This window comes from Pseudarthrobacter leeuwenhoeki, from assembly GCF_055412885.1.
In genome coordinates this window covers 112,680-167,972 of record NZ_JBVAYY010000005.1, presented here as the reverse complement: position 1 = coordinate 167,972, position 55,293 = coordinate 112,680, and the positions used below count along the sequence as shown (strand labels likewise).

Annotated in this window: 53 protein-coding genes and 1 pseudogene (1 of these 54 cut by a window edge); 24 read left to right on the top strand and 30 right to left on the bottom strand. The window is 67.5% G+C overall.

What is annotated here, in order from left to right; translation table 11 throughout:
* Window positions 1-140: 140 nt before the first annotated feature.
* The 6 genes from ACZYX4_RS06150 to ACZYX4_RS06125 all read right to left on the bottom strand — a co-directional run bounded on the left by ACZYX4_RS06150 (window position 141) and on the right by ACZYX4_RS06125 (window position 4,817).
* Window positions 141-908: an amino acid ABC transporter ATP-binding protein gene (locus ACZYX4_RS06150; protein ID WP_463874495.1), complete on the bottom strand. Its 768-nt coding sequence runs from the start codon at window positions 906-908 to the stop codon at window positions 141-143.
* Complete coding sequence (locus ACZYX4_RS06145; protein ID WP_463874492.1) at window positions 905-1,942, bottom strand: amino acid ABC transporter permease; 1,038 nt, start codon at window positions 1,940-1,942, stop codon at window positions 905-907. The genes ACZYX4_RS06150 and ACZYX4_RS06145 overlap by 4 nt, the downstream gene beginning before the upstream one ends.
* A 6-nt stretch (window positions 1,943-1,948) precedes the next feature.
* Window positions 1,949-2,851: an ABC transporter substrate-binding protein gene (locus tag ACZYX4_RS06140; RefSeq protein WP_463874489.1), complete on the bottom strand. Its 903-nt coding sequence runs from the start codon at window positions 2,849-2,851 to the stop codon at window positions 1,949-1,951.
* Between the two features lie 74 nt (window positions 2,852-2,925).
* Window positions 2,926-3,078, bottom strand: coding sequence for an alpha-hydroxy-acid oxidizing protein (locus ACZYX4_RS06135; protein WP_463874585.1), 153 nt, complete (start codon window positions 3,076-3,078; stop codon window positions 2,926-2,928).
* Complete coding sequence (locus ACZYX4_RS06130; RefSeq protein WP_463874486.1) at window positions 3,059-4,411, bottom strand: diacylglycerol/lipid kinase family protein; 1,353 nt, start codon at window positions 4,409-4,411, stop codon at window positions 3,059-3,061. Before ACZYX4_RS06130 ends, ACZYX4_RS06135 begins: the two co-directional genes overlap by 20 nt.
* A gap of 70 nt (window positions 4,412-4,481) precedes the next feature.
* Window positions 4,482-4,817, bottom strand: a complete 336-nt coding sequence (locus ACZYX4_RS06125; RefSeq protein WP_463874483.1) for a cupin domain-containing protein — start codon at window positions 4,815-4,817, stop codon at window positions 4,482-4,484.
* 182 nt (window positions 4,818-4,999) lie between these two features.
* Here ACZYX4_RS06125 and ACZYX4_RS06120 point away from each other — a divergent pair.
* Window positions 5,000-6,718, top strand: a pseudogene (locus ACZYX4_RS06120) (RecQ family ATP-dependent DNA helicase).
* On the opposite strand, the gene ACZYX4_RS06115 reads toward ACZYX4_RS06120, so the two are convergent.
* Window positions 6,693-6,998: an acylphosphatase gene (locus ACZYX4_RS06115; protein WP_463874480.1), complete on the bottom strand. Its 306-nt coding sequence runs from the start codon at window positions 6,996-6,998 to the stop codon at window positions 6,693-6,695. The pseudogene ACZYX4_RS06120 and the gene ACZYX4_RS06115 sit on opposite strands and share 26 nt — an antisense overlap.
* A 227-nt stretch (window positions 6,999-7,225) precedes the next feature.
* On the opposite strand from ACZYX4_RS06115, the gene ACZYX4_RS06110 reads away from it, so the two are divergent.
* On the top strand, window positions 7,226-7,489 hold the full coding sequence (locus ACZYX4_RS06110; RefSeq protein ID WP_463874478.1) for a YegP family protein: 264 nt from the start codon (window positions 7,226-7,228) through the stop codon (window positions 7,487-7,489).
* Between the two features lie 53 nt (window positions 7,490-7,542).
* Window positions 7,543-8,508, top strand: coding sequence for an ABC transporter ATP-binding protein (locus tag ACZYX4_RS06105; RefSeq protein ID WP_463874475.1), 966 nt, complete (start codon window positions 7,543-7,545; stop codon window positions 8,506-8,508).
* Window positions 8,509-8,532: 24 nt separating this feature from the next.
* Here ACZYX4_RS06105 and ACZYX4_RS06100 read toward each other — a convergent pair whose 3' ends face one another.
* On the bottom strand, window positions 8,533-8,709 hold the full coding sequence (locus tag ACZYX4_RS06100) for a hypothetical protein (protein WP_463874472.1): 177 nt from the start codon (window positions 8,707-8,709) through the stop codon (window positions 8,533-8,535).
* 56 nt (window positions 8,710-8,765) lie between these two features.
* Between ACZYX4_RS06100 and ACZYX4_RS06095 the strand changes: the two genes are divergently transcribed.
* Window positions 8,766-9,152 (top strand): ABC transporter permease, encoded by a 387-nt coding sequence (locus tag ACZYX4_RS06095; protein ID WP_463874470.1) that lies wholly within the window; start codon window positions 8,766-8,768, stop codon window positions 9,150-9,152.
* A gap of 7 nt (window positions 9,153-9,159) precedes the next feature.
* Here the strand turns inward: ACZYX4_RS06095 and ACZYX4_RS06090 are convergent, their stop codons facing one another.
* From ACZYX4_RS06090 to ACZYX4_RS06080, 3 genes are all read right to left on the bottom strand, one after another.
* Window positions 9,160-10,197 carry an alpha/beta fold hydrolase gene (locus ACZYX4_RS06090; protein ID WP_463874467.1) on the bottom strand — a complete coding sequence of 346 codons (1,038 nt, stop codon included), beginning with the start codon at window positions 10,195-10,197 and terminating at the stop codon, window positions 9,160-9,162.
* A 98-nt stretch (window positions 10,198-10,295) separates the two neighbouring features.
* Window positions 10,296-11,099 (bottom strand): hypothetical protein, encoded by an 804-nt coding sequence (locus tag ACZYX4_RS06085; RefSeq protein WP_463874464.1) that lies wholly within the window; start codon window positions 11,097-11,099, stop codon window positions 10,296-10,298.
* Between the two features lies 1 nt (window position 11,100).
* Window positions 11,101-11,874 (bottom strand): hypothetical protein, encoded by a 774-nt coding sequence (locus ACZYX4_RS06080; protein WP_463874463.1) that lies wholly within the window; start codon window positions 11,872-11,874, stop codon window positions 11,101-11,103.
* 188 nt (window positions 11,875-12,062) lie between these two features.
* On the opposite strand from ACZYX4_RS06080, the gene ACZYX4_RS06075 reads away from it, so the two are divergent.
* A complete protein-coding gene (locus tag ACZYX4_RS06075; protein WP_463874460.1) occupies window positions 12,063-13,346 on the top strand; it encodes a mechanosensitive ion channel family protein in 1,284 nt (427 codons plus the stop codon).
* Window positions 13,347-13,857: 511 nt separating this feature from the next.
* On the opposite strand, the gene ACZYX4_RS06070 is transcribed toward ACZYX4_RS06075, so the two are convergent.
* From ACZYX4_RS06070 to ACZYX4_RS06060, 3 genes are all read right to left on the bottom strand, one after another.
* Window positions 13,858-14,667 (bottom strand): alpha/beta fold hydrolase, encoded by an 810-nt coding sequence (locus ACZYX4_RS06070; RefSeq protein ID WP_463874457.1) that lies wholly within the window; start codon window positions 14,665-14,667, stop codon window positions 13,858-13,860.
* A 237-nt stretch (window positions 14,668-14,904) separates the two neighbouring features.
* Complete coding sequence (locus ACZYX4_RS06065; RefSeq protein WP_463874454.1) at window positions 14,905-15,828, bottom strand: pullulanase X25 domain-containing protein; 924 nt, start codon at window positions 15,826-15,828, stop codon at window positions 14,905-14,907.
* A gap of 257 nt (window positions 15,829-16,085) precedes the next feature.
* Complete coding sequence (locus ACZYX4_RS06060; protein WP_463874452.1) at window positions 16,086-16,952, bottom strand: DUF1295 domain-containing protein; 867 nt, start codon at window positions 16,950-16,952, stop codon at window positions 16,086-16,088.
* A gap of 167 nt (window positions 16,953-17,119) precedes the next feature.
* On the opposite strand from ACZYX4_RS06060, the gene ACZYX4_RS06055 reads away from it, so the two are divergent.
* The 3 genes from ACZYX4_RS06055 to ACZYX4_RS06045 are packed head-to-tail and all read left to right on the top strand — an operon-like array spanning window position 17,120 to window position 19,877.
* A complete protein-coding gene (locus ACZYX4_RS06055) occupies window positions 17,120-17,581 on the top strand; it encodes a MarR family winged helix-turn-helix transcriptional regulator (protein WP_463874450.1) in 462 nt (153 codons plus the stop codon).
* Window positions 17,578-19,446, top strand: coding sequence for an AMP-dependent synthetase/ligase (locus ACZYX4_RS06050; protein WP_463874447.1), 1,869 nt, complete (start codon window positions 17,578-17,580; stop codon window positions 19,444-19,446). The genes ACZYX4_RS06055 and ACZYX4_RS06050 overlap by 4 nt, the downstream gene beginning before the upstream one ends.
* Window positions 19,443-19,877: a DUF2177 family protein gene (locus tag ACZYX4_RS06045; protein WP_463874445.1), complete on the top strand. Its 435-nt coding sequence runs from the start codon at window positions 19,443-19,445 to the stop codon at window positions 19,875-19,877. The genes ACZYX4_RS06050 and ACZYX4_RS06045 overlap by 4 nt, the downstream gene beginning before the upstream one ends.
* Here the strand turns inward: ACZYX4_RS06045 and ACZYX4_RS06040 are convergent.
* Both ACZYX4_RS06040 and ACZYX4_RS06035 read right to left on the bottom strand, forming a co-directional pair.
* Entirely contained in the window at window positions 19,869-20,363 is a 495-nt protein-coding gene (locus tag ACZYX4_RS06040; RefSeq protein WP_463874443.1) for a SulP family inorganic anion transporter, read from the bottom strand. The genes ACZYX4_RS06045 and ACZYX4_RS06040 overlap by 9 nt on opposite strands.
* Window positions 20,364-20,607: 244 nt before the next feature.
* Complete coding sequence (locus ACZYX4_RS06035; RefSeq protein ID WP_463874442.1) at window positions 20,608-21,699, bottom strand: adenosine deaminase; 1,092 nt, start codon at window positions 21,697-21,699, stop codon at window positions 20,608-20,610.
* 48 nt (window positions 21,700-21,747) lie between these two features.
* Between ACZYX4_RS06035 and uvrA the strand changes: the two genes are divergently transcribed.
* The 4 genes from uvrA (at window position 21,748) to ACZYX4_RS06015 (ending at window position 26,016) form a co-directional block, all read left to right on the top strand.
* Window positions 21,748-24,342, top strand: a complete 2,595-nt coding sequence (gene uvrA, locus ACZYX4_RS06030) for an excinuclease ABC subunit UvrA (protein WP_463874441.1) — start codon at window positions 21,748-21,750, stop codon at window positions 24,340-24,342.
* Window positions 24,343-24,434: 92 nt separating this feature from the next.
* Window positions 24,435-24,755: a hypothetical protein gene (locus tag ACZYX4_RS06025; RefSeq protein ID WP_463874439.1), complete on the top strand. Its 321-nt coding sequence runs from the start codon at window positions 24,435-24,437 to the stop codon at window positions 24,753-24,755.
* On the top strand, window positions 24,752-25,057 hold the full coding sequence (locus ACZYX4_RS06020) for a winged helix-turn-helix domain-containing protein (RefSeq protein WP_463874438.1): 306 nt from the start codon (window positions 24,752-24,754) through the stop codon (window positions 25,055-25,057). The genes ACZYX4_RS06025 and ACZYX4_RS06020 overlap by 4 nt, the downstream gene beginning before the upstream one ends.
* A gap of 221 nt (window positions 25,058-25,278) precedes the next feature.
* Complete coding sequence (locus ACZYX4_RS06015; RefSeq protein WP_463874436.1) at window positions 25,279-26,016, top strand: transglycosylase family protein; 738 nt, start codon at window positions 25,279-25,281, stop codon at window positions 26,014-26,016.
* A gap of 177 nt (window positions 26,017-26,193) precedes the next feature.
* On the opposite strand, the gene ACZYX4_RS06010 is transcribed toward ACZYX4_RS06015, so the two are convergent.
* A complete protein-coding gene (locus tag ACZYX4_RS06010; RefSeq protein WP_463874435.1) occupies window positions 26,194-26,727 on the bottom strand; it encodes a hypothetical protein in 534 nt (177 codons plus the stop codon).
* Window positions 26,728-26,943: 216 nt separating this feature from the next.
* Here ACZYX4_RS06010 and ACZYX4_RS06005 point away from each other — a divergent pair, with 216 nt between their 5' ends.
* From ACZYX4_RS06005 to ACZYX4_RS05975, 7 genes are all read left to right on the top strand, one after another.
* Entirely contained in the window at window positions 26,944-27,846 is a 903-nt protein-coding gene (locus tag ACZYX4_RS06005) for an MSMEG_6728 family protein (RefSeq protein ID WP_463874434.1), read from the top strand.
* A 161-nt stretch (window positions 27,847-28,007) separates the two neighbouring features.
* Entirely contained in the window at window positions 28,008-28,874 is an 867-nt protein-coding gene (locus tag ACZYX4_RS06000) for a nuclease-related domain-containing protein (RefSeq protein ID WP_463874432.1), read from the top strand.
* Between the two features lie 52 nt (window positions 28,875-28,926).
* Window positions 28,927-29,829 (top strand): SDR family oxidoreductase, encoded by a 903-nt coding sequence (locus tag ACZYX4_RS05995; RefSeq protein WP_463874431.1) that lies wholly within the window; start codon window positions 28,927-28,929, stop codon window positions 29,827-29,829.
* Between the two features lie 42 nt (window positions 29,830-29,871).
* Window positions 29,872-30,261, top strand: a complete 390-nt coding sequence (locus ACZYX4_RS05990; protein WP_463874430.1) for a DUF1622 domain-containing protein — start codon at window positions 29,872-29,874, stop codon at window positions 30,259-30,261.
* Window positions 30,262-30,410: 149 nt separating this feature from the next.
* A complete protein-coding gene (locus ACZYX4_RS05985) occupies window positions 30,411-31,217 on the top strand; it encodes a YqjF family protein (RefSeq protein WP_463874429.1) in 807 nt (268 codons plus the stop codon).
* Between the two features lie 77 nt (window positions 31,218-31,294).
* Complete coding sequence (locus ACZYX4_RS05980) at window positions 31,295-33,007, top strand: HNH endonuclease (RefSeq protein WP_463874428.1); 1,713 nt, start codon at window positions 31,295-31,297, stop codon at window positions 33,005-33,007.
* A gap of 108 nt (window positions 33,008-33,115) precedes the next feature.
* Window positions 33,116-34,303 carry an alpha/beta hydrolase gene (locus ACZYX4_RS05975; protein ID WP_463874427.1) on the top strand — a complete coding sequence of 396 codons (1,188 nt, stop codon included), beginning with the start codon at window positions 33,116-33,118 and terminating at the stop codon, window positions 34,301-34,303.
* Between the two features lie 75 nt (window positions 34,304-34,378).
* Here ACZYX4_RS05975 and ACZYX4_RS05970 read toward each other — a convergent pair whose 3' ends face one another.
* The 5 genes from ACZYX4_RS05970 to ACZYX4_RS05950 form a co-directional block, all read right to left on the bottom strand.
* On the bottom strand, window positions 34,379-36,139 hold the full coding sequence (locus tag ACZYX4_RS05970; protein WP_463874425.1) for a gamma-glutamyltransferase family protein: 1,761 nt from the start codon (window positions 36,137-36,139) through the stop codon (window positions 34,379-34,381).
* Between the two features lie 100 nt (window positions 36,140-36,239).
* A complete protein-coding gene (locus ACZYX4_RS05965; protein WP_463874423.1) occupies window positions 36,240-36,368 on the bottom strand; it encodes an MFS transporter small subunit in 129 nt (42 codons plus the stop codon).
* Window positions 36,365-37,765 (bottom strand): OFA family MFS transporter, encoded by a 1,401-nt coding sequence (locus ACZYX4_RS05960; RefSeq protein WP_463874421.1) that lies wholly within the window; start codon window positions 37,763-37,765, stop codon window positions 36,365-36,367. Before ACZYX4_RS05960 ends, ACZYX4_RS05965 begins: the two co-directional genes overlap by 4 nt.
* A 165-nt stretch (window positions 37,766-37,930) precedes the next feature.
* Window positions 37,931-40,426: a Tex family protein gene (locus ACZYX4_RS05955; protein ID WP_463874419.1), complete on the bottom strand. Its 2,496-nt coding sequence runs from the start codon at window positions 40,424-40,426 to the stop codon at window positions 37,931-37,933.
* Between the two features lie 23 nt (window positions 40,427-40,449).
* Window positions 40,450-41,055 (bottom strand): SOUL family heme-binding protein, encoded by a 606-nt coding sequence (locus tag ACZYX4_RS05950; protein WP_463874417.1) that lies wholly within the window; start codon window positions 41,053-41,055, stop codon window positions 40,450-40,452.
* A gap of 199 nt (window positions 41,056-41,254) precedes the next feature.
* On the opposite strand from ACZYX4_RS05950, the gene ACZYX4_RS05945 reads away from it, so the two are divergent.
* A complete protein-coding gene (locus ACZYX4_RS05945) occupies window positions 41,255-44,872 on the top strand; it encodes a TM0106 family RecB-like putative nuclease (RefSeq protein WP_463874416.1) in 3,618 nt (1,205 codons plus the stop codon).
* Window positions 44,873-45,045: 173 nt separating this feature from the next.
* Here the strand turns inward: ACZYX4_RS05945 and ACZYX4_RS05940 are convergent, their stop codons facing one another.
* From ACZYX4_RS05940 to ACZYX4_RS05930, 3 genes are all read right to left on the bottom strand, one after another.
* Entirely contained in the window at window positions 45,046-46,119 is a 1,074-nt protein-coding gene (locus tag ACZYX4_RS05940; RefSeq protein ID WP_463874414.1) for an alkene reductase, read from the bottom strand.
* Window positions 46,120-46,201: 82 nt separating this feature from the next.
* Window positions 46,202-47,257: a 2,3-butanediol dehydrogenase gene (locus ACZYX4_RS05935; RefSeq protein WP_463874413.1), complete on the bottom strand. Its 1,056-nt coding sequence runs from the start codon at window positions 47,255-47,257 to the stop codon at window positions 46,202-46,204.
* Window positions 47,258-47,393: 136 nt separating this feature from the next.
* Window positions 47,394-49,184 (bottom strand): NAD(P)/FAD-dependent oxidoreductase, encoded by a 1,791-nt coding sequence (locus ACZYX4_RS05930; RefSeq protein ID WP_463874412.1) that lies wholly within the window; start codon window positions 49,182-49,184, stop codon window positions 47,394-47,396.
* Between the two features lie 217 nt (window positions 49,185-49,401).
* Between ACZYX4_RS05930 and ACZYX4_RS05925 the strand changes: the two genes are divergently transcribed.
* The gene (locus ACZYX4_RS05925; RefSeq protein WP_463874410.1) at window positions 49,402-50,739 is read left to right on the top strand and encodes a GAF domain-containing protein; all 1,338 of its coding nucleotides are present in this window, start codon (window positions 49,402-49,404) and stop codon (window positions 50,737-50,739) included.
* A 48-nt stretch (window positions 50,740-50,787) separates the two neighbouring features.
* Here the strand turns inward: ACZYX4_RS05925 and ACZYX4_RS05920 are convergent, their stop codons facing one another.
* Window positions 50,788-51,576 carry a hypothetical protein gene (locus ACZYX4_RS05920; RefSeq protein ID WP_463874408.1) on the bottom strand — a complete coding sequence of 263 codons (789 nt, stop codon included), beginning with the start codon at window positions 51,574-51,576 and terminating at the stop codon, window positions 50,788-50,790.
* Window positions 51,577-51,734: 158 nt separating this feature from the next.
* The gene (locus tag ACZYX4_RS05915) at window positions 51,735-52,388 is read right to left on the bottom strand and encodes a DUF6318 family protein (RefSeq protein WP_463874406.1); all 654 of its coding nucleotides are present in this window, start codon (window positions 52,386-52,388) and stop codon (window positions 51,735-51,737) included.
* Between the two features lie 208 nt (window positions 52,389-52,596).
* On the opposite strand from ACZYX4_RS05915, the gene ACZYX4_RS05910 reads away from it, so the two are divergent.
* The 3 genes from ACZYX4_RS05910 to ACZYX4_RS05900 all read left to right on the top strand — a co-directional run bounded on the left by ACZYX4_RS05910 (window position 52,597) and on the right by ACZYX4_RS05900 (window position 54,058).
* On the top strand, window positions 52,597-53,031 hold the full coding sequence (locus ACZYX4_RS05910; protein WP_463874405.1) for a pyridoxamine 5'-phosphate oxidase family protein: 435 nt from the start codon (window positions 52,597-52,599) through the stop codon (window positions 53,029-53,031).
* 134 nt (window positions 53,032-53,165) lie between these two features.
* Window positions 53,166-53,597 carry a very short patch repair endonuclease gene (locus ACZYX4_RS05905; RefSeq protein WP_463874404.1) on the top strand — a complete coding sequence of 144 codons (432 nt, stop codon included), beginning with the start codon at window positions 53,166-53,168 and terminating at the stop codon, window positions 53,595-53,597.
* 182 nt (window positions 53,598-53,779) lie between these two features.
* On the top strand, window positions 53,780-54,058 hold the full coding sequence (locus ACZYX4_RS05900; RefSeq protein WP_463874402.1) for a hypothetical protein: 279 nt from the start codon (window positions 53,780-53,782) through the stop codon (window positions 54,056-54,058).
* Window positions 54,059-54,185: 127 nt separating this feature from the next.
* Here the strand turns inward: ACZYX4_RS05900 and ACZYX4_RS05895 are convergent, their stop codons facing one another.
* The 3 genes in view from ACZYX4_RS05895 to ACZYX4_RS05885 are tightly spaced (at most 59 nt apart) and all read right to left on the bottom strand, a layout consistent with a single transcriptional unit that may run on beyond the window.
* Window positions 54,186-54,488 (bottom strand): hypothetical protein, encoded by a 303-nt coding sequence (locus tag ACZYX4_RS05895; protein WP_463874400.1) that lies wholly within the window; start codon window positions 54,486-54,488, stop codon window positions 54,186-54,188.
* Window positions 54,489-54,531: 43 nt separating this feature from the next.
* On the bottom strand, window positions 54,532-55,008 hold the full coding sequence (locus ACZYX4_RS05890) for an acyl-CoA thioesterase (protein WP_463874584.1): 477 nt from the start codon (window positions 55,006-55,008) through the stop codon (window positions 54,532-54,534).
* A gap of 59 nt (window positions 55,009-55,067) precedes the next feature.
* Window positions 55,068-55,293, bottom strand: the 3' portion of a protein-coding gene (locus ACZYX4_RS05885) for an ABC transporter ATP-binding protein (protein WP_463874398.1). 1,832 nt of this gene lie beyond the right edge of the window; only the last 226 of its 2,058 coding nucleotides appear in the window; its start codon lies beyond the right edge, outside the window; it ends in the stop codon at window positions 55,068-55,070.

Below are 55,293 nucleotides of genomic sequence, written 5' to 3'. Positions count from 1 at the left end.
AAAAGACTGCCTCCCGTGACGCCGGCATCACGCTATACGGGCGATGACGTCGTGGATGTGCCAGTGCTCGGGCCCGCGGAACGACTGCCCGCCCGGAGTCCCGCCGCCGCGCGGTCAACTGCCGGCGTCAGAGAACGGCGTCAGAGGACCTTGGAAAGGAACGTCTTGGTCCGGTCATGCTGCGGATTGCTCAGGATCTCCCGGGGTGGTCCGGCCTCCACCACCACGCCTTCGTCCATGAAGACCAGCGTGTCCGCCACCTCGCGGGCGAACCCCATCTCATGGGTCACCACGATCATGGTCATGCCGCTCTTGGCCAGTTCCTTCATCACGTCCAGCACCTCGCCCACCAGTTCGGGGTCCAGGGCGCTGGTCGGCTCGTCGAAGAGCATCAGCTTGGGGTCCATGGCCAGCGCGCGGGCGATGGCCACGCGCTGCTGCTGCCCGCCCGACAGGTGCGCCGGATAGGCGTCCCCCTTGTCGCCCAGACCCACGCGCTCCAGCAGTTCGATGGCCCGGGCGGTGGCTTGCGCCTTGGACAGACCCTTCACCCGGATGGGGGCGAGGGTGATGTTCTCCACCGCGGTCAGGTGCGGAAACAGGTTGAACCGCTGGAACACCATCCCGATTTCCTGGCGCTGGAAGGCTGCTTCCTTGAGTTTCAGTTCGTAGAGCTTGTCTCCCTTTTGACGGTAGCCAACGAGCTGTCCGTCGACCGAAAGCCGGCCGCCGTCGACCCGTTCCAGGTGGTTGATGCAGCGCAGGAACGTCGACTTGCCCGAACCACTGGGGCCCACAATGCAGAGCACCTCGCCGTGGTCCACCTCCAGGCTGATCCCGCGCAGCACCTTGTTGGTGCCGAAATTCTTGGAGACCCGCTCCGCGAGCACCATCGGCGCGTCCGTCATCCTTTTCCTCCAAAATCTGTGCTGATCGGTGGGGTGGGCCCGCCGGGAACCGCCGTCGGTGCCGGTCCCGGCGTCGCCGGTTCCTTGTCGGCCTTGACCCGTCCGGTTCCGCGGGAGAACCGCTTCTCAATGAAGTGCTGTCCCACCATCAGGATGGAGGTGAAGAGCAGGTACCAGAGGGACGCCACAATCAGCAGCGGCACCGGAGTGAACGTCACCGCGGAAATGCCGCGGGACACGCCGTAAAGGTCAATGCTCAACGGAATCGCGGCCACCAGGGAGGTGGTCTTGAGCATCGAGATCACCTCGTTGCCGGTGGGCGGAATGATGATCTTCATGGCCTGCGGAACCACGACGAACCGCATGGTCTGCCCCCAGGACATGGCCAGCGCCGTCGAGGCTTCCTCCTGGCCCTCGTCCACGGACAACAGCCCAGCACGCACGATCTCGGACATGTAGGCGGCTTCGTTCAGGGCCAGCCCGATCACGGCGGTGATGAAGAGGTTGGTGAAGACCTCATTCGGGATGGTGACCCACGGGTCCATAAACGGAATGCCGAGTGTGAACACCGGATAGATCAGGGACACGATGCCCCAGAAGACCAGCTGCACGTACACCGGGGTTCCCCGGAAGATCCAGATATAGAGCCAGGCGATGCTCTTCAGCACCGGGTTCGGCGAGAGCCGCATGACGGCCAGCAGCAGGCCGATGATGATTGCGCCGATCATCGCGTAGACGGTCAGCCACAACGTCACCCACGCAGCCTGGCTGATCCGGCGGTCGAAGATGTATTTGCCCACGTCCGGCCAGCCGTAGTCCGAGCGCTGGGCGGCGTCCAGCACAAAGACCGCCAGCCCGAGGGCGAGTAACACCGCCACCGCGTTCCGCCAGGGGTGGCGCAGCGGAATGGCGACGATCTCCTCCGGCGGCGCATCGTCGTCGTGCCGTCCCCTGCGGGTCCGCGGAGTCCTGCCGGATTCCCCGGCCTTGCCGGGTTCCGCCTCAATCATCCGGTCGGATTCCGGCTCGCTCATCTGCTATTACCCTTTGGCTGCCACGTTGAGGGCCGCCGTCTCGACGCTGCCGGCTTCAACGCCCCACTTGGACAGGATCTTGGTGTAGGTGCCGTCGTCGATCAGCGACTGGAGGGCCTTCTGGAGGACCGGCGTAAATTCGCTGCCCTGGGCCACGGGCATCCCGTAGGGTGCAACTTCGAAGGCGTCGCCGGCGGTCTGCAGTTTGTCCTTGGTCTTGGAGATCGCGAAGAGGGTGACTGGCGAATCGGCGCTCATCGCGTCCACCTGTCCCACCACCAGGGCGTTGGTGGCCTGGTCCTGGGCGTCGTACTTGAAGATGGTGATGGCGGGCTTGCCGGCGTCGGTGCAGGCCTTCGACTTTGCCGGCACCTCGTTCGAGTCCTGGTAGGTGAGGGCCTGGACGGCGACCTTAAGCCCACAGGCATTGTCGGGGTCCACGGTCTTGTCCTTCGTGGTGGCCCACTGGATTCCGGCGGAGTAGTAGTTGACGAAATCCACCTGCTTTTCGCGTTCCAGCGTGTCGGTGAAGGAGGACACTCCCATGTCATCCTTTCCTGCCCTCACTGCCGGAATTATGTTGTCGAAGGTGCCGATGTCGAAGTTGACCTTCAGGCCCATGACCTGGCCCAGCGCGTTGGTCAGGTCCACTGCCCAACCGGCCGGCTGACCATTATCGTCCTTGAACTCGTTGGGCGGGTAGTTGTTGGACATGCCCACGTTTAGCACGCCGGCGCTCTTCATTTTCTCCGGGAGCATCGCGGCAATCGAGTCATTCTTTTTTACGTCGATGGCGTCAGCGGTTCCGGATGCCCCGCCGGTGGCGGCCGGTTCGCTGTTGTCGACGCAGCCGGAGAGTGCGAGGGCTGTGGCTATGGTGAGAACGGGGAGGAGATATCGGGTGCGCATGGTTTCCTTCGCTGTTCAAAGAGTCCCTCGGTTCCCGCAACTCTGCGGGAGGAGGGCTCTGGGTGCCTGCATGTTCAGAATTCGTTAGTGCGTGGTGCCACGCCCATTAACGTCATCGTACGCCGGAGTTCGTCCGCGAAGATCTCAATGCTGCGCCCGACGCCGGGCGAGTCTGCCGTCGCCAGTCCGTACGGGCAGGCCCTGCCGTCAGCTGCCGGCGGCCGCAGGGGCGTGCACCGCCGCCCGGTGCCCCAACGCCAGCTCGCGGAGCCGGACCAGGTCCAGCGCCGGCTGTGCGGGTGGAACGCCGGGACGATTCCGCGGAACCAAAACGCGCAGCGCGGCAGGTTCGATGGTGCACCGCACCGGGGTGGGAAGCAGCAGCGCCTCGCCGTCCACTCCGACCGGGATCTCGGGCACATCGGCGTCGACCACCACCTCCACCGCGGTGCGCTGGATCAGGCCACGCTTCGTCGCCCTCCGCAGCAGGCCGACAGCTTTCCGGGTGCTGGAGGTCGAGAGCGCCACCGCACCGAGCACGGCCCGGTCGAGCCGGGTGCGGCGGCCCAGGCCGGCGAGGTCGTTGCTGCCGTACGGGCCATTGCTCACCAGCACCGCCTGGGGCCCGTCGACAGTAGTGCCGTCCATCCGGGCGTGCAGCCGCGCGCCCTTGGCGCCACTGATCAAGTCCGGCAGCATCTGCAGCACGGTACCGGCCTTGTCATCGCGGTACTCCGGGCTCTGCACCACCTCGGCATAGACCCCGAAGGAGGCATTGTTGACGAAGGTGCGGCCGTTAATCCTGCCCAGGTCGACGTGCAGCTCCACCCCGTCACGGAGGGCATCCAGGCAGCCCGTGGGGTCCTCCCGGTCCAGGCCGAGATCCAGGGCGAAATGGTTGCGGGTGCCGGCGCTGATCACCAGGAACGGCAGGTTGTGCTCGGCCGCGATGCCGGCCACCAGCGCCTGGGTGCCGTCACCCCCGGCGACGCCGAGCAGGTCCGCTCCGCGCTCCACGGCATCCCGGGCCAGGGCCGCGATATCCACCTTGCCCGGGCCCTCCAGGAGCGCCACCTCGGCCCCGAGTTCCTCCGCTTTCCGCTGCAGCTCGAACTTCACCACCTTGCCCCCGCCGGAGCGCGGATTCATCACCACGAAGGGATGCTGCACGGTGGGGGCAGGGTGCTCGGTCATCTTGGACCCCTCCCGGCGCTCCCGGAGGGCAGCGCGGGCACAGACCAGCGCCACAAACACCAGCCCCACGGAGATCATGACCTCCAACAGCAGACCGGCTTGAATGAAGAGGAACAGGACAACCAGCGGGGCGAGCACCGCCAGCGCCAGCGCACACCAGCGCAGAACGCCACGGCTGATCAGGAACCAGTAGATCCCCACCACGGTGACAACGACGCCGCCGGTACTGGTCAGGAGCAGTGCGACAGTGCCCGCCACACCAGCAGCCACCAGCGGGACCACTGCCGCGCAGAGGACCGCAAAATAGGCGGCCCGCGCCCACCACCGCCGGGTCTGTGGAACCTCTTGGTAGGGAACGACAGTCATCTCCAGCTCCTATCGGTACTCCGGCCCCGGCCGATCGACTCGACTGGTCTCCCGGCCTGCGGCCCGGCCGTCAGGTCTTGATTTTCGCGACGGTCATCAGGATCGCCGAGTCCTCTTCCGCTTCCAGGCTGTGCAGCCCGTCCGGCACGATCAGCAGGTCCCCGGTCTTCCCCTGCCAGGATTCCTTGCCGGAGCGCAGGCGCACGCAGCCCCGGAGCACAAAGACCGTCGCTTCGCCGGGGTTCTGGTGCTCGCTCAGCTGCGTCCCTGCCCGAAAGGCCATCACCGTCTGGCGGAGCGTCTTCTCATGGCCGCCGAACGCCGTATCCGCAGCCCGCCCGCTCGGTGCCGCGACCGCAGCCGCCAGTTGCTGACGGGCAAGGGCATCGAGCGATATCTTCTGCATGGGGCCACCCTACTCAGAAACGGCCCCGCTGCCGAGGGACCTTTGTCCCGGTCAGGGCAAGACCGGCCTTCCCGGCAACACGAAGCGCTTTTTGTGACTTTCCCGGGAAGTCCTACCCTGAACACAACGGCCGGCACCTGCCTGCCCCGCCTCACCTCACCTGTCGCAACGGAGCTGAACTCATGACCGAGGCCCCCGCCGACGTCGAACTCCGCCGGATCGCGGACGTCACCTTTGGCCTGCCGCACCTCCGCGAAGGCCAGCTCACCGGAATGCGCGCCCTCGCCACCGGCCGGGACGTCCTCGCTGTCATGCCCACCGGCTACGGGAAGTCGGCCATCTACCAGGTCCCCGCCCTCCTGCTGCACCGCCGGCGGCACCGGCCCACCGTCGTCGTCTCCCCCTTGATCTCCCTGCAGGAGGACCAGCGGGACGGGTTGCGCGCAGCGGCGGGGCCCGGCGGCGCCGTCGCGGTCAACTCCTCGCACAGCGCCGCGGAGCAGGAGCGCGCCTGGCAGGCAGTGGAAAGCCGCGGGGCGGCGTTTCTCTTCCTCGCCCCGGAGCAGCTGGCCAAGCCCAGCACGGTGGAACGGATCGCGGCCCTGAACATCGCGCTGTTTGTGGTGGACGAGGCCCACTGTGTCTCCTCCTGGGGCCACGACTTCCGGCCCGACTACCTCCGTCTCGGCGAGGTTCGCGAGCGCTTGGGGAACCCGGCCACCGCCGCGCTGACGGCCACCGCCTCTCCCCCGGTGCGCGAGGAGATCCTGGCCCGCCTCGGCATGGACGCCCCGCTGGTCCTGGTCCACGGCTTCGACCGGCCCAACATCCGGCTGGAGGTGATCCGCCACCACGGGGACAAGGACAAACGCCGGGCGGTCCTGAGCCAGGTCACGGGGCTGGTCACCGGGAGTCACGGGCCCGGGCTGGTGTACGCCGCCAAGCGGAAGGATACCGAAAAGTACACCGCGTTACTGTCCCGGAACGGCCTGCGCGCCGCGGCCTACCATGCCGGCCGCACGCCCGCCGAGCGGGAGCTTGTCCACCAGCAGTTCCTCGACGGCGGCCTGGACGTGGTGGCGGCGACCACCGCGTTCGGCATGGGCATCGACAAGCCCGACGTCCGCTTCGTCCTCCACGCGGACATCCCCGAATCCCTGGACAGCTACTACCAGCAGATCGGCCGGGCCGGACGGGACGGCCGGCCCGCCGCCGCCGTGCTGCATTACCGTTCCGAGGACCTCGGCCTGCGGCGCTACTTCGCCACCCACACCCCCGACCAGGCCGCGCTGCGGGCGGTCCTCACCGTACTGCGCGAAGCGGGCCGGCCGCTCCCGCCGCAGGCGCTGGCCGCAGGGACAACCTCCCCTGCCCGGCGGATCACCGGCCTGCTGAACCTGCTGCAGGAGACCGGCGCCGTCACCACGAACCACGACGGCGTCCGGCTCGAGGTGGCGCTCGACCCCGCGGCGGATCCCGCCCGCGTGGTGGAACGCGCCGTCGACCTCGCCGCCGCCCGGGAGCGCGTGGACAAGTAGCGCATCGCGATGATCCGCAGCTACGCCGAAACGCACCGCTGCCGCCGCCGGTTCCTGCTCGGCTACTTCGGTGAGGACCTGCCCGAACCCTGCGGGAACTGCGACACCTGCACCGACGGCAGGGCTCTGCAGCAGGACCACAGGAGCGGCGAGCACGACGGCGGTAATGCCGCCGGCGGCGTCGGGGAGTTCCCGCTGAACTGCCGCGTGGAGCATGCCCTCTGGGGCCCGGGACTGGTGATGGGGCACGACGGCGACGTCCTCACCGTACTGTTCGACCGCGAGGGCTACCGCACGCTGTCGCGCAGGGCAGTCCTGGGCCACGGCCTGCTCACGCTCAGTACACCACCCGGAAATTGCTGAAGGCCCCCGTGGCCCGGGAAATCGATTCCTCCACGTTCTCCACCCGTCCCGGCGCTTCCGGTGAGCGCAGCCAGCGCCGGAAGTCCAGCACCACCGACTGGGGCCCCTCCGCCACGATGCCCACCGAACCGTCGGTGTTGTTCCGGACCGTGCCGGTCAGGCCCAGCTCACCGGCCTGGCGCACCGTCCAATAACGGAAGCCAACGGCCTGCACCACACCGTCCACCCGCGCCGTCAGCCGGACCCACTCGCCGGCATCGCCCTTCGGAAACTCAGCCATGCTCCCAATCTAGCGCCCACCGCAGCGCCCGCCGCAACGCCCGCCGCAGCGCCCGCCGCCAGAGGAGTCGCGCACTTTCCACATAGGGACCTTTGCCCCTTACCTTGCGCAGACCGCAGCAAGAAGGATAGTCAGACGCGCTGCGGGGACGTGTCGAGAAAACGGCATGGCACATGGAAGTGCCTTAACCCTCCCGCCGTGCTGCATTGCCCGAAAGGACACACAAAATGGCAGGACAATTCGAGATCTTCACGGACGCTGAGGCCAACGTCCGATTCCGGCTCCTCGGCGCCGACGGCACGGTTCTGGCGATTTCCAGGGCCTTTGAGAACAAGCAGTCCGCCGCGGACGGCATCATGGCGGTCCGCGAGTGCGCCGGCACAGGTCTGATCAAGGAAGCCCGAACCAACGCCTGGGGCGGCACCGGCACCACCCGGACAGGCGTGCCGACACCGGCGCACCGCCGGCACCGGCATATCCCCGCCGTCTAAGCGGGGAACCGGCAACACCCCTGGCGGGCAGCCCGGCACAATCGGGAGCCGCCATGGATGAGGCGCGGGTCCACATCAGCGGCTTCCGGATGGACTTCGGCGACACCACCGTGGTCCGCGACCTGTCATTTGACGTGCGCGCCGGCGAGACCTTCGGTTCCCTCGGCAGCAACGGCTCCGGGAAGACCACCACCGTCCGGGCCCTGCTGGGCATCCACGAGCCCACCGCCGGCATCCTCCACATCAACGGCCGGGTCTTCAAACCCGAGCACGGCGACCACCTGGGCTACCTTCCCGAAGAGCGCGGGCTCTACAAGAAGGAAAAGGTCATCGACATCATGACCTACTTCGGCCGGCTTAAGGGGATGGAGCGGCGCACCGCGAAGCAGTGGTCCCTTGAGTACCTGGACCGGGTGGCGCTGGCGGACCGTGCCTCGGCCGTGCTGGACAAGCTCTCCAGCGGGCAGCAGCAAAAGGTCCAGCTCGGTGTCACCATCATGAACAACCCCGAGCTGCTGATCCTGGACGAACCCACGAAGGGCTTCGACCCCGTGAACCGGCGCCTGCTGATGGACATCATCGCCGAGCAGAAGCAGGGCGGCACCACCGTGGTCATGGTGACCCACCAGATGGAGGAGGTGGAGAGGCTCTGCGACCGGGTCATCCTGCTCAAGGACGGCAACGCCGAGGCCTACGGGACCATCGACGAGGTCCAGAACAAGTACGGCGGCCGCATCATCCGGATCAGGCACAGCGGCGCCATCCGGCCCTCGCCCCACTACGAGGCGGTGCTCCAGGAGACGAACTACTCCGAGCTCTCCATCACCGACGCCACCGACGAAGCCGCCGTCCTCAAGGGCCTGATCGACGCCGGCGTGACCGTCCGGAGCTTCACCACCACCAAAATCTCCCTCGAGGACATCTTCATCCGGGTCTACGGCGACCAGAACAAGCCTGCCGCGGCCGGAACTGCTGGCAGCGCCGGCCCCGCACCGTCCACCGCCCGGGACAGGGTGTAGTGCCGTGGCGCAGCACAATCCGCATCACAATCTGGGTACGGTTCTGAGTTTCGAGTTCATCCGCACCGTGACCAAACGCCGGTTCTGGATCGGCAGCCTGTCCGTCCCGCTCATCATGGCTGTGGTGTTCGGGCTGATCTTCCTCAGCAACACCACCACGGACACCGCTGCCGCGGCGCAGAAAAGCGCCCAGTTCAGCATTTCCTACACGCACGCCGTTCCTGGTCGGCGGCTTCGCCCTGTTCACCACCACCCTCGTGGCCATCGGCGCCGTGATGCCCACCGCCAAGGAGGCCGGCAACTTCCTGGGCGTGATGATGGCGCTGATCTTTGTGCCGTTTTACGCCGTTGCCCTGGTGGTCTCCGATCCACAGCCGTTGATCGTGCAGATCTTCACCTTTTTCCCGTTCTCCGCCCCGGTGACGGCCCTGCTGCGCAACGGCTTCGGCTCCCTGAGCCTGCTAGAGGCGGGCATCGTGATCGTGATCCTCTTCGTGGGTGCGGCAGTGATGCTCCGCCTCGCTGTGCGGCTCTTCCAGTACGGTTCGATCTCCTACACCTCGAAGGTCAACGTCCGGACGACGCTGCGTGCGGGGCCGCGGCACCCTGCCGCTGATGGGCCCCCGACGACGACGGCCCGCTGAGGATGGGTCAGCGCTGCTGGGTGGCGAGGAAAGTCCTGATCGCCTCACCCATGGGCCGGGACTGGGTCCAATGCAGGTAGTGGCCTCCGGCCAGCGGGACGATCTCGTGGCGTTTGACGTTTTTCAGGACATTCTCCAGCGCCGCAGCCTTGGCGGCTGCCTCCGGGGAGCCGTCGTCGGCGACGAAGGCCAGCACGGGCAGCGCGTCGGGATAGCTGATTCCGCGCAGGTCCGAGGCGTTGTTCCCGATCCGTGCCGTCTCATCGGCGACAGCCTGGTTGCCAAAATTCCAGCTCATCATCAGACGCATGCGTTCCCGTTCCTCCGGCGTGTAGGCGTCGCCATCCGGTTCCCCGAGCGCGGGGGCCACCGCGAGAGCGGCCCGCACCACCCCTGTGATGGACAGCAGACGCGCCACACCGAGGCCTCCTGACTGCACCTCCACCGGCCCGGCCGTGGCTTTCGGCACCGTCACGTCGATCCCAATCACGGCCGCCACCTCCGCAGGGTAGCGGTTGGCGTAGTCCAGCATGTAGAAACCGGCGATCGAGTGACCAGCCAGGGCATAAGGCTGAGTGATGTTGAGCTTTCCAAGCACTTCGTGGAGTTCAGTGCTGATGTTTTTGTTGCTCCGCTCGCTGGCACTCATGTCGCTGTAGCCGTAGCCGAACCCCTCAACGACGGTGACGTTGTAGTCCCTCAGCTCCCGGATCAACGGCGCGAAGTCCAGCGCCGGCGCGGCCGTTCCCAAGCCGCTGAGGAGCACAATCGGCTGGCCGGGCTGGCCGTTCCGATAGACATTGACCGCTCCGCCTGAGATCTCAATTCGTTCGCCATAAGGGGCAAAACCGGCACGTTCCTGCCGCTCAAGCGCCAGGTTGGCGCCCGTCGAGAGCAGACCCAGCCCGACGGCGGCCAAGGCCGCCATGGCCAGGATTCGCAGCCCTTTTCGGCGCCTCGTCCGGCGCCGGCCCGGAATGGAACCGGCATCCGTGGCGGCGGTCTGGGGTGGGGAAGCGTCCGTGCGACGAGGATTGATCCTCATGGCGTGCCTTTCAGTGCCGGAAGCGGTGCCAGGACGAACAGACTGGCAGGGCAAGCGTAACCCCGCGGGCGCTGCCCGGGGCAGGCCTGTGCCGGCCGCTAACCCGCCGGCATTTCTCCCGGCCGCAGGGACGTGATCATGGTCCGGACGTCCCGGTATTCCGGGGTGGACGCGTACAGCCTGGCCTTCTCCAGGTACGGCAATGCGGGGTCCCCGGGCGTCTCGTTGTGCTCCGGGTTGTACGTCCCGCCGAAAAAGGCGCCGCTGGGCGGCCACAGGAACAGGTGGAACATCGGGCACGCCATGTCGCCGGCCTCTTCGGGGACCATCGTGATGCCGTAGGCCGCGATGGTGGACCGTGTGGCCACCGGATCGGTATCGTCGCCCCGGGACTCGTACACATAGCGGGGCACGTTGCCGTCGGCGCCCCCGCCCTCGGCGAGGGCAACCATCGGCTCTGAATCGTAGACCTCGTACGGGGTCTTGCCGCCGCATTCTGACCCGGTCACGATGTCGGTCCGCAGACCCGCCATCGGCTTCCCTCCGGCGTTCAGCACGTCCACGAACTCGCCGCTCAGCGCTCCGCCGGGGTCCGTCACCGTCCAGCCCGCGGGGTAGTCGAACGACAGCCCCCCGTCCGTCGTCGTGAAGGTCTTCCAGCCCGCCGGCGGCCGCTCCGACGCTGGCGGACCGGACGCCGGTGTGGAAGGAACCGGGCTGCCGCCCTGGGACCGGGTCCCCGAAACGGCGGGGCCCTCGGCGTTGACGGGGAACAGGCCGCAGGACGTCAGCAGCAGGACCAGTCCCAGGCCGGTCCCCAGGGTGGCGGCTGCGTTGGTGCCGGGGGCCCTGCCGGAGGCCTTGCCGGGGACAGCGCCGGGTGAAACCGCCGGTCTCCTCACGTCATGGCTTTCCGGCCGGCCGCAGTGACGTGATTGCCTGCTTGACGTACTTGTACTCGGTAGTGTCCATGTACACCTCGGGGGTATCCACGTGCGTGGGACCGCCCGGGGTGGTGTCGAACGGGTCGTAGACACCGCCGAACATGGCGCCGCTGGGCGGCCAGGTGAAGAAGTGGAAAATCGGGCAGGCGGTGTCCCCGGTGGGCTCCGGCGCGGACGTGAGGCCGTAGGCCAGGGTCAGGGACGTCGACGGATCACCCGACGCCGGGTCGGTCCGCCCCTCGTAGACGAACCGCGGCGCGACGCCGCCCTGGGCCAGCGCCGGGACGGGCTCGGAGTCGTACATCATGAACGGGAACTTCTGCGTGCACTCGGCGCCGGTGACCATGTTGGTCCGCAGGGTCGCCATGGTTTTGCCGTAGTCACTGACCAGCTCCACAAAGGCGCCGCCCTCGGCGGGCTGGCCGGCCGGGTCCTTGATGGTCCACGTCTCCGGGTAGTCGAACGCCAGCGAGCCGGCCGACGTCGTAAACGTTTTCCACCCCGCCGGCGCCGTGACGGCGGGCGAGGTGGCTGTGCCCGGCGACGCGGTGGCCGGGGCAGTGGCCGTGCCCGTCGCGGCCGGCGGGGAGCTCGTGGCCGGGGCAGTGGCCGAGCCCGTCGCGGCCGGCGGGGAGCTGGTGGCCGGGGCTGCTCCGGGTGACCCGCATCCTGCCAGGACGGCTGCCGCGCAGACAGCGGAAAAAGCCGTGGCGAACGACGCGACGCGACGCATAGCACCCTCCCCCTGGGAAAATAACGTGGTTGGACAATTCTCGGGTCTTTCCACGCGGAAACTAGGGCCTAAGGGCCCTTGGCGCCCCGACCGTCATAGGGAGTCGGTCCCGGCGCCCGGCCGTGATGCTTCCCACGTTGCCCCCTGCAGATTTCAATTGGCCGCCGAAGCTTGCTAGAGCTTAAGTAATGCAAGACGTCCTCGACCCCGCCATGCCGTTTTTGTCCCCCATCCTCGCAGTGGCCATCGCCGTGGCCGGCGGGCTCCTCGCCTCCTGGCTGGTGCGCCGGATTGTGCTCCGCCTCAACCGCAACCAGCCCGCCCTTCGCGAGGCCTCCCGGGTGGCGCGCGTGCCGTTGCGGCTTGCGCTCTGCCTGATCGGCGTCCGGATCGCCCTGGGCCTCACCACAGAGGACGCCCAATGGCGCCGCAACCTGGACCACGCGCTGCAGATCGCGCTCATCGGGTCCCTCGCCTGGCTGGCAATCGCGGTGTTCCTCATCATCGAGACCATGGTGCTCACCCGCTACCGGGTGGACGTGGCGGACAACCGCCGCGCCCGGCGGCTCCGCACCCAGGTCATCCTCGCCCGCCGGATCGGCGTCGCCCTGATCGTCATCGTGGCGCTGGGCATAGCGATGCTGACGTTCCCCGCTATCCAGGCCCTCGGCGCCGGGCTGCTGGCCTCCGCCGGAGTGATCTCGATCGTCGCCGGCCTCGCCGCGCAGACCTCCCTGGTCAATGTCTTCGCCGGCATCCAGCTCGCCTTCACCGACGCGATCCGGGTGGACGATGTTGTGGTGGTGCAGAAGGAATGGGGCCGGATCGAGGAGATCACCCTGACGTACGTGGTGGTCCACATCTGGGATGACCGGCGGCTGATCCTGCCTTCGACGTACTTCACCACCACCCCGTTCGAGAACTGGACCCGGCGGCAGTCCGAGGTCATGGGCACCGTCGAGTTCGACCTCGACTGGCGCGCCCCGGTCGAGGACATGCGCGCCGAACTCAAGCGGGTCCTGGCCGGCACCGAGCTCTGGGACGAGCGCGTGGGCATCCTGCAGATCACCGACGCCACCGCCGGCTTCGTCCGGGTCCGCATCCTGGTCAGCGCCGCGGACAGCGCCACGCTCTTTGACCTTCGCTGCCTGATCCGCGAAGAGCTGGTGCTGTTCCTGCAGCAGGAACACCCGACGGCGCTCCCCCACATCCGGCTCGAATCGCTCGGCGCCGCTTCGCCGGGGGCGGGCATCCCCGGAACCTCCGCTGCCTCCGGCACCTCCAACTCCACCTCCGAGAAGCGGCCGGGCAAGGTTTCCGCCGCGGACGAACCCAGCCGGCACCCGGCCGACCCGCACGACTCCCAGCTGTTCACCGGATCAATCGAGGCCATCCAGCGCTCCCGGGCCTTCACCGGCCCCGGCGAGGACGTGTTCGAGGACCGGGACAAGAGCATCGCCACGCAAAACTAGGACGCCCCGGAGGGCTGCCCGGCGGCATCCACATGGCACCGCCGGGGTCTTCCCTGCCCGCGGGAACTGTTCAATAATCAGAGGTCGGTGAGCCAGCGCCGGTGCTGGCCGCCCGACCAGCCGAGGAGTCCCCAATGACGGTGGAACCGCCGACAGGGACCGGGCGGCCGGTCGCCTGCCAGCGGACCAGCCCGTCGCAACACGCATCATCCACCACGAGTGAGGGAGCCCGGCATGACCATTCCACCACCACACGAACCCGAGCCGTTTCCGCCGGAACCCGGGCCGACCACGCCCGAACCTCAGCCCGGGGACCCCTTTCCACCGGATCCGGGCCCGGTCCCACCCCCGGCGCCGATTCCGGAGCCAGGTCCCGCGCCGGCCCCCGGGCCGTTCCCCACGCCAGGGCCACTGCCGATTCCCGACCCCGGCCCGGTCCCGCCACCACGCCCGGACCCGACGCGGTTCTAGACAGGCCCCGCAGGCGGGCCGGCTCAACCGGAGGGCCGGCTCAACCGGAGGGCCGGCTCTCCGCAATGCCGTGCAGGAAGGTACGCACTTCCGTGTTGAAGGCGTCGGGCGCTTCCAGCTGAGCCAGGTGCCCGACGTCGGGAATCACCACAAGTTTTGACCCCGGAATCTGGCGGTTCAGCTCGTGGGCGACGTGCAGTGGGGACCGCTGGTCGTCCGCGCCGTAGAGCAGGAGCGTGGGAATGCTGATGGTGGGCAGCACGGGCCGGTAGTCGGCACGGCCGCTGGCGGAGAGCAGGGCCCGCATCCCGGCCGGGCGCACGTCTGCCATGATCCTGGCGGTTTCGGCAACCACGGCGGGATCGGCCTTGTCGGTGAACAGTGTCGGCAGCCACTCGTCGATGAACTTCTCCGGAGGCTGACCGATCTCGGCCAACACCTGGGCGTAGCGCCGCTCCACTTCCTCGGGCGGCAACGAGCCCGCCCAGCCGGCATAGGCGGAGGCCAGCACCAACGACGCGGGCAGCTGGGGATATCCGCGGTACAGCTCCAGGGCGACCATGGAACCCCATGACAGCCCCAGAAGGTGTGGCTTCGCGGGGACGGCCGCGCGCAGAAAGCCGGCGGTGATGGCCCCGAGCTCTTCAGCGGACAGCTCCGGGGCGGGGTCGCCCGACTGGCCGCACCCTGGAGCGTCCCAGGCGAACACCGTGAACTCGTCCGAGAGACCCTCCAGCTGGGGGCGCCAGATCCGGCTGTCCTCCCCGGCCCCGTGGAACAGGACCAGCGCAGGCCCCTGGCCGGTCCGCTGGTACGCGACCCGCAGCCCATCAACGTCGACGGTTTCCATAGTCCAATGCTAAGCCGGTCGGCGGTCGGCCGTCGGCGGTTGCCGGGCAGGGGGCGGCCGGGGTCCGGGCGCCCCACGACGGCGCGCGCTGACGATCCAGGGACCGCCCGACGGCGCGCGCTACATAAGTTCACGACGCGCAAAGTGGCCCGCGCCGCGCAAAAAAAACCCTTCGACGCCCGAATTCAGGCGTCGAAGGGTTTTTAGCGCGGCGACAGAAAGAGTGCGCGTCGCTGGCTACGGCAGGATGATGTCGCGGGTCCGGTGGTCGTAGTGGATGACCAGCAGGCCGCCAAAGTGGTGCACCTCGTGGTTGGCGCCGTCGTAGGCTCCGAAGGCACCGAAATTATCGTCCCAGGAGCGGTTGAGCGCGATTTTGAAGCTGTACGTGCCGGGCGGGAGATCCGCCGCGAGCTTCCAGAGCTGATCAACGAGATCCAGTTCCATCTGGGATTCGTCGTACTGCGGGGCCCAGTTGGCGGGGGCACCCAGCAGGATGTTGAAGTCACCCGCGACGGCGACTGCTTCCGGCTGCTCGATGGTATCCACACTGGTGGCCAGGACCGCAGCTGCGGGAGAGGGTGCCCCAGCGGGAGCTGCGGCGGCAGGGGCCTCAGCAACCGGTGCCGTGGCGGGTGCCCCAGCGGGCTTGTCGGCTTCCGTGCGCTTGCGGACCGCTTTGGCGACCGGGGCCACGGCCTCTTCGACCAGCTTGGCAGCCTTGCCGGCGACCTTTTCAGCCACCGTGGCGACCTTGGGAGCGGCAGCCTTCGGAGCCGGGGTTCCGGCGGGGGGCTCCGTCGGAAGCGGGGTGTCGGCGGGAACGGGAGTTCCGGCGTCGAGCGCTGCGGCGAATGTCTCAGGGTCAGCGAACGCGACGGTGGCACGCTGGCCGTCCTCGGTGATGGTCCAGCCTGCACGGCCCTTGACGAGCCAGCCCGCCTTGACCAGCTTCGCGGTGGCGGTGGTCAGGGTCTTATGGCCGCGGGGAATGCCGCCGCTGAGCAATTCACGCTCGAACTCATTGAGCGGAACGCGTGCGATCGCCTCGCCCAATACCGCTCCGGCATTCAGCTTCTCGCCCGTCCACACCCCCTCTGCCAGCACGTCCAGTACGGCTTTCAGTCGACGGGTGGTGTTTTCGGCAGTGTTCGCGCCCATGGGTCTCCTTTAGAAGCAATTGATCCACCTGCATTTTGCCAAGGATCGTAGAGTTTCCGCGAGTCGTGATCGGTTAACTCAGTGTGTCGTGACCACTATTACATCCCAAAGCGTCGGGCGCGAGGGCCGACGCCAGCGTACTCGCGGGTAGCAAAAGCAACGCGGGGTCACATACGGCCCATCCCGGGGTCCGGGATGGGCTGTATGTGACCCCGCGTTGCTTGGATCCTGGGCGCTGCTGCTGGACTTTGGGGCTGCTAGAGCTTGGGGATCAGGACGGGGGTGTTCTTCTTGTAGGCCTCGTAATCGGCCTGGCCGCCCCACTTTGTGTCGGACTTCTTCTCCAGAAGCGGCACACCGCTGACCTTGGTGAGCAGCAGGGTGACAAACACCGGGGAGATCAGCGCGACCCACTGCCAACCCTCCAGCGCGGGGACGGCGATGATCGCGACCCCGATCCAGAGCAGGATCTCGCCGAAGTAGTTCGGGTGGCGGGACTTGGACCACAGCCCGGTGGAGATGAATTTGCCCCTGTTGGCAGGGACGGCGTTGAAGCGGCCTTTCTGGTTATCGGCCACGATCTCGATGCCGAAACCGACCGCCCATACCAGGAAACCGACCAGCGCGAACCAGTCCAGCGCCACCCTGGTCGCCGAGGTAATCGCCACCCACGCTGCGGCCGCGGTGAAGACTACCCAGAGTCCCTGGATGGTCCACACGTTGAGAAACCGGATGAAGGAGGGCTTGATCTCGTCGAAGCGGTCGTCCTTGCCGGCCTTGCTGATGCGGCGGAACAGGAAAGTGCCCAGCCGCAGTGTCCATGCGAGCACCATGGCTGCCAGCAGCACGGCGCGGGCGTCGACTGCCGGCGTGAGCAGGATGAGCAGAAGCGTGATGGCGGTGTAGGTCAGGGTGCCGGTCAGATCGTAGAACTTCTCGGTCTGGGCCATGAAGGACGGGATGAACGCCAGCCACTGGATGAGGAACGCCGCCCCGACCGCCAGCGCGAACATGGGGATCCCGCCCAGGGTTGCCCCGCCCTGGCTCCCGGCCACGGCGACGAGCGCCCCGATCAGCACAACCACGGGGAGGGCAATGAGCGACTTACGGTCTGATTCCTTCATCAGGAAGAGTCCTTTCACAGGCGGAGCCGGATGCTCGCAGTACGCCCGGGATCGTCCCGCCGCGCACCATCAGTTTTGGCAATCCTAGTAGATGATCAAATAAGATTGAATAATAGATCATCGAACAAGATTGACTCATAACGGAATTCGGAACCTAAGGAGTGGACATGACCGCGTCGCAGCACCACCCGGCCACGCTGGCCTTGCAGAGCCTGTTCACCCTCGCCAACGAAACCGAGCGGGAAATCGCCCGCGTCATGGGGCTGAATCTCACCGATTACCGCGCCCTGTCGGCGCTTGCGCAGTCGGGACCGGTAACGGTGGGCAGGCTCGCCGAGGATCTGGGCGCCACCCCGGCCACCACCACCGCGATCGTGAGCCGGATGGAATCCCGCGGCTACGTAGAACGCCACCGGAGCACCGACGACCGGCGCCACGTCCAGGTGAGCGTCACCCCGGCAGCCACCCGTGAAATCATGACCCTGATGCGGCCCCTCATGACCGTCACCAACGAACACATCAAGGCGCTGCCCGCCGACCAACGGGCCGTCGTCGCGGACTTCCTCGACGTCGCCCAGCACCTGATGCAAGATCACCTGCACACACTTTCGGAGAAGGACGCCCGATGAGAGAGTTCACCACCCCGCTGCTGGATGAAGCGTCCGGCCACCGGAACGCCACCGAGCTGCTCATGCATCGGTTCCGGACCTCCCCGGAACATATTGCCTTCGAGGTACGGGCACAGAACGCCGCGATCACGGATCCCTGGCGCCGGGTGACCACCCGGCAGTTCGTTGACGAGGTACGCGCCCTGGCCAAGGGCTTCATCGCGGCTGGCCTGCAGCCCGGTGAATCACTCGCCATCATGTCCCCCACCCGGTATGAGTGGGCCCTGGCGGACATGGCGGCGTGGTTCGCCGGCGCCGTCGTCGTCCCGGTCTATGAGACGTCGGCCGCACCCCAGGTGGTGGCGATCCTCACCGACGCCGACGTGCGCCTCGCTATCGCCGGCACCGCTGAGCATGCCTTCCTCTTGGAGCAGGGGTTCGCGCAGGCCGGGATGCCGGGCCTGGGCGTCTGGACGATGGACGCCCGCCCGGGAGCGGACCTGGCCGACCTCGTGCTCCGCGGCGCCGGGGTTCCCGACAGCGCGGTCGAGGAACGGCGCCTGCTGGCAGATCTCGACTCGGTGGCGACCATCGTCTACACCTCCGGCACCACGGCCGCGCCCAAGGGCGCCCTCATCACCCACGGCAACTTCGTGGGGCAGGTGCTGAACGTGGCCGCCGCCTACACCGAAGTGGTCCGTGAGAGCGGCAACACCATCATCTTCCTGCCGATGGCCCATGTGCTGGCCCGCGGACTGCAGCTGACCTGCCTGGCCAACGGCATGCGCATTGCGCACCTGTCCGACCCGCGGGACGTGGTGCCCGCCCTCGGGGTCCTGAAGCCCACCTTCCTCGTTGTGGTCCCCCGCGTCCTGCAGAAGATCCAGGCGTCCGCCGCGGCCGCCGCGACGAAGAAACATCTCGGACCGGTGTGGGCGTCAGCGCAGGGCACCGCTGTCGCGTGGGGCCGGTTCGCCGAAGCCCGCGACGCCGACCCGGCCGCCAGGGCCGCGCTGGGGCTGCGGGTTCGGCACGCACTGTTCGACCGGCTGTTCTACGCCCGGCTCCGGAAGCTGATGGGCGGACGCCTCGACTACCTCCTGTCCGGTGCCGCCGCGCTCGACGCCGAGCTGTCCCTCTTCTTCCGCGGCCTGGGCCTGCCGGTCATCGAGGGCTACGGCCTCACCGAAACCACCGCCCCGCTGACCGGGAACATGCCCGGGTCGATCAAGGCCGGGTCAGTGGGCGTCCCGATGCCGGGAACAACCGTGCGCCTCTCGGACCGGGGCGAGGTGCTCGCCCGCGGCGTCGGCGTATTTGCCGGCTACCGCCGACCGGTTGACAACACGGACGCGTTCACGGACGGGTTCTTCCACACCGGCGACCTCGGCGAACTCGATGAGCTGGGACGGCTCACCCTCAAGGGCCGGATCAAGGACGTCATCGTCACCGCGGGCGGCAAGACCATCTCCCCCGCCATCTGGGAAGGCTACGTCGAGGGCGACCCCCTGGTGGCGCACGCCGTGATGGTCGGGGAGGGCAAACCCTTCCTCGGCGGGCTCGTGCTGCTGGACCCGGAGTCCGTCGCGGCCTGGGCGGAACGCGAGGGCATCGCCGATCTGGCCGGCCTGCGCATCCCGGACGACGGCGGCGCCGTCCAAATCGACGACGCGCGGCTCCTCACCGCGATCGGCAAGGCGGTCAGCGCCGCCAACGCGAAAATCGCGCGCTCCGAGCAGGTACGCCGTTTCGTGCTGCTGCTCACCGACCTCAGTGAGGCCAGCGGCATCGTGACCCCCACCATGAAGCTCAAGCGCGGCGCCTTCACCGAACGCGCCCGCCCCATCGTCGACAAGCTCTACGCCGACAAAAGGAGCCAAGCATGAGCACCCACGTCAAGAGGTGGCTGCTTTCCTACGCGGTCGCCGCTGTGATCTTCGCCGTCGTCGACGTTGTCTGGATCGGCACCGTGGCGAATAACCAGTACGAAAGCCAGATCGGCGAGCTGTTGGCGCCCAGCGTCAACCTCGCCGGCGCCGCCGTCTTCTACCTCATCTATGTTGTGGGGATCGTGCACTACGGCGTGCGGCCCAACGACCCGGACGCCACCATGCGGCAACGGGTGACCGGGGCCGCACTGTTCGGCTTCTTCACCTACGCAACCTGGGCCCTGACCGCGCTCGCCGTCCTCAAGGACTTCCCCGCCGTGGTGGCGCTGACGGACATCGCCTGGGGCGTCGCGGTCTGCAGCGCCGTCACGTGGCTCACAGCCACCCTCCTGCGGCGCATGTTCACGCGGGCCGGCACCTCAAAGTAGCGTCCGCGGCCGCAACAGCAACGCGGGGTCACATCCGGCCCATCCCGGACCCTGGGATGGGCCGTATCTGACCCCGCGTTGCTGGCTGTCAGTCCCCGTCGCTCCATTCGGCCCCGGTCTCGGCCCCGGTCTCGGCCATGTAGGCGGCCATGGCCGCGTCGACGGTGCCGTAGAAGTGGCGCGGGTCGATTTGGCGCCGGCGAACATCAGGGCGAAGTCCGAGAAGTCCAGGGAGGAGATCGTGAACGGCGGGAAACCCTGCGGGAGTTCCCCGACTAGGGAAACGCCCCGGTCGGCGAGGCCAAACAGCGACGTCGCCCCAATTGCGAGCACCACCATAACGAGCACCGACGGGACCTTGGGCAGCCACCGTTGCAGCGCCAGGACCAGCACGATCCCGGAGATACCGACGGCGGCCGCGGCCGCCACCGCCTTCTGCGGGTCGCCGTCGGAGGCTACGAGCGGCAGGACCGTCGCTGCGATCATCGGGCCCTGGCGTGAACCGTCGCGGCCCGCCGCTCCGACGTCGTCCGGTGGTGGTCATGGGGGCACTCTGGCGGGCGCCGGTGCCCGGCGCATCCTCCGCCAGGGGTGATCCGGGTCAGCCGGCGCGGGACTCCGGCGCACTGTCGGACGCAACAGACCGCGGGCGGGACCGGCAACGCGGGGTCACTTACGGCCCATGAGAGGCCCCGCGATGGGCCGTAAGTGACCCCGCGTTGCTGTGGGTTTAGTGCCCGGACGCGGCCAGTTCGGCCAGCAGCTCGGTTTTGCGTTCCTCGCTCGCGAAGGAGGAGCGGATCGAGTTGGCCGCCATCCGCACGCAGTCGAACTCGGACAGGCCAATCACCGATTTCAGCTGCGCGAAGTTGTCATCCACGTACCCGCCGAAATACGCCGGGTCATCCGAGTTCACACTCACGTTCAACCCCGCGGCGAGCATTGCCGGCAGCGGGTGCTCCTTCAGGGTGTCGACCGCGCGGAGCCGGACGTTGGACAACGGGCACACGGTCAGCGGCGTGAGTTCCGCCACCAGCCGTTCCACCAGGTCCGGGTCCTCCATGCAGCGGATCCCGTGGTCGATCCGCTCGACGTCCAGGATGTCCAGCGCATCGATGATGTACGACGGCGGGCCCTCCTCGCCGGCGTGCGCGGTGCGGTGCAGCCCGGCGTCCTTGGCACGGGCGAACAGCCGCTCGAACTTGGCCGGCGGGTTGCCCACCTCGGCCGAGTCGAGGCCGATGCCCGCAATCGGCGCGTCCATGGCGAGCAACTGGTCCAGCACTTCCAGGGCGGAGTCCTCGGAGAGGTCGCGGAGGAACGCGGCGATGAGCAGGGTTGAGATCCCGAACTCCTGCTCCGACACGGCCAGCACGGATGCCACGCCGTTCACGCAGGTCGCCAGGGCCACCCCGCGGGACAGGTGCGCCTGCGGATCCAGCATGATCTCGGCATGCCGGACGCCGGCGAGCGCAGCCCGTGACAGGTACGCCCGGGTCATGTCCGCGAAGTCCTGCTCCGTCCGCAACACCGCCATGTTGGCGTAGTAGAGGTCCAGGAAGGACTGCAGGTCCGTGAACTCGTAGCGGGAGCGCAGCTCATCCAGGTCCGCGTACGGCAGTTGGATGCCGTTGCGCTCCGCCAGGGCGAAGATCAGCCCGGGCTCGAGGGTTCCCTCGATGTGCAGGTGGAGTTCCGCGACCGGCAGCGGACCGTGCACCTCCTCGGGAACCTCGGCGAAGGCGGGACTCTCGGGGGTGGATGGTAGTGGGCTGTCCGGTGCAGCGTCCCCGGTGGCAGCGACGCCGTCGTTAGTTTCCATTCGGTAAGGATATCCCCGCAGGCAGAAGACACCGATAGAATCGATCGGATGCACAGTGATCAGCATGCTTCCCATCCTTCCGGCCCGGCCCTTCCAGGCCTGGGCGCCGACCGTCCCACGGACGGCTTTGTCCGTGTCCGCGGTGCCCGGGAGAACAACCTGCGGAACGTGGACGTGGACGTGCCCCGCGACGCGATCGTCGCGTTCACCGGGGTTTCCGGCTCCGGCAAGTCCTCGCTGGCGTTCGGCACCATCTACGCGGAGGCCCAGCGCCGCTACTTCGAATCCGTGGCGCCCTACGCCCGCCGGCTGATCCAGCAGGGCCACAATCCCAAGGTGGAAATGATCACGGGGCTGCCGCCCGCCGTCGCGCTCCAGCAGCGCCGCGGGACGCCCAGTTCACGGTCCACCGTCGGCACGGTCACCACGCTGTCGAACTCGCTCCGGATGCTCTTCTCCCGCGCCGGCAGCTACCCGGAAGGCGCCAGCCAGCTCGATTCGGACTCCTTCTCCCCCAACACCGCCGCCGGTGCGTGCCCGCAGTGCCATGGCCTCGGCATCGCCCACACCGTCACCGAGTCCTCCCTGGTCCCGGACACCTCACTGAGCGTCCGCGACGGCGCGATCGCCGCGTGGCCCGGTGCCTGGCAGGGCAAGAACCTGCGCGACATCCTCACCCAACTGGGCTACGACGTCGATACCCCCTGGCGGAAGCTGCCCAAAAAGGACCGCGACTGGATCCTCTTCACCGAGGAACAGCCCGTGGTGGAAGTGACGCCACAGCGCGACCGGGTCGCGAAACCGTACAAGGGCCGTTTCTGGAGCGCGAAGAGCTATGTGCTGCACACCCTCGCCGATTCCAAGAGCACCACGATGCGCGAGAGGGTGCTGCGCTTCATGGAAACCGGGCCCTGCCCTGTCTGCGGCGGCGCCGGCCTGACCCCGGCTGCCCTGGCCGTGACGTTCGCCGGCCGCACCATCGCCGAGCTCAACGCGGTCCCCATGAGCGAACTCGCCGGGATCATCCGCCCCACCACCGAACTCACGGAGGCCGGGACCGCCTCGCGCAAGCAGAGCTCCGGCGAGGCCAATGAGGTGGCCGTCGCCATCACCCGGGATCTGCTCCAACGCGTCACGGTGCTGCTGGACCTCGGACTGGGCTACCTCGCGCTGGGCCGGTCCACCCCGACGCTCTCCCCCGGCGAGATGCAGCGGCTCCGGATCGCCACCCAGCTGCGCTCCGGCCTCTTCGGCGTGATCTACGTCCTCGACGAGCCCTCCGCCGGCCTGCACCCGGCCGACGCCGAGCCCCTCCTCGCGGTCCTGGACCAGCTCAAGTCCTCCGGGAACTCGGTGTTCGTGGTGGAGCACAACATGGACATCGTCCGCCGCGCCGACTGGCTGGTCGACGTCGGCCCGCGCGCCGGCGAAGGCGGCGGCGAAGTGCTTTACAGCGGCCCTGTCGCCGGGCTCGCCGAGGTGGAGTCGTCCGTGACCCGGCCGTTCCTGTTCCCGGACGGGTCCGGGAACGCGGCCGACACCGGGAAAGCGGCCGGGTCCGGCTCCTCAGCGGCCCGCGACCGCCGGGAAGCTGCCGGCTGGCTGGAGCTGCGCGACATCACCCGCCACAACCTGCGCGAGCTCGACGCCGACTTCCCGCTGGGCGTGCTGACCGCGGTCACCGGCGTCTCCGGCTCCGGCAAGTCGACCCTGGTCAGCCAGGTCCTCGCCGAAGTCGTCGGCGCCCGGCTGCATCCGGAGGCGGACGCCGCCGCGAAAGCCACGGGGGACCTGGAGTCCGCGGACGCCGAGTCCGCCGGGCCGCTCAGCGTCGGCCCGGTCTCCGGACTGGACCAGCTGGACCGCCTGGTCAAGGTGGACCAGAAGCCGATCGGCCGCACCCCACGCTCCAACCTCGCCACGTACACGGGCCTCTTCGATGCGGTCCGCAAGGAGTTCGCGGCCACGGAGGAGGCCCGGGCCCGCGGTTTCGGCGCGGGCCGTTTCTCCTTCAACGTCGCGGGCGGCCGCTGCGAGACCTGCCAGGGCGAGGGCTTTGTCGCCGTCGAACTGCTGTTCCTGCCCGGCAGCTACGGCCCCTGCCCGGAATGCCACGGCTCCCGCTACAACCCGGAAACCCTCGAGGTCACCTACCGCGGCAAGAACGTGGCAGAGGTCCTGGGCCTGACAGTCAATGCCGCAGCGGAGTTCCTGGACGCGGTCCCCGCCGCCGCCCGCAGCCTGCAGACCCTCCGCGAGGTGGGCCTGGGCTACCTCCGGCTCGGCCAGCCCGCCACTGAACTCTCCGGCGGCGAAGCCCAGCGCATCAAGCTCGCCACGGAGCTGCAGCGTGCCCAGCGCGGGCACTCGCTCTACTTGCTGGACGAGCCCACCACCGGACTGCACCCGGCCGACGTCGAACTCCTGATGGCCCAGCTGCACCGGCTGGTCGACGCCGGCAACACCGTGATCGTGGTGGAGCACGAAATGGACGTCGTGGCTGCCGCCGACTGGGTCATCGATCTTGGCCCGGCCGGTGGTGACGCCGGCGGCAAGATCATAGCGGTGGGGACGCCCGCCGTCGTCGCCCGGTCCACGAAGAGCCGGACGGCGCCGTACCTGGCTGCGGTCCTCGGCGGCTGATCCGGGCGAGAGAAGCCCGGGAATTGCTGGCGAGGGCTGAGTCCCTGGGCAGTTCAGCCACCGCTGCCGCCGGCTGGCCGCACATAGCATTTATGCTCAGCTTTGGCGTCTCCACTTCCATGGGGACACTGGCGATGGGCCTGACCACGGGACAGCCGTACTTCATCGCGTTAATGGCCATGCTGATCTGGAATATCGTCCTGGTCTCCTTCATGACTGTCTTCGCGGCGTCGTCAAAGAAAGGCTTCACGAAGCGGTGGGCGATCTATGGCGGACTTTGGACCGCCGCCTACGCCGTCGCAATCCTCTTCGCCGCCCTCTCGCAGGGAGAAAACATCCTTGGCGTCTGCTTGTCCTCCGGCGCCCTGGCAGCAGTCACCACCGCATGCGCCTGGTACGAGGCCCGCAAATGACCCCAGCCGGAGAACACCCACGGCACCGGCTCTCAGAGATCGTCCATCAACCCGTCCGGTTCTCCATCCTTGCTGGACTGGCAGCTGCTCAAGAGCTCGACTTCAAAGACCTCCGCGATGCTGTGCAGGTCAGCGATTCGGTGCTCAGTAAACAGTTAAGCATCCTCGAGGAGGCTGGCTTCATCAGGATCCGCAAGTACTTCGTCGGCAAGCGGCCCCGGACTTCCATCAGCCTGACGAAGACCGGGAGGGAAGCCTGGCTGGAGCACCTCAGGGTGCTCCGGGAGATTGCCGGGAATTGAGCCGGCAGAGAAGTCACGCCAATAACGGCTTGATAACGGCGCCCGCCTGAATTAGCCTAGGGGGCGTGCCCGAACACCGGGCATGAGTGCCCGGTGCTGCCACCACCACATACTGCCCGACCGGTAGCCACCGCAACGACCTCTATTGTCAGGGGCGGGCAGTAGTGCGTTAACGTCCGGGGACGGACCGAGCACCGGTGGCCCTCAGGAGCATCTACCTCATGAAGAAATCCACGTTCAGCACTGCCGCGCGCCGCGGCGCCACTCTTGCCGCCGTCACGATCGCCGGCGTCGCACTGTCCGCCTCGGCTGCCAACGCAGCCGTCCCCAGCGCCACGTCCAGCACCGTCTGGGATTCCCTGGCCCAGTGCGAAAGCAGCGGCAACTGGGGCATCAGCACGGGTAACGGCTACGGGGGCGGGCTGCAGTTCAGCCCCAGCACCTGGGCCGCCTACGGCGGTACCGGCTCGGCCTCCAGCGCCAGCCGTGAGCAGCAGATCGCCGTGGCCCAGCGGGTTCAGGCCGGCCAGGGCTGGGGAGCGTGGCCGTCCTGCTCCGCGAAGCTGGGCCTGACGGGCGGGGCAGCCGCTCCGAAGAGCGTGCCGGCGCCGAAGGCTGCTGCCGCTCCTGCGGCCAAAGCGCCCGCCAAGGCCGTGGCACCGAAGGCCGCCGCCGCGAAGGCAGTTGCGCCCAAGGCCGCCGCCAAGAAGGCCGTTGCGCCCAAGGCCGCCGCCGCGAAGGCAGCCGCCCCCAAGGCAGCAGCCCCGGCAGCACGCCACCTGGCAGAAGTCCCCCTGAGCGGCGAGACCTACACGATCCAGAGCGGCGACACCTTGAGCAAGATCGCCGATAAGCTCAACATCGCCGGCGGCTGGCAGCTGCTGGCCGACGCCAACGGGTCCACCATCATCGATCCTGATGTGGTGTTCCCGGGCCAGGTGCTGCAGCTACCCGCCTAGCCTGCGCTCGGCCGGACCTGACCGGCTCTGGCAGCAACGCTTAACCACGACGCCGGAGCGTTCCCCCAGGGGGGACCTCCGGCGTCGTGCTGTCTTCTTGCGGACGTCCTGCCTGTGCGATGGCTGCCGCCAGGGCTGTGGCTGCCGCCGGGGACTCAACCCCGTGCGCTCCTACCGTCAGGCCCAGGCGTTCCGCGGAATCTCGCGGACGATCCGCACTTTCCACGCGGTGTCGTCGCTGGTGTCCAGCAGGGCCACGGTGCCCATGGCGAGGTGCAGCGCCACCCGCTTGGCGGCCAGCAGTTCGAGGTAGAGGTTCTCGTTCATGCGGGCCGGGGCATCGATGACGTACTTCACGGCGTCGCGGACCTTACGGTAGTTGACGCTTTTTTCGCGGTTGAGGTGCAGTTCCAGCATCCGCCGCTGGCGGATCTCCGGCTCGTGCCGGTTCAGCCAGGACACCGCGGCGTGGACCGCCACCACCAGGGTGATCGAAACGACGTAGATCTCCCAGCCACTGGAGAGCAGGAACAGGGGAAAATTGGCGATCGCCACTGCCGCGATGAACAGCCGGAGCGCCAGCAGACGCCGCATGGTCAGCGCCACAGAGGCCAGCGCTGCCTGGAAACCGTTCTGCTCCTTGCGGGCAGCTGCCGGATCGATCGTGAACTCCTCCAGAACCAGGATCCCGTTCGCGTCCGGACTCAACATTTGTCCGTATTTAGGCAGGTGGCCGGGCGCAGTCAGCGTCGCAGATGCAAGGACTGGATTCTTCGACATGGGCGCGTGTCTTCCGTGCAGCAGGGCTGGTTTGTGCTAGTGTAACCGCGAAAGTCGCAGACTGTCTGTCCCTTTCCAAAATGTGAACACGCTCACCCCCAGCCGTCCGCAATTGGCGCATTGGCTCCTTGGCCTCAAACTGGAGAGATGCAGACTTTTCTTCCGTTCCCCGATTTCCAGCAGAGCGCCGCGGTTTTGGACCGTGCACGGCTCGGCAAGCAGCGCGTCGAAGCGCTGCAAACCCTGCGTGCGCTGGTGATTCCGGAGTACGGCTGGCAGTCGCACCCGGCCATCCGGATGTGGATGGGGTACGTTCCCGCACTGACCCTCTACGGCCTGACCATGGTCGACGAGTGGACGGCCCGCGGCGGCGAAGACACCACCCGCGAGAAGATCATGGAATTCGCGCCACAGGCTGCGCACCCCGACTATGCCGCGAAGATCCCCATGCCGCCGTGGCTCGGTGCCCCCGAACTGCACCTGAGCCACCGCTCCCGGCTGATCGCCAAGGACCCGCGGTTCTACACGGAGCTGTTCCCGGATACCGAGCCGGACCTGGAATACGTCTGGCCCGAACCCAAGCTTGAGCTGGTGCCGGAGGATCCTTCGGGCGACCGTATGTGGGTCCTCCGTCTGCCGCTCGATGACACCGATCCGAAAAAGCTGGACACCGTCAGCCTGCCCCTCGTAGGCAAGGCGAAGGCCGCCGCCGCGGGCGACGACGAATACCAGTTCGTGTTCGCCGATTCCGGTGCCCGCCGCCCCGCGAAGCAGCGCAAGCTCCCGCCGAAGCAGCTCGTGAAGAAGCCCACCCGCAAGCGCCAGCATCAGGAAGAAGCGTTCAACACACTTCCCGGCAATTCGACCGTGGCCGTCCCGTTCGACGGCGGTGCGTCCTTCGCCGTGGGCAAGGTCCTGGGCCGCCCGATCACTGTGGAGGGCCGCTTCGCGCGCAACTTCAAGGTCGACGAGATCGTGAACCGCTCGGACTTTGATTACCCGGCGCTGCTGCAGGATCCGCGGGTCTTCTTCCCGATTCCGGCGCGGTAACCAGCCCAGCCGCGTCGGTTGCTACCTTCACCGCTCCCCTTCACGGAATGTCTCGGCCAGATAGTTGACTGTGAATTGAGGCGTCTGCTGGATTAGGGTGGCTGCCACACGTCTGCACCAATCGCTGCAGCACGGCAGACCATCGCTAGTTGGGGGACAACATGGCTGCAGGAGACAAGGCTGCCGAGCAGTCGAGGCTGGCCGCGGAGCGAGTGCAGCGTCTGCGGCGGGAGCTTGACCAGGCGGAGCGGAATGCGCAGGCATGGTCTGCAGGCGCAGCTGGTGAGGCCAAGGTTGCGGACAGAATGACTGAGCTGGAACCCCTTGGGTGGCTCGCGCTTCATGACGTTCATTGGCCGGGAAGGCCGAAGGCCAACCTCGACCACATCTTGGTTGGTCCCGGTGGTGTCCTGATTGTTGATGCCAAGAACTGGAGCGGTGACGTCCGGTTGAGGGACGGAATCCTCCGCCAGAACGGGTACTCCAGGGAACAACAGGTCTCGGGAATTCTCCAGCAGAGTTCCGCGTTGTCAGCCTTCCTGGAACCCGATCACCGGCGTCTTGTCCAAGGGTGGATCTGCTTGGTCGGACAGCCGCAGCTCCAAGGCATCACAGCCAGCGGCATACGAATTGAAGGCCTTGACACCCTTCGTGGGGCGGTGGCTGGACTGCCATCCGTTCTCGATCCGGCCCTCGTTCCCGCCATCCACGACTACTTGCAGGGGCTGTTGGGCGGAGCTACGAGTCCCCGGCTTTTGACCACGGCGCAGTTCAACCAAAACGACGGCGCGGCGGCATCCCTGCATCAAATGCGGGCCCGAACGCAGGTGGCAGCACGCAAAGCCACTCCCCCGGCACAATCTCAACGTCGGCCAAAAAGGCCAGGCTGCGGGAAGTTCCTGTTCCAGATGACGTTGTTGATCGTCGGAGTCTCACTGCTAATGGACTTCGCCGCGAACTACCGCCCGGCAGCGCCCACGGCCCCGCGACCATCTCCCAGCATCAGCCAGCCACTCCCGGCGGGGTAGTGCGGGACCTTGCAGAGCGCGGTTGCCCCTCGATTACTGGCACACTGGGCCTATGACTCTACTTCTGGCCGGTTGCGGCGATCTGGGCACCGAGGCGGGGCTGCGGTTCGCCGCGGCCGGCCACCGGGTGGTGGGCTGGCGGCGTTCGCCGGAAAAACTTCCGCCCGCTATCGAAGGTGCAGCGGCTGACCTGAGCGCCGGTGAACTGCCGCCCATCCCGGCGGACACCACCGCCGTCGTCGTCGCCATTGCGGCGGACTCCCCCACCGAAGCTGCCTACCGCGCGGCGTATGTGGACGGCCTGTCCAACGTTCTGGACGCCGTGCTGGACTCCGGCGCCCCGGTCCGGCGCGTGCTGTTCGTCTCCTCCACCGCCGTTTACGGCGACGCCGGCGGGGACTGGATCGATGAAACCACGACGCCGGCACCCGGCGGGTTCTCGGGGCGCACTATCCGCGAGGCGGAGGATCTCCTCGCCAGCCGGTTGAGCGGCACCGGAATCACTCCGGTGGTGCTGCGGCTCGGCGGCATCTATGGTCCCGGGCGGACCCGGCTCATTGACCAGGTCCGCGGCGGGTCCGCGGTCATTCCGGCTGAGTCACGCTTCACCAACCGCATCCACCGCGACGACGCCGCGGCTGCGATCGTTTATTTGTGCAGCATGGAATCCGCCCCCGGCCCGGTGTATCTCGGCGTGGACAACGAGCCCGCCGAGCTCGGCGAGGTGCTGAGCTTCCTGGCCGACGAGCTGGGTCTTCCCCAGCCGCCGTCGGGCACGGCTGACGGTGGCGGGCAGGGTGGCGGCGCGCCGAGCGGCGGCGGCGAGCCGTCCCGCGGCGGCAACAAACGTTGCAGCAATGCACTGCTGCGGAGCACTGGATTCGAGTTCCGGTACCCGAGTTTCCGCGAGGGTTACCGCGCTATTCTTGCCGGAGCGGGGGTCCGGCACCCCTAAACGGGCGCTCCGGATTCCACCACCCTTTCTTTGAGGAGAACCATGGATTTTCACGAGATGATTCAGGAAATCGGCGGGTTCATGGACATCGCTGGCGTGGCCGTGATGGTGATCGGCGCCATCGTGTCCGTCCCCATGGCGATGCGTGGCTTCCAGTCGCGCAGGCTGCCGGCCGGGGCCGAGCCGCTGTCCGTGTACCGCTCCTACCGGCAATTGCTGGGCCGTTCGATCCTGCTCGGGCTGGAACTCCTGGTTGCTGGGGACATCATCAAGACCGTCGCCGTCACTCCGACCTTTGAAAGCGTCGGGGTGCTCGCCATTATTGTGCTGATTCGAACCTTCCTGAGCTTCTCCCTCGAGCTTGAAATTACCGGCCGCTGGCCCTGGCAGAAGCAGCCCGAGGGCGCCTCGGCTGCGTCGCCTGCGGGCTGAACAGCTTCCGGGGGTCACAGGCTCCCGCTAGGCTCAGGACATGACTGAATCCTCCGCATCCCTTGCTCTGGCCGTCGCGACTGAAGAACTCCCCGCCGGCGGGGCGCTTTTTGACACCACCCGGCCCCGGAACTAGCGGGCACCTACTTATGGACATTGACCCCTGGCCTCATGCCCCTGAGCTTCCGACCCCGATCATCATGGATCAGTGGTGGACGGATGCGGTCTTTCTCCACTGGCGCATCCCTCATGCCGTCGCGGCACCGTTTATGCCCCCGGGTGTGGTGCCGGACGAGTTCGACGGTTCCACCTGGGTGGGGCTGATCGGTTTCCGCATGAAGGGCGCCGGCTTGGGCCGAGGGCCCGGGATCCCCTATTTCGGGAGCTTCAACGAGATTAATGTGCGCCTCTACTCCAAGGAGCCGGACGGCACCCGGGGTGTGGTTTTCCTCAGTCTGGATGCCACGCGGTTGGCCGTAGTGCTTGCGGCGCGCGCAGCCGGGATTCCGTATGTGTGGTCTCGGGCGGGCTTCCGCGCGGAGGGGGCTCTGGATCCCTTCGCCTCTTTGAAGGGCGGACGTCCGGCCGGGCTGGCGGGTCCGGCTGGGGCGGCAGGCGTGGTCGAGCCCCGGGCCGGGTACTGGGTGCGGCGGTTCCGGGGTGGCGCCCGGAGCGACTTTGCGGTTGCCCCGGAGTTCGACGTCGAAGCAACCGACCCGCACTCCCTCCACCTCACCGCACGGTTCGGTCTGCACACCCGATTCCGCGGCAGGACCCTGTACGTACCCAACACGCACACGGCGTGGCCGCTGTACCGGGCGCAAGTGACTCACCTCGAGGACCAGCTGGTCGCCGCGGCGGGCATCAATGTCACGGGGCCACCCGAATCGGTGCTCTTCTCACCCGGGGTCAGCACCCAGTTTGGCCGGCCACGTGTGTTGAATAACGGGTCCTGAGTCTTCCTGATGACCTGATTCGGACGCGAAGGTTATGGGGCGCGAATAATGTCAGAGCCCTTCGATAGGTTGGGTTTATGGAAGCCGTCGGGGATTTCTTTTCTTTCCAGGACACGGGCCGGGTCGCTGATCCGGCCGGGCAGTCCGGGGTGGATGGCGCCCTCGCCAGGCTCCGGGAAACGGCTCTGACAGCGGTGGAGGACGCGGCGTTGCGGGGTTTCCAGGCGGCGGCGGATTTCGCCGGCACGGTGGAGGAGCTCTCGCGGATCGTGGAGTATTTGCAGCTCGTGGCGGCCGGGGCCGTGGACCGGACCCGGACGCAGGCCGCGGCCTCCGCCCCGAAGGCCGGCACCTCGTGGACCACGGGCTGGCGGGAAACCACCGGCTCCGGCGCTGGGACTGGGACTGGGGCTGGGGCTGATGGCCCGGTGGTTGTTGTGGATGACGGGTACCGGAACACCACGGAGTTCCTGCGGGCGCGGCTGCGGATCAGCGCCGCCGAGGCCCGGCGCCGGCTCGCCCTGGCCGGGACTCTGCTGCCGCGGCAGGGATTCACCGGCGAACCACTGCCACCGGTCCACGGGGAACTCGGGTCCGCCGTCGCCGCCGGGGAGGTCGCCTCCCGGGCCGGGACCATCATTACCCTGGCGCTGGAGAGTGTCCGGCACGTCTGCGACGGGGAGGCAGCTGCCCGGATGGAGCACGCCCTGACCCGCACCGCCGTCGAGAACGACCCGGATTTCCTGGCCCGTGTGGCCCGGAGCTGGACTGACGCGCTGGATCAGGACGGCGCCGAGCCCTCCGAGGAACTCCTGCGCCAGCTCCAGGGCGCCTTCATCCGCAAACCCCGCCACGGCCTCCAGCACCTGGAGATCTTCGCGACCGCCGAACAGTTCGAACACCTCCTCACCGTCATGAACACCGCCACCAACCCCCGCACGACGGTCCCGGAGACACCGGGAACCACGGCCGCCGGAGAGGGTCCGGGAACCGCGGCAGCCGGTGCGGGGTCCGCGGGGTCCGCGGGCGGGCCTGCCACGGCGGCGGCCACCCACTCCGCCGGAGCCGCCACCGAAGCCAGCCCCTGGGCCGGCGCCGGCACAAACAGCGGGCATGCTGGCGTGGACGTGCCGCTGGACCTGCGCTCACGCCCGCAAAAACTCCTCGATGGCCTCGTCGGCGCCGCCAAGGCCGCCCTCGCCGCCGGCACCCTCCCGGCCGCCAGAGGACTTCGGCCCCAGGTCATGGTCACCATCGACTACCGGGCCCTCCTCGCCCGGCTCGGACACGGCGACGGGGACCTGCAGACCAGCACCGGCGGGCCCTTCCACCCCGGCCAGGCGATGGCGCAGACCGGAAACCTGCTCTTCACCGGCCCCGTCACCGCCGCCACGGTCCGGAAGATCGCCTGCGACGCGGACATCATCCCCGTCCTCCTCGGCACCGAGGGCCGGATCCTGGACATCGGCCGGGCCTCACGGGTCTTCCCGCCCCACATCCGCAAAGCCCTCACCGCCCGCGACCAGGGCTGCGCGTTCCCCGGCTGCACCATCCCCGCACCCTGGTGCGAAGCCCACCACATCACCTACTGGTCCCGCGGCGGAACGACCGGCACGGAGAACGGCGTTCTTCTCTGTTCCCACCACCACCACGTGATCCACAAAGAACACTGGACCATCCAGGTCCGCACCGGCATCCCCTGGTTCATCCCGCCACCCCACATCGACCCACGCCAAAAACCCCGACGCAACTACTACTTCCGCCCCGCCAATCCCGGCACCGCCGCCTGACCCCTGCGGTTGAAAAAGCGCCGGAGGGCAACGGGCAAGATAGCTCAAAGCTGACGTCGGGGACCCTGCCTGATCCGGATATCTCGATCATGGAGATAACATCGAACTGTGAAGGATGCCAGGCCGGAGGACCCCGGCCACTCCAGTAATGCCGCTCCGTCGGATGACCCGGCGAAAGCGCCCGAGCATGGAGCCCGCGGGCTTGGAGCCCCGGGACCGACACTGAATACCCAGGAATCGATTACCGCGGACTCGAAGTCCGCGCACCTGCCTTCCGTGGATCCCGAGCCGACGCGCCTCCGCTCGACAGTCCTGGACTGGAGCGACGCCTTAACTGCCCTGGCGCTGATCGGGGTCCCGCTCTGGATGTTGCTTGGCAACAGCGCCGTCCTCGGCGGCCATCCCGCACTGCCCGTCCTGCTCGGGGCCGCTGTCACACTGGGCCTCTTCTGGCTGTTCAGACTGGTCAGACGCTCGACCCTGATTGAGCGCTGGGGCCTGAACAAACACCGGAACCTGGCACGGCACCAACGGCCGCAAGGCAGGGTGTCACGCTGGCGACTGCTCCGTGGCTTCGTGGGCCGGATTGTTGTCTTGGGCCTCGTCGCGGGTCTGGCGTGGCTCAACCCATTTACGTACCAGCCCGGGGGTGCTGCCGGCCAGGCCATGGGGACCACCGGGAGCACCAACACGACCACCACCGAAGACGCCACCACCATCACCCTGACCCCGGAAGGGAAGGCCCGCGCGGGCCTCGTCTTTTACCCAGGGGCGCGGGTTGATGCGCGCGCCTACCAGGACATCCTGCGCCCGCTCGCGAACGCCGGCTATCTGGTGGTCATCTTGAAAGTGCCCCTGGGCATCTCCCTGCTGAGCACAGGCCAGTCCCGCGGAGCCATGGACCGGCATCCCGAGATCACCTCCTGGGCTGTGGGTGGCCACTCGCTGGGAGGAGTGAGCGCATCCGCCTTCGCGAAATCGAACCCCGAGGTGTCCGGACTCCTGCTGTTTGCCTCGTATCCCGCGGACAGCATGGCGGCGTCCGGTGATCTCTCGGTGCTCTCCATTTCCGGCTCAAACGACGGCCTCACCACCCCGGACAAGATCGCGGAGTCGAAGCCCCTGCTCCCCTCGGCCACCATCTACGCAACAGTGGAGGGCGGCGTGCACGCATTCTTCGGCGACTATGGTGACCAACCCGGGGACGGCGTGCCGGGCATCTCCCGCGAACAGGCGCAGCAGCAGATCGCCGCGGAGTCGGTCCGTTTCATGGACCGGCTCGTGTCGACCGGCTGACCCGCGGGGCAGGCCCAGAAAACCGCTACGACGAACGGCTGCAAGCGGCGTGTGGGGACCTCACAACTCCGCCCGCTAACGCCCCGCGGCGTACCCCTGCGCGCCGCGGGGGTTGGCCGCCGCCTGCAGGACGCCGGTTGACGGATCGCGCACCACTGCGGAGAGCCGTCCGAGCGTCCAGCCGCCCGCGCGGGTGACGACGTGACCGCGGCGTTCGAGTCCAGCGATGACGTCCTCGCCCAGCCGGTCCTCCACGACGGCACCGCCGGGCTCCCAGGTGCGCGGCCAGAACGAACCGGGCATCGACGTCGTATGGAAGGTGGCGGCGTCGATGGCCTGCTGCGGCGAGTAGCCGCCGATGATCGTGCGCAGCAGGTACGGCAATTGCCACTGGTCCTGCTGGTCACCGCCCGGCGAACCGAGCGCAGTGACGGCCTGGCCGTCCCGCAGCACGAGGGTCGGCGTCAGCGTGGTGCGCGGCCGTTTGCCCGGCGTCAGCGTGGACGGGGTGCCGCGTTCCAGCCAGGTCATCTGCAGCCGGGTACCGAGGCAGAAACCCAGCTCCGGGATGGCGGGGGAGGACTGCAGCCAGCCACCGGACGGCGTGGCCGAGACCATGTTCCCCCAGCGGTCCACGACGTCGATATGGCAGGTGTCACCGCGGGTCTCCCCGCTCGGCGCCACGGTGGGCTCCCCCGCTCCGAGCCCGGCGGAGCCCACGGCTTCGAGCGCCGGCGGCGTGTAGTGGGTGCGCAGCGGCGGCATGTACGGCTCCCGCCCGGGTACTGAACCGGGTCGGAATTCGTGCGAGGCCCGCTCGCCGATCAGTGCCCGGCGGGCGGCGCAGTACTCCTCGGACAGGAGGTAGTCCAACGGCACGTCCGCGTCGCCGTAGTACGCCTCCCGGTCCGCGAGCGCCAGTTTCTGGGCCTCCAGGATGGTGTGCGCCCCGAGCTCGGTGGACGGGTCGAGGTACTCGTCGTCGAACCCCTCAAGCAGGGCGAGCGTCTGCAGCAGCGCCGGGCCTTGCCCCCACGGCCCGGTCTTGGCGATGGTGTGCCCCCGGAACTCAACGGTGGCTGCCGGCTCGTAGCCGGCCTCAAACCCCGCGAGATCGGCCAATGTGAGCACACCCCGGTGGTCTGTGCCGGAGGAATGCCGGTGCGGGGTCCGGACGGAGTCCGCCATGGCCTTGGCCACGAAGCCCTCGCGCCATTCGCGGCGGGCCTCGTCGATCCTGCCCTCGCGGGACTGCGCCACCGGGCCGGCCGTCCCGGCGTCGACCAGCCGCTGCAAGGTCCGGGCGTAGGCCGGATTCCGGACCAGCTCCCCCTCAGCCGGGATCCGTCCGCCGGGCATCCAAAGCTCGGCCGAGGTGGGCCAGTGCGTCCGGAACAGCTCCGCCACGGCCGCGATGGTCGTCCCGACCCTGCCCAGCATCGGGTGCCCGTCGCGGGCATAGCCGATCGCGAATGCCAGCACCTCATCCAGTTCCCAGGTCCCGTGGTCGCGCAGCAGCAGGAGCCAGGCGTCGACGGCGGCGGGCACCGCGGCGGCCAGCGCCCCTGAGCCCGGCACCAGTTCCAGGCCCTCGGCGAGATAGTGCTCCACGGTAGCTCCGGCCGGTGCCGGGCCCTGGCCCATGAGGACCACCGGTGTGCCCGGTTCCTCCGCAGTGACGAAGACACCGGTCATGTCCCCGCCGGGACCGTTCAGGTGCGGCTCGACAACATGCAGCACGAAGGCTCCCGCCGTCGCGGCGTCGAAGGCGTTCCCGCCACGTTCCAGCACGGCCTGGGCAGCCGCCGTCGCAAGCCAATGCGTGGAGGCGCTCATCCCGAATGTGCCTTGCAGCGTGGGACGGGTGGTAAACGTCGCCGGGCGTGTGAAAGCCGCGGAAACGGAGGGGGCGGTTGCCACGGAACCTACAGCGGTATCAGCCAAAGAGGAACGCCACCCGGGTCAGGGTCTCGTACACGCCGTAGCCCAGGGGCACTCCGACGAGCGCCCAGGCGACCACCAGTTTCCCGGTGGATCGATTCACCGGTGTCTGTTCAGTGCTCATTTCAGGCCTCCCAAAGCGCGTTCGTCGGGCCGGACGGTGTCCGGGCGTGGTTCGTGGAACCGGGCGTCGACCGGTTTGACCAGCAGGTTGGCCACAAAACCGATGAGCAGCAGCCCCACCATGGTCAGCAGCGCGGGCTGGTAGGACGCGGCGGTCAGCTGGCCGGGCTTGCCCTGGGCATCCAGGAACGCGTTGACGATGAGCGGGCCGGCGATCCCGGCCGCGGACCACGCGGTGAGGAGCCGGCCGTGGATGGCGCCGACCTGGAACGTGCCGAAGAGGTCGCGCAGGTAGGCCGGGACAGTCGCGAAGCCGCCGCCGTAGAAGGAGATGATGACGAACGCGAGCGCCACGAAAAGGAAGGTGCTGGTGGAGCCGGCCAGTGCCAGCACCAGGTAGAGCACTGCGCCGACCCCGAGGTACATCATGTAGATTCGCTTGCGGCCAGTCACATCCGAGGTCGCGGACCAGGCAAAGCGGCCGGACATGTTGCCGATCGAGAGCAGCCCCACGAAGCCCGAGGCGACGGCGGCACTCACCAGGGACACGCCGTCGGACTGGCGGAAGAAGTCCTGGATCATCGGGGCGGCCTGTTCCAGGATGCCGATGCCAGCGGTGACGTTGCAGAACAGGACGATCCAGACGAGCCAGAACTGCCTGGTCTTGACCGCGTTCTTGGCGGAGACGTTGTCTGTGGTGACGAGGGCGGCTCTCTTGACCTTGGCCGGGTCGAAGCCGGCGGGCTTCCACCCCTCGGCCGGGACCTTGATGGTGAACGCGCCGAACATCATGTAGGCGAGGTACACGGCGGCAAGGGTGAGGAAGAGCTTTCCGACGGCGTCGCCGCTGGCCACCCAGCCCTGGGTGCCGGAGTTGGGGTCGTACATTCTCAGCAGCGCGCTGGAGACTGGGCTGGCGATCAAAGCACCGCCACCGAAGCCCATGATGGCCATGCCCGTCGCCAGGCCCGGGCGGTCGGGGAACCATTTGATCAGGGTGGAGACCGGCGAGATGTAGCCGATGCCCAGGCCGATGCCGCCGATGAAGCCGTAGCCCAGGTAGACGAGCCAGAGCTGGCTGGTGAAGATGCCGAGCGAGCCGATCAGGAAGCCGCTGGACCAGAACACCGCCGAGGTGAACATCGCCTTGCGCGGGCCGTTCTTGTCCACCCAGGTGCCCATGATGGCGGCGGAGAGGCCCAGCATCACGATCGCGATCGAGAAGATCACGCCGATCTCGGTCAGGCTGACGCCGAAGTGCTTTACCAGCGCCGTTTTGTAGACACTCGTCGCGTACGCCTGGCCGATGCACAAGTGCACGGCGAGCGCTGCGGGTGGCACCAGCCACCGGTTGAATCCCGGTGGGGCGATCGTTCGGTCACGGTCCAGCCAGCCCATTTAGTGCTCCCATTGGTTGTCGAAGACGTCGGTGTCCCAGCGGCCTAGGGGCGACAAGCCCCCTGCGGCGAGCCGAAGCCTCCAGCAATTATGGTGCAGATCGACAGCAAGCGAACTAATTCTGCGACGAGCGGTGGGAAAACCGCGATGAACGGTCTGCTGGCCCTACTTTCCAAGGCCCGCCTTCCGCAGCGCCTCGGCCATGGCCGTGTTGGCCGGTGCCGGAACAGGCACCTGCCTCTGCGGCTGCTTTGCGGGAGTCCGCCGGTCCGGTGCCGGTTTGCCGGTCTGTCGACCAGACTGCTGCTTCGCCGCCGGTGGAGCCGCCTGTGTTGACGGCGCCTGCTTCGGCGCCTGTGGAGCTGCCGTTTCGTCGTCGAGCCTCAGCGTAAGCGAAATCCGTTTCCGGTCCGGGTCGGCCTCCAGTACCTTGACCCGTACCACCTGGCCGGACTTGACCACTTCCCGCGGATCGGACACGAAGCGGTTGGCCAGCGCGGAGACGTGCACCAGGCCGTCCTGGTGCACCCCGACGTCGACAAACGCGCCGAAGGCCGCCACATTGGTCACGGTCCCCTCCAGCACCATCCCGGGCCGGAGGTCCGAGATCTTCTCGATGCCCTCCGAGAATGTTGCCGCCGCAAAGGCCGGGCGCGGGTCACGGCCGGGCTTTTCGAGTTCGGCGATGATGTCCTGCACGGTGGGCAGGCCGAAGGACCCGTCGACGAAGTCCTGCGGATTCAGGACGGCGTAGCTTCCCGCGGCCGGCCCTTTCCCGCCGGCGGCGGCTTTGATCCTGCGCGCCACCGGGTACGCCTCCGGGTGCACGCTGGAGGCGTCCAGCGGCTCCGCTCCCCCGGTGATCCGCAGGAAACCGGCACATTGTTCGAACGCCTTGGCGCCCAGACGCGGCACCTTCTTCAGCTCGCTGCGTTTGTTGAACGGGCCGTGCTCGTTCCGGTACGCCACGATGTTCTCGCTCAGCAGCGGCCCGACGCCGGCCACGCGGCTCAGCAGCGCCGGGGAGGCGGTATTGACGTCCACGCCCACGGCGTTTACACAGTCCTCGACGACGGCGTCGAGGCTGCGGTCGAGTTTGGCGGCGGTGACGTCATGCTGGTACTGCCCGACGCCGATCGACTTCGGCTCGATCTTCACGAGCTCAGCGAGCGGATCCTGCAGGCGCCGCGCGATGGACACGGCACCCCGCAGGGACACATCCATACCGGGCAGCTCCGCGGCGGCCAGCGCCGACGCGGAATACACCGAGGCGCCGGCTTCGGAGACCACAATTTTCTGCGGTTTGGCTGTGTCTGTCGAATCGCCGGCGGCAGCGCCCGGCGCCGTAAGCTGCTTGAGCAGTTCCGCCGCGAGCTTGTCCGTCTCCCGCGACGCGGTGCCGTTGCCGATCGCCACAAGTTCGACGTGGTGCTTCCGCGCCAGGTCCACAAGCGTCCGCAGCGCCTCGTCCCACTTCCGCGCCGGGGCGTGCGGGTAGACGGTGTCCGTCGCAACCACCTTCCCGGTGCCGTCCACCACCGCGACTTTCACGCCGGTGCGCAGTCCCGGGTCCAGGCCCAGGGTGGCGCGGTTTCCGGCCGGCGCGGCGAGGAGCACGTCGCGGAGGTTGGCGGCGAATACCCGGACGGCCTCGTCCTCGGCCGCGGCGAACATCCTGCTCCGCAGGTCTGCGGTCAGCCGGGCCAGCACCCGCGAGCGCCAGGCGAGCTGTGCGGTCTGCAGCAGCCACCCGTCGGCGGGCCGGCCGCGGTCGGCAACCCCGAGGAACCGGGCCACGGCGGCTTCGTACCGGCCCCGCGCGGCGGCGAGGGCGGCGTCGTCGTTCGGTTCAGCCTCGGCAAGATCCAGCTCCAGCACCCCGTCCTTCTCGCCGCGCAACAGCGCCAGGACACGGTGCGAGGGCATCCCGGACGGCTGCTGGGAGAACGCGAAATAGTCCTTGAATTTCTGTCCCTCGGCGTCCTTGCCCTTCTTCACGCGGGACACCATCCGGCCCTGCGTCCAGAGCCGCTCCCGCAGTGTGGCGGCCAGGTCCGGGTCCTGTGCGACCCGCTCCACCAGGATGGAGCGGGCACCGGCGAGCGCCGTCGCGGCGTCGACGATGGAATGTTCGGCGTTGAGATACCGGGCGGCTTCACGTTCCGGATCCAGTTCCGGCCGTTTCAGCAGGGCGTCGGCGAGCGGCTCCAGCCCGGCCTCGCGGGCGATCTGCGCCTTGGTCCGCCGTTTGGTCTTGAACGGCAGGTAAATGTCCTCCAGCCGCGACTTCGTATCGGCGCCGACGACGGCGGCCTGCAATTCCGGAGTCAGGGCACCCTGCGCGGCGATCGCCTCGAAAATACTCCGGCGGCGGTCCTCCAGCTCGCGGAGGTAGCGCAGCCGCTCGTCCAGCTCACGGAGCTGGGTGTCGTCGAGCGTCCCGGTGGCTTCCTTGCGGTACCGGGCGATGAACGGCACGGTGGAGCCGGCGTCGAGCAGGTCCACGGCCGCCTTCACCTGCCAGGCCTGCACACCGAGCTCGGCGGCGATCTGGGCGGCGATGCCGGACTCCTGCGTGTGCGGGGCCAGGGTCTTGGCGGACGAAGTCCGGGGCTGCGGTGCGGAGGCTGAACTGGCGGGGCGCTGCGGGAGTTGAGTCACCCTGCCATTTTGCCTTACCGGGGTCAGGGGCCGGGCTCGCCCGTCGGCGGAAGAGGCTCCTGCACGTCCTGAACAACCTCGTTGCGGCGCAGGAACCACGGTTTGAACGGCGGATCAAAGCGGGCGAATCGTGGCGGCCCCACGGCCGTCAAACCGGCCAGCACCAGTGCCGCCTGGAGGCCGTGGGTGCGCCGTTCAAAGGCAGCTTCCGACCCGCTGCCCGAGAACTGGAGAGCAGCCGTCAGGGACCCGGGGATGGTCCGGATCTTGACCAGGGGGTTCGCCGGGACCGGGGCCGTCTCCGCCGTCAAGCCGGCGGGGAGGACAAAGGCAACCACAAAATCAGCGTTCCCTTCGCTTCCCGGCAGCGGACCGCTCTGGAGCACCGGGGCGGTCATCGCCAGCTTCTGCGAAGGACCGGACTCCTGGAGCACCGGGGCGGTCATCGCCAGCTTCTGACGGGCGTTGTTGCTGCCGCTGATGTAGTTGAACAGGTGCCGGAAGGCAGCATTCCCGGCCTTGTCGAACGTCGCATTGACCTGTACCTCGGCCACAACGTACGCGGGATAGCGGCGCAGCTCGAAGTGCGCGAAGCTCTGGACCAGCTCGTAGGGTTGCTGTTCAGTCATGGTCCTCAGACCATACGCCGATCCTGCGACGGGAACCAGCGGCATTTTGCCCGTTCCAGGTGCCTGGCTCCAGCTTGATTGTCGGAGGGCTTTGATAGCTTGAAGAACAGGACGCCAGGTTGCGCTGGCGGCACGTCTGGGGCGGCAACTCTTGGCCGGCAAGCCGCTACATCCGCGGCGCATCAACATCGGGGGCACAGTGTTTTTTCTTGAACCGGAAATAGCAGGCACCGCGCAGGATCTGGTCTTCTCCGCGAGCGACCTCGTGATTGCGGCCAGTTGTGAGTACCAGCTGCTGCGCAAACTGGACGAGAAGCTGGGCCGCACGCCCAAAGCTGCCTTCGCCGACAACGAGATGCTCAAGCATGCAGCCGTGCTGGGTGACCGCCACGAGCATAAGGTCCTCGAGGGTTTCTTCCAGGAGTTCGGACACTGGGATCCGGCCTCCGGGCGCGGCGTGTACGACGTCGCACCGGCACAAACCATGGACCGCGCCACGCTGCTGGCCAAGCACCGGGAATCCCTGGACGCCCTGAGCTCGGGCGCCGAGGTGGTGTTCCAGGCCGCTTTCTTTGACGGCCAGTTCCATGGCCGCTCCGATTTCCTGGTCCGCCAGGCCGACGGCAGCTACGCCGTCTTCGACACCAAACTGGCCCGCCACGCGAAGGTGACCGCGCTGCTCCAGCTGGCCGCCTACGGTGATCAGCTGCTCCAGGCCGGGATGACGCCGTCCCCCGTTGTGACCCTGGTCCTCGGCGCCACGGTCCCGCTCCCGGGCGGCGGCTTCGACTACGTCCGAAGCCACCACAAACTCGCGGAAATCCTGCCGGTCTTCCGCGAGCGGCGGGACCGCTTCCTGGCCTTGACCTCGTCACATCTGGCGCAGCCCGGCACCGTGCAGTGGGGCGCACCAGGGCAAAGCGCCTGTGGCCGCTGCGACTACTGCCATGAGCAGGTCGTGGCCACCGACGATCTGCTGCTCGTGGCGCGGATGAACTCGGCGCAGCGCAAGGCACTTCACAAGGAGGGCATCCGCACCGTTCGAGCATTTGCCGACGCCGCCCTCGTCAGCCCGAATTCCTCCCTGCTGCGGCTTCAGGCCCAGGCCCGGATGCAGGCTGGCATCGGCCCCTCCGATGGGGAAGCCCGGTACGTCAAGGACGGCGAAGCGCACACCATTCGTTTTGGGGTGATTCCGAAAAACACGCTCGCCGAGCTGCCCCCGCCCAGCGCAGGCGACATTTTCTTCGACTTCGAGGGCGATCCGCTGTGGCAGGACAGCGCCACCGGGGTCTGGGGACTGGAGTACCTGTTCGGCGTCATTGAGGCGCCGACGGGACCCGGCGTCCCCGGAGTGTTCCGTCCGTTCTGGGCACACAGCCGGGAAGCGGAGAAGCAGGCCTTCCTCGATTTCCTCGACTACGTGGAAAAACGCCGGCAGGACCACCCGGACATGCACGTCTACCACTACGCGGCGTACGAGAAGACGGCGCTCCGGAAGCTCTCCGTGATGCACGTGGCCGGCGAAGACACCGTGGACGAGTGGCTGCGCCTGGGCCTCCTGGTGGACCTCTACCAGACCGTCCGCAACAGCATTCGGATCTCCGAGAATTCCTACAGCATCAAGAAACTCGAACCGCTGTACATGGGGACGAATCTGCGCTCCGGGGACGTGTTGGACGCCGGCGCCTCGGTGGTCGCCTACTCCCACTACTGCGATGCGCGCGACGACGGCCGGGTCGAGGAAGCGGCCGGCATTCTTGCCGGGATCTCCGACTACAACGAATACGACTGCCTCTCCACTTTGGAGCTGCGGAACTGGGTCCTCGGGCTGGCCGGGGAGCGCGGGATCAGCGCGGGCGGCGGCGGTGCCGGGCCCGCCGCCCTGTCCAAGGCAGTCGACGCCGGCGCGGGCACCGTCCCGGGTGCTGCTGACCTGGACCCGCTGGAAGTGGCGCTGGGAGCCCTGGCAAGTGCCGGCGTCGGGCTGTCCGAGGATGACCGGAAGGCGGTTTCGATGCTGGCGGCGGCGGTCAGCTATCACCGCCGGGAGCGGAAGGCGTTCTGGTGGGCGCACTTCGACCGCTGCGAGTCCGGCCCCGACACGCATCACAAGCAGGACCGCAACGTCTTCCTCGTCGAGGATGCGGAAGTGCTGGAGGACTGGTGGAAGGACGGCGCCAAGCTTCCGGAGCGGAGAGTGAAGCTGATTGGCACGGTCAGTCCGGGCTCGGACCTCCGTGAGGGCAGCACATGGTTCCGCATGTATGAGCCGCCGCTGCCGGCCGGGCTGGAGGGCACCGGGATCAACGGGACCGGACGCAACGGGTGGTTCGGCACCGAGGTTCTGGAACTGGGACACGAGGACGGCAAAGACACCGTCATCGTCCGGGACAAGCTCCGCAAGAACATTGAGCCGTATGTCCAGGTCCCTGTCGCGCTGACCGAGGACCAGCCTATCCAGACCAAGAGCCTGGAGGATGCCCTGGCGGCGCTGGCCTCCAACGCCGCAGCGGGACTGCGGTCCAACCCGCCGGTGTTCCCGCGCCACCCGGCCCTCGATCTCATCCGCCGGGTGCCTCCACGGATTGCCTCCGGGGCGGCGCTGCCCGCGCCGGGCGAAGGCCCGGACCGGTTCATCGACGCGATCACCGCGGCGGTGCTGGCCTTGGATCACTCCTATGTCGCCGTCCAGGGGCCGCCCGGAACCGGTAAGACCCATGTGGGATCGCATGTCATCGCGCGGCTGGTGGACCGGGGGTGGAAAGTCGGCGTCGTCGGCCAGTCCCATGCAGTGGTGGAGAACCTGCTGAGGACCGCGGTGACCAAGGCGGGCGTCGATCCGTCCCTGGTTGCCAAGGAAGTGAAACACGCGGAGCCTCTCCCCTGGGAGCAGCGCTCGGCGAAGGATGTCGCGCGCCTGCTGGGCTCGCCGGGTGGGGCGCTCATCGGCGGGACCGCCTGGACCATGACGGGAGCCAACGTCCCGGCGGGGTCGCTGGATCTGCTGGTGATCGACGAGGCCGGGCAGTTCTCGCTGGCCAATACCCTGGCCGTGGCGCAGGCCAGCAGCCGCCTGCTCCTGCTCGGCGATCCCCAGCAGTTGCCGCAGGTCAGCCAGGGCGCACACCCCGAGCCCGTGGATGAGTCAGCTCTGGGCTGGGTTTCCGCCGGTCATGCCACGCTGCCGCCGGACCTGGGCTATTTCCTGGCCGACTCGTGGCGGATGACTTCCGAGCTGTGCCGGGCCGTCTCCGAACTCTCCTATGAGGGGAAGCTGCGCTCAGCTCCGGCGGCGGACCTCCGGTGGCTCGAAGGAGTACCGGCCGGGATAGAAACCGTCATGGTGGAGCACAGTGGAAACGTCACGTTGTCCGCCGAGGAAGCCGCCGAGGTCGTCCGCCAGGTGCGGCGCCATCTGGGGCTGAGCTGGCACTCGGAACAGGGCACCCGGCCGCTGGCCGTGGCGGACATCCTTGTGGTCGCCGCCTACAACGCCCAGGTCAACGTGATCCGCGAGGCGCTCGATGCCGCTTCCCTGTCCGGCGTCCGGGTGGGAACCGTGGACAAGTTCCAGGGCCAGGAGGCCGCCGTGGTGATCGTGTCCATGGCATGTTCAGCGGTGGCCGAAGCGCCGCGGGGCATGGAGTTCCTGCTCTCACGCAACCGGATCAATGTGGCGGTGTCCCGCGGCCAGTGGCGCGCGGTCGTGGTCCGTGCGCCCGGGCTGACCAACTACCTCCCCACCCACCCAGAGGGCCTGGAGCAGCTGGGCGGGTTCATCGGGCTGTGCCAGCGGTCGGTCGCAGCCCGATGAACGGGACATGCCCATTCTTCGCCCCCGCGCCCGCGGGACATGCCCATCCTTAAGCACGAACGGTGGGCAGAATGGCATTCTGCCCACTGTTCGCGGCTGCGGCGGGACATGTCCCGCGGGAACCGTGGCTGCGGCGGGACATGTCCAGTGGCGGCGTGTGCCGCCAGCCGGTGCTAGTTCTGGTACACGGGGTAGTCCGTGTAGCCCTTGGCATCGTCGCTGTAGAACGTGGACGGGTCCGGCTCGTTGGTCGGCAGCCCTTCACGCCAGCGGCGGACCAGGTCCGGGTTGGCAATGACCGGGCGTCCGACGACGACGGCGTCAGCGTGGCCGTCCGCGACCAGCGCTTTGGCTTCCTCGCGGGTGGTGATGACGCCGAAGCCCGAGTTCAGCAGGAAGGGTCCGCCGAAACGGGTGCGCAGATCCTGCACCAACGCGCTGGTGGCCGGATCCTTGTGCAGCACGCTCAGGTAGGCGAGCTTCAGGGGCGCCAAGGCATCCACCAGAACCTTGTAGGTCTCCTGGACATCCGCTGCGTCAAGTTCGGTGGCACCCTGCACGTTGTGCTCGGGAGAGATACGGATACCGACCCGGTCGGCGCCAACCGCGTCCACCACGGCCCGGGCCACTTCAATGACGAAGCGCGCACGGTTCGCCGGCGAACCCCCGTAGACATCGTCGCGCTGGTTGGCGGAAGGGGCCAGGAATTCGTGCAGCAGGTAACCGTTGGCAGAGTGCAGCTCGACGCCGTCGAACCCGGCACGGATCGCATTGCGGGACGCCGTGACGAACTCCTGGACGATGCCCGGCAGTTCCTCGGCGGTCAGGGCGTGCGGAACGGGGAACGGCTTCTTCCCCTCGTAGGTGCGGGTCTCGCCGTCAATGGCGATGGCGCTGGGCGCCACCACCTGGTGACCACCGTTGGTGCCTTCGTGGGTGACGCGTCCGGCGTGCATCACCTGGGCGAAGATGCGGCCGCCCTCGGCGTGCACGGCAGCGGTGACATCGGCCCAGCCCTTGAGCTGTTCCTCGGTGACCAGGCCCGGCTGGCCCGGGAACCCCCGGCCGGCGGGGCTGGGATATGTGCCCTCACTGACGATCAGGCCGAGGGAAGCCCGCTGCCGGTAGTGCTCGACAACCAGCGGGCCGGGAATGCCTTCCTTTCCGGAGCGGACGCGGGTCAGCGGCGCCATCACAAGTCGGTTGGGCAGTTCCAGCTCGCCGAGAGTCATCGGGGAAAACAGCATGCGCAGTTCCTTTCACCAGGGATTGGGTTCACTGGCTATAACTGCACGGCGCCTGCAACTATTCCGGGTGAGACCCGGATCACTACGGGTGGACGATGATCTTTACCGCGGTGTCGTTGTGGTGGATCAAGGTATCAAAGCCCTTGTCCACGAGATCATCCAGGGCGATTCTTCCCGTGATGAAAGGCTTCAGATCGACTTTGCCCTCCTGGACGAGCTTGATCGCGGCCGCGTGATCGCCGCAATAGGCGATGGTTCCGCGGAGGTCGATTTCCTTCAGGACGATCTTCTGCATGTCCACGGTGGCCGGACGTCCCCAGATCGAGACATTGACCACGACGCCGGCCGGCTTCACGACGTCGAGCATGGTGTCCAGCACGGCATTCACGCCGGCACATTCAAAGGCCGCATCCGCCCCCGCACCGGCTGTCAGTTCCAGCACCCGCGCCTTGACGTCATCGGTGCTCGGGTCCAGCACATGATCCGCGACTCCCGAGGAAACCGCTTTGTCCTTCCGGGCCGCCGACAGCTCGGTGACGATCGTGGTGACGCCGAGGCCCTTGAGGACCGCTGCGGTCAGCAGGCCAATCGGGCCCGCACCGCCGACGACGGCGACGTCCCCGGCTTTGACATCGCCCCGGCCGACGGCGTGATATGCCACGGCGAGGGGTTCGATGAGGGCAGCTTCGTCCAGCGGAATGTCGCCGACGGGGTGGACCCACCGGGTGTCGACGACGACCTTCTCACTCAGGCCCCCGCCGCCGCCGGCGAGGCCGATGAAGCCCAGCTTGGTGCACAGGTTGTAGTGGCCGCTGAGGCACGGGCCGCATTCATTACAGACGATATAGGGTTCCACCACGACGCTGTCCCCGATGGCGAGCCCGGTTACGCCCTCCCCCAGTTCCTCGACGGTGCCGGAGAATTCGTGCCCCAGGGTGACGGGTGCTTCCTCGTGGGAAATCGGGTGGGGGTGGCCGGGCGGCGGCGTGAAGATCGGCCCTTCCAGGAACTCGTGGAGGTCAGTCCCGCAGATCCCGCACCAGGCGACGGCGATCTTCACCGTCCCGGGGCGCAACTCCGGCTCCGGAATGTCTTCGATCCGGAGGTCCTCACGGGCATGGAATCGTGCTGCTTTCATGGTGTTTTTTCCTTCGTATTACGGGCCGTGGACGCGCCCGGTCAGGCGCGTCCACGGCATGTCGGTGGAGTCTCACAAGGAGGCCGTCACCCCCCAGTGTGGTTCCCCGGGCTGTGATTGTCACGGCCCGTCCAGGTCAGCGCGTGTGGTGCGTGGGCTGACGCTCGAAGACCGGCGTCGGCAGCCCTTCCATCCTGGCTTTGAGCTGCAGCGCAAGATAGTTGGAGTAGTGGCGGCTTTGGTGCAAATTGCCGCCGTGGATCCAGAGGCTGTCCACGTTGGTGGGCTTCCACATGTTGCGCAGTTCCCCTTCCCACGGCCCCGGGTCCTTGGGAGTGTCGGATCCGAAGCCCCAGCACTTCCCGACGGCGTCGGCCACCTCGGGTGAGACCAGATCGGCCAGCCAGCCGTTCATGGACCCGTAGCCGGTGGCGTAGATGATGGCGTCGGCTTCCAGCTCCGTCCCGTTGACCATCACGACGGCGTTCCCGGTGATCTTGCCGACCTCGCCGTTGGCGAGCTTGACGCGCCCGTCGATGATCAGCTGCGAGGCACCGACGTCGATGTAGTAGCCGGAGCCGCGCCGCAGGTACTTGAGGAACAGGCCCGAGCCGTCGACGCCGAAGTCCAAGTCAAAGCCCGCGGCCTCGAGCTGGGAGTAAAACTCCGCGTCCCGCTCGGCCATCTCGGCATAGACCGGAATCTGGGCTTCGGGCAGGATCCGGTACGGCAGCGACGCGAACAGCAGGTCGGCTTTCTCCGTGGTGACCCCGTTGGCGAGCGCCTCCTCGGAGTACAGGCCACCGAGGGCCAGGTCCATGAGGGATTCGCTGCGGGCGATGTGTGTGGAGGACCGCTGGACCATGGTGACGTCCGCGCCGTGCTCCCAGAGGTCGGCGCAGATATCGTGGGCCGAATTGTTGGAGCCGATGACCACGGCCTTCTTCCCGGTCCAGTCACCGCCGCCCGGGTGCTTGGACGAGTGGTACTGCTCCCCCTGGAAGGATTCGGCGCCGTCGAACGCCGGAACGCTGGGATACCCCGAGACGCCCAGGGCGAAGACGAGCTGTTTGGGGCGCAAGGTGACCGGTTCGCCGTCGCGCATCACCTCCACCACCCACTCCTGCGAGGCTTCGTCGAAGCGTGCGCTGGTGCATTCGGTCTTGGACCAGTAGTTCAGTTCCATGATCCGGGTGTAGTTTTCCAGCCAGTCGCCGATCTTGTCCTTGGCCGCGAAAACCGGCCAGTCGTCGGGGAACTTGATGTAGGGCAGGTGGTCGTACCAGACCGGGTCGTGGAGGTGCAGGGACTTGTAGCGGTTCCGCCAGGAGTCGCCCGCGCGCTCGTTCTTCTCGATGATGATGGTGGGCACGCCGAGCCGGCGCAGCCGCGCGCCGAGACCGATCCCGCCCTGGCCGCCGCCGATGATGACGGTATACGGCTGGTCTTCGTAGCCGAGCCGGGCTTCCTGCTCCTCCTTCAGCTCAAGCCACGACTTGCGGCCCTTGGTGATCTGGTGGGCGACCCCTTTCTCCCGGTTGGGCCCCTTCTTTTCCTCGAAGCCCTTGAGCTCCTGCATGGTGGTGAGCAGGGTCCAGCATTTGCCGTTGCGGAGGCGCAGATGGGCGTAGCCGCGGGCCTGGGCGGTCTCGAAGTTCACCCACGCCTCGGTGTTGGCAGCGTCCCCGGTGGCATCCTCGGCCAGCGTCCAGTTGCTTGGCTGCACATCGTCCAGGGTCGCATCCAGCATGCGCCGGATCTCCTCTTTGCCTTCAAGGGTTTTGAGGTTCCAGGTGAAGGAGACGAAATCGCGCCAGTACGAATCGTCGTCGAATAGCTCAAGCACGTCGTCCGTGTTGTGGCTGCGCAGCGCCTCATCGAACTGCGCCAGCCACGCCTCGACCACGCCATTTGGAGTCTCAGGCATGTTTCCTCTTTCCGTTGCTAACTGTGGGCCGTCCGGTTGTATGACATCCAGACCACGCAGTGACCTGCATCACTAGTAAAGTCCGCAGGGGGTTACAATCGGGTTACACAGAGCTCTCAAGCTCTTGGCCGGCGGCTGTGCCGGTGAGGGCGGGCGGCAGCCGTCCAAGGGCGACGATTCGAGGGCGACGATTCGAGGGCGAGTTGGGACCATGAGCATGCGGCAGGGCAGTCGCTCCATCACGCAACTCTCGGACCTGAGGTTTTCGGCTCCCGCGGAGTATGCCCGCGCCCTGCGGAAAGCGCACGAGTCCACGGTGCCCGGCACTCCGAACCCGCATTTGTCGCCGTCCCTCGTCAAGTCCTGGCAGCGTTCCCTCGCGCTGGGCATCAACCCGGACCAGCACCTTCCGATCCACCGGCATGAGGTTGCCGAGGCGCGCTCGCTCAGCGCCGGACACCGACTGGCCGCTGTGATGCCAGCGCTGTCACAACTGCTGGCCGACGAGACCGCAACCGGACGCCACCTGTTGATCGTGACCGATCATGAGGGCGAAGTGCTGTGGCGCGTTGGCAGCAAACAGGCGTTGAAACTCGCGGACTCCCTGGAGTTCGTGGAGGGGGCCGACTGGTCCGAATCGGGCGTTGGCACCAACGCCATCAGCGAAGCCCTGGTCACGGGCGCCCCCGCGCAGCTCTTCTCGGCCGAGCACCTGGTACGGACGCATCACGACTGGGCCTGCACGGCCGCTCCGGTCCGCGACCCTCTGACGGGGGAAGTCATCGGAGTCCTGGACGTGTCCGGCCCGTTCGAATCCGTCACGCCGGACAGCCTGCGCCTGGTGCGCTGTGGAGTGCGGCTGGCTGAGGAGCTGTTGAAATCCGCCACCCCTCCCGTTGGGGCCGGCCCCAGGCCCGGAGAGCCTGCCGGCACCGCTGCGGCGGGGCGCTCCGAAGCCGGGGTCCGGTCGCAGCTGACGCTGCGGCTGCTGGGGGACGCACCGTCTGCGGCGCTCGACGGCGGCGCCCATCGCCCGCTGACGCTGCGCCGTGCCGAGATCCTGGCCCTGCTGGCCTCCCGGAACCAGGGCTGGAGCGCCGACGAACTGGCCTACGAGATCCACGGCGACGCGGGCACCGCCGCGGCGATCCGGACCGAGATGCACCGGATCCGCAGCATCCTGGGCAACGTGGTCGAAGCGAATCCCTACCGCTTCTCGACGGCCGTCAGGGTGGTTACGGATGCCTCACTGGTGGCGGGCCATTTGCGGGACGGCCGGGTTGCCGAGGCATTTGCGGCGTATCGGGCCAAATTCCTTAACCGTTCGAGCACCCTCGGGATCGGGTTCATGCGCGATGAGCTCAATGAAGCCGTCGGCGCCTCCGTCCGGACCAGCGGTGACGCCGGGTTGATGCTCCAGTGGTGCACCAGCGACATGGGCTCCTCGGACACTGCGGCCGCAGCAACGGCGGCCACCCTGCTGGGACCCCAGGATCCACGCTTCCAGCTGGTGAGCGCCCGGATGGAACGGCTCGACCGCGAGCTGCGCGCGTAGCTCCCGTGCCGTCGGCGCACTTGCCGCTGCCGGCAGCGGGGTTCGACGCTAGGGCGCAGGAGGTACGACGCCGGGGCACCCCTGGCCTTGCGGGTTGCGGAGGCAGTCGTCAGCGTAGTTCCGGGTGATGGAGCGCCAGACGCTCACGGTCTGCGGCGGCGAACTGAATTGCCCTTGCCCGGGGATGGGCAGCGGCGGGCCGCCATTGACCGAGTACGTGCCCTGAAAATGGGTGGTCAGCACCACCGGGAAGTCGCCGGTCTGGGTGTAGACGTGGCTGGTGGTGGTCTTTTCGCCCCAGCGGTCCTGCGGGATTGGTCCACCGGCCGCCGCCTGGGGCCCCAGCGAGGTTCCGTCGCCGTAACTCCAGGTGTACTGGACGGGCTTGGCAACGACGTGCACGTCCTGGGCCAAGATGGTGATGTCGAATTGCTGCTCGGCCGCGTCAGCGAAGAAGTTCGTTTCGGCGCCTCTGAGGGTGTGCGGACTGGGCTGGGCCGTGACTGAACCTGCAGCGATCGGCAGCTGCTGGAACTCCGTTTGAATCATGGCGGCTATCCGGGGAAGCAAGTCCTCAGGTCTGGGATCGAAGAGACATGTGGGCCCGGAGTGAAAGCTCCACGTTGGATTCGGCACGCCCGACGGGGCTTTCAGCCACACAACCGGAATGCCGTCCGCGCCGTCGGGGCCGTTCTTGCAGTCGACGAGGACAGCAAGGCAATCCGTGTCGAAGTCGCCGGCTCCCAGATGGCACTGCAGTTCGTACTTGTATTGGTGTGGATCGGCTTTCGGGACGCCCGGTTGAAGCGCAACGAACTTCCCTGTTGTCGGATCCATCCTCCAGCCTCCGACATTGACGCCCTGATTGCCGAAGCCGGCGTCGATGCCATCCCCCTCAGCGAGCGCAGCCTGAGGAAACGAGCTAAATCCGACGACTATGCAGGCAATCGCAAGGAACTGGCGGACGTGGCGCGGACCGAACCAACCCGTTTTGTTCATCGAATTGGATGTAGACCGACGAGCTGCCATGCGCCGCTCTTGTATGTCACGAGCATGACGTTTCCGGTATCGGAAGGCTGCGTTGGTTCACGGAGTTCGGTCCCTGGCGGCTCAAAGTAGAATATGGTCGCCTGCTGTACCTGCACAATGACCTGGTGTTGGCCACCCGCTTCAGCTTCTAATGTCGTGCTGATTGATGGGGTTTCAATGCGTCCCCCAGCCAGCCAACGATCGCCCGCATAGTTCGCGGCCAAAGAACTAGTTATGTTGGAACAGAACTCACAGGCTGGTGACGTAACAGATTCCAATCCTGAGGAATTTCCCGTCTCGTAAGCGAAGTTCAGCTGACTGAACCAGTACCGCGCGAACGCCTCTAGACCTTCCTTCGTCTCCGCCTTCGCAGCTTCCGGCAGCACGGGAACCGGAACGTTTTGGGCCTTTCCCGAAGCGTCGGCCGGTTTGTAGCTGGCCGCTGGGGTGGGGGTGGCAGTCGGTGTCGGCGACGCCGTCGGGCCAGAGGACTCGGGGGCGGCCGTTGCACCCGGCGTTGTTCCCCCGCTGCTGCAGGCCGTGACAGGCAGCAGGGCTAGAGCAACAGCGGCGGCGGCGATACGTCTGCGGCGGCCAAAAAATGAAGTGCGAGATGTCATGGTCAGCTACTCCCCCGATAGAAATCAAGACGCCTGAAGCCAAACAGTGCCTTAAGGGTAACTGACATCACATTTTGGGCACCCAGATTATCCACAGGGCCTCGATTGCTCCGCGCCGCTGCTTGGACGCACACCCCCGGACCGACACACACCGACTTTCCCGCCTCAGCCTCTGGCGTTTTTCTACAGCGCCCAGAACAATGAACCCATGATGTTCGAACATGCAGAAGAAAACCCCATCCTCGCCCTCGATGACGATCAGAGCTGGAAACTGATTGAGGGCACCAAACACGGCAGGCTCGTGGTCATCGTGGGCGGCGAACCCGATATCTTTCCGGTGAACTACGCCGTGAGCGGCAGGAAGCTCTACCTCCGGACGGCCCCCGGCAGCAAACTCGCTGAAGTGACCATCAACCCCAAAGTGCTGCTCGAAACCGACGGCATCCTCTCCGACGAGGCTTGGTCGGTTGTCCTGCGCGGCACCGCCCGGGTCCTGGACACGTCTGCCGAGATCGAAGCGGCCGAGGCCCTGGGGCTCAAGCCGTGGGTGCCGACCGTGAAGGACTTCTACGTCGAGATCGAGCCCGCCTCGGTCAGCGGGCGCCATTTCCTGTTTGGCGAGCACCCGGAACGTGAGATCTAGCAGCCGTTCGACGGCGGCGCCCGCCACCTGAGCAGCCGGCCACCGGCGGGCATCCCGGCCGCCGGCGGGCATCCCGGCCGCCGTCGGGCGTCCCGTCCACCCCCTTGCCGCGCACCGCCGCCTAGACTTAATCCATGGCGGACAAGCTGACCCCGGAGCGGCGCAGCTGGAACATGTCCCGCATCCGCGGCAAGAACACCAAGCCTGAACTGCTGGTCCGAAAGTTGCTCCACGCCAAGGGCTACCGCTACCGGCTGCACGGCGCCGCCAGCGGGGGGCGGCTCCCAGGCAACCCGGATCTGGTGTTCGCCGGCCGCCACAAAGTCATCTTCGTCAACGGCTGCTTCTGGCACTTCCATGACTGCCGGGTCGGGCAGCACGCACCCAAGGCCAACGCGGAGTTCTGGGAAACCAAACGCACCCGGACACGGAACCGCGATGCCGAGCAACGCCATCAGCTTGAGCACTCGGGCTGGGAGGTTCTCACCGTTTGGGAGTGCGAACTCAAGGATGTTTCTGCCCTGGAGCAGCAACTGGATGACTTCCTTCAGGGAAGACCTGGCTAGGCAGGTCTTCCCTGAACCAGACTCCGTTATCAGCGCCACCAAAAAAATCTCGACGCGCCGGGACAGACTGGTCTGTCTCGGGTACTATCCAAATCTGGGGACAAGGGCTCTATCGGGTCCGCACTTACTTATACTTCTACTCCACGGGAGCGCTCCAGATGCCGCACTTGCTGAGGTCCACCATGTCTCTGAGGCCTGCAACCCGGCCCTCGAAATCGTCCCCCGGTTCCCGGCCCCCGGAGTGCCGGCGGTCCAGCGCAGCCGGCCAGGTCGATCCCGACCTTGGACCCCTGCGCCGGCAGGTATCCGCGATCATCGAAACGATACTATCCAACACCAAGCCCGACGAGGCACCGGTCCGCGAGAAGCTCCGCTGGCACCTCGCCAACAACCCCGGCCAGCCGGAGAAGGCTCTGTTGAGCCACCTGCTGTCCGTTTCCGGGGAACAGGCTGCCGGCTAGCTCACACAGAAGAACGTCAGCGGCCGATGTCATGCCTTCAATTGACAGGCCTAAACGGGGCGCCCGTCTGATGCGGGCGCCCCAAAGTTAATGTCCGGTAGCCCGGGCGCGGAGGCGGAACCTCCCGCTACTTGGCTGCCGGGCCCCGCTTGACGCCGAACGTGAAATAGCTGCCCGGGCCGACAAAGTTAACTAGGGTCGCCACGCGCCACAGCGTCTTGCTGCCGCGGATCTGCTCCGCCGGCCGGTGTGAAATATCCCGCTGCGCGGCGATCAGGAGCGAGAGCTGGACGACGGCGCCGGTGATGGTGCCGAACTTCGCCAACGGAGAGAGTTCCTTCCAGGACTTCTTCTTAACGTTTTTCTTGCGCTTGTTCGCCGTCATCTGTGATCGTTTCTTCGCCATCATCTTTGCTCGTTTGTTCGCCATGATCTGTGCTCCTTGGTCTCGGGGCTGACTGCCCGCGGGTTGTCTATTCTAGGGAGGATGGGTGGACCGAGGTAGAGGCTATCGGACCGGTTCGGCTGGCGGAAACGGGCGCGAACCGGGCGAGCTTCTCTTTCTGCTCCGGGGTCAGCCGCAGCACCCGCCCGGTGGATTCCTCCACGAATGCCAGGTGGCTGGTGGCCCTGACACAGTCCTCGCGGGTCACCGGGTCCTGGACGAGGTAGTGGATGTCGAAGCTGGCGCCCTTGACCGCGCCGATCCACAGCTGCACCAGGGCCGGCACGTTGCGGTATTCGAGCATGCGGACGTAGCGGATCTTGTGTTCCACGATCAGCGCCAGGGTCCCCTCCGGGACCTCGCTGAAGAGCGGCACGGGCGGTTCGATCCCGGGCAGCCCGGGACCGCGCGGCGGCCCAAAGGCCGCGATGCGGGCCTCCTCCAGGATCCGGACGACCTGGACGTTGTTGATGTGGCCGTACGCGTCCATGTCGGCCCAGCGCATCGGGATCTGCACCTCGATGCGCCGGGCCTCTGCGGACTCTCCGGCCCGTCCGGCGGCGCTCAACTGCGCACCGCCGTCGCGTCGTTTTCGAGGACTTGCTCGGCGTCTTCGCCGGCGAACTGGGACATGTACAGGCGGTAGTAGGCCCCCTTGAGGTCCAGCAGCCGGGCGTGGGCGCCCTGCTCCACGATCCGGCCGGCCTCCATCACCAGGATGGTGTCGGCGTCGCGGATGGTGGAGAGTCGGTGGGCAATCACGAAGCTCGTGCGGTCGGTGCGCAGGGCA

Coding starts and splice junctions, on each gene's coding strand:
- ACZYX4_RS06060 (WP_463874452.1), bottom strand. CDS start 16,952: ATGAAGGAATCAGACCGTAAGTCGCTCATTGCCCTCCCCGTGGTTGTG.
- ACZYX4_RS06040 (WP_463874443.1), bottom strand. CDS start 20,363: ATGATCGCAGCGACGGTCCTGCCGCTCGTAGCCTCCGACGGCGACCCG.
- ACZYX4_RS06080 (WP_463874463.1), bottom strand. CDS start 11,874: ATGCGTCGCGTCGCGTCGTTCGCCACGGCTTTTTCCGCTGTCTGCGCG.
- ACZYX4_RS06125 (WP_463874483.1), bottom strand. CDS start 4,817: ATGCAGAAGATATCGCTCGATGCCCTTGCCCGTCAGCAACTGGCGGCT.
- ACZYX4_RS05905 (WP_463874404.1), top strand. CDS start 53,166: ATGGCGGACAAGCTGACCCCGGAGCGGCGCAGCTGGAACATGTCCCGC.
- ACZYX4_RS06065 (WP_463874454.1), bottom strand. CDS start 15,828: ATGGGCGCGAACACTGCCGAAAACACCACCCGTCGACTGAAAGCCGTA.
- ACZYX4_RS06045 (WP_463874445.1), top strand. CDS start 19,443: ATGAGCACCCACGTCAAGAGGTGGCTGCTTTCCTACGCGGTCGCCGCT.
- ACZYX4_RS06055 (WP_463874450.1), top strand. CDS start 17,120: ATGACCGCGTCGCAGCACCACCCGGCCACGCTGGCCTTGCAGAGCCTG.
- ACZYX4_RS05925 (WP_463874410.1), top strand. CDS start 49,402: ATGCGGCAGGGCAGTCGCTCCATCACGCAACTCTCGGACCTGAGGTTT.
- ACZYX4_RS05900 (WP_463874402.1), top strand. CDS start 53,780: ATGTCTCTGAGGCCTGCAACCCGGCCCTCGAAATCGTCCCCCGGTTCC.
- ACZYX4_RS06000 (WP_463874432.1), top strand. CDS start 28,008: ATGGCTGCAGGAGACAAGGCTGCCGAGCAGTCGAGGCTGGCCGCGGAG.
- ACZYX4_RS06110 (WP_463874478.1), top strand. CDS start 7,226: ATGGCAGGACAATTCGAGATCTTCACGGACGCTGAGGCCAACGTCCGA.
- ACZYX4_RS06035 (WP_463874442.1), bottom strand. CDS start 21,699: ATGGAAACTAACGACGGCGTCGCTGCCACCGGGGACGCTGCACCGGAC.
- ACZYX4_RS06070 (WP_463874457.1), bottom strand. CDS start 14,667: ATGGAAACCGTCGACGTTGATGGGCTGCGGGTCGCGTACCAGCGGACC.
- ACZYX4_RS05960 (WP_463874421.1), bottom strand. CDS start 37,765: ATGGGCTGGCTGGACCGTGACCGAACGATCGCCCCACCGGGATTCAAC.
- ACZYX4_RS06090 (WP_463874467.1), bottom strand. CDS start 10,197: ATGAGGATCAATCCTCGTCGCACGGACGCTTCCCCACCCCAGACCGCC.
- ACZYX4_RS06150 (WP_463874495.1), bottom strand. CDS start 908: ATGACGGACGCGCCGATGGTGCTCGCGGAGCGGGTCTCCAAGAATTTC.
- ACZYX4_RS05930 (WP_463874412.1), bottom strand. CDS start 49,184: ATGCCTGAGACTCCAAATGGCGTGGTCGAGGCGTGGCTGGCGCAGTTC.
- ACZYX4_RS06145 (WP_463874492.1), bottom strand. CDS start 1,942: ATGAGCGAGCCGGAATCCGACCGGATGATTGAGGCGGAACCCGGCAAG.
- ACZYX4_RS06130 (WP_463874486.1), bottom strand. CDS start 4,411: ATGACTGTCGTTCCCTACCAAGAGGTTCCACAGACCCGGCGGTGGTGG.
- ACZYX4_RS06005 (WP_463874434.1), top strand. CDS start 26,944: ATGCAGACTTTTCTTCCGTTCCCCGATTTCCAGCAGAGCGCCGCGGTT.
- ACZYX4_RS05970 (WP_463874425.1), bottom strand. CDS start 36,139: ATGAGCGCCTCCACGCATTGGCTTGCGACGGCGGCTGCCCAGGCCGTG.
- ACZYX4_RS05895 (WP_463874400.1), bottom strand. CDS start 54,488: ATGGCGAACAAACGAGCAAAGATGATGGCGAAGAAACGATCACAGATG.
- ACZYX4_RS06015 (WP_463874436.1), top strand. CDS start 25,279: ATGAAGAAATCCACGTTCAGCACTGCCGCGCGCCGCGGCGCCACTCTT.
- ACZYX4_RS05935 (WP_463874413.1), bottom strand. CDS start 47,257: ATGAAAGCAGCACGATTCCATGCCCGTGAGGACCTCCGGATCGAAGAC.
- ACZYX4_RS05915 (WP_463874406.1), bottom strand. CDS start 52,388: ATGACATCTCGCACTTCATTTTTTGGCCGCCGCAGACGTATCGCCGCC.
- ACZYX4_RS05950 (WP_463874417.1), bottom strand. CDS start 41,055: ATGACTGAACAGCAACCCTACGAGCTGGTCCAGAGCTTCGCGCACTTC.
- uvrA (WP_463874441.1), top strand. CDS start 21,748: ATGCACAGTGATCAGCATGCTTCCCATCCTTCCGGCCCGGCCCTTCCA.
- ACZYX4_RS06140 (WP_463874489.1), bottom strand. CDS start 2,851: ATGCGCACCCGATATCTCCTCCCCGTTCTCACCATAGCCACAGCCCTC.
- ACZYX4_RS05990 (WP_463874430.1), top strand. CDS start 29,872: ATGGATTTTCACGAGATGATTCAGGAAATCGGCGGGTTCATGGACATC.
- ACZYX4_RS05890 (WP_463874584.1), bottom strand. CDS start 55,008: ATGCGCTGGGCCGACATGGACGCGTACGGCCACATCAACAACGTCCAG.
- ACZYX4_RS05985 (WP_463874429.1), top strand. CDS start 30,411: ATGGACATTGACCCCTGGCCTCATGCCCCTGAGCTTCCGACCCCGATC.
- ACZYX4_RS06020 (WP_463874438.1), top strand. CDS start 24,752: ATGACCCCAGCCGGAGAACACCCACGGCACCGGCTCTCAGAGATCGTC.
- ACZYX4_RS06105 (WP_463874475.1), top strand. CDS start 7,543: ATGGATGAGGCGCGGGTCCACATCAGCGGCTTCCGGATGGACTTCGGC.
- ACZYX4_RS05965 (WP_463874423.1), bottom strand. CDS start 36,368: ATGAGCACTGAACAGACACCGGTGAATCGATCCACCGGGAAACTGGTG.
- ACZYX4_RS05920 (WP_463874408.1), bottom strand. CDS start 51,576: ATGGATCCGACAACAGGGAAGTTCGTTGCGCTTCAACCGGGCGTCCCG.
- ACZYX4_RS06010 (WP_463874435.1), bottom strand. CDS start 26,727: ATGTTGAGTCCGGACGCGAACGGGATCCTGGTTCTGGAGGAGTTCACG.
- ACZYX4_RS06115 (WP_463874480.1), bottom strand. CDS start 6,998: ATGGCTGAGTTTCCGAAGGGCGATGCCGGCGAGTGGGTCCGGCTGACG.
- ACZYX4_RS05940 (WP_463874414.1), bottom strand. CDS start 46,119: ATGCTGTTTTCCCCGATGACTCTCGGCGAGCTGGAACTGCCCAACCGA.
- ACZYX4_RS05980 (WP_463874428.1), top strand. CDS start 31,295: ATGGAAGCCGTCGGGGATTTCTTTTCTTTCCAGGACACGGGCCGGGTC.
- ACZYX4_RS06075 (WP_463874460.1), top strand. CDS start 12,063: ATGCAAGACGTCCTCGACCCCGCCATGCCGTTTTTGTCCCCCATCCTC.
- ACZYX4_RS06050 (WP_463874447.1), top strand. CDS start 17,578: ATGAGAGAGTTCACCACCCCGCTGCTGGATGAAGCGTCCGGCCACCGG.
- ACZYX4_RS06100 (WP_463874472.1), bottom strand. CDS start 8,709: ATGCTGAACTGGGCGCTTTTCTGCGCCGCGGCAGCGGTGTCCGTGGTG.
- ACZYX4_RS05995 (WP_463874431.1), top strand. CDS start 28,927: ATGACTCTACTTCTGGCCGGTTGCGGCGATCTGGGCACCGAGGCGGGG.
- ACZYX4_RS05910 (WP_463874405.1), top strand. CDS start 52,597: ATGATGTTCGAACATGCAGAAGAAAACCCCATCCTCGCCCTCGATGAC.
- ACZYX4_RS06025 (WP_463874439.1), top strand. CDS start 24,435: ATGCTCAGCTTTGGCGTCTCCACTTCCATGGGGACACTGGCGATGGGC.